The 56,010-nt window shown below is 68.4% G+C and carries 54 protein-coding genes and 1 pseudogene (1 of these 55 only partly in view); 24 read left to right on the top strand and 31 right to left on the bottom strand.

The genetic code is table 11. The features are described 5' to 3' along the window. On the top strand, nt 1–235 hold the 3' portion of the coding sequence (locus ACFPZ3_RS54645; protein ID WP_379522379.1) for a DUF4442 domain-containing protein. Its footprint begins 218 nt before the window's first position; 235 of the gene's 453 nt are visible here — the last part of the coding sequence; its start codon lies beyond the left edge, outside the window; the stop codon is at nt 233–235. A 331-nt stretch (nt 236–566) separates the two neighbouring features. On the opposite strand, the pseudogene rsgA reads toward ACFPZ3_RS54645, so the two are convergent. Beyond that, nucleotides 567–1,598, bottom strand: a pseudogene (rsgA, locus tag ACFPZ3_RS54640) (ribosome small subunit-dependent GTPase A); the annotation flags it as partial. Nucleotides 1,599–2,387: 789 nt separating this feature from the next. Continuing rightward, on the bottom strand, nt 2,388–3,779 hold the full coding sequence (gene aroA, locus ACFPZ3_RS54635; protein WP_379522378.1) for a 3-phosphoshikimate 1-carboxyvinyltransferase: 1,392 nt from the start codon (nt 3,777–3,779) through the stop codon (nt 2,388–2,390). A 204-nt stretch (nt 3,780–3,983) separates the two neighbouring features. Between aroA and ACFPZ3_RS54630 the strand changes: the two genes are divergently transcribed. Next, a complete protein-coding gene (locus ACFPZ3_RS54630; RefSeq protein WP_379522377.1) occupies nt 3,984–4,730 on the top strand; it encodes an SOS response-associated peptidase in 747 nt (248 codons plus the stop codon). Nucleotides 4,731–4,886: 156 nt separating this feature from the next. After that, complete coding sequence (locus ACFPZ3_RS54625) at nt 4,887–5,219, top strand: TraR/DksA family transcriptional regulator (protein ID WP_379522376.1); 333 nt, start codon at nt 4,887–4,889, stop codon at nt 5,217–5,219. Between the two features lie 54 nt (nt 5,220–5,273). Here ACFPZ3_RS54625 and ACFPZ3_RS54620 read toward each other — a convergent pair whose 3' ends face one another. Continuing rightward, the gene (locus tag ACFPZ3_RS54620) at nt 5,274–6,014 is read right to left on the bottom strand and encodes a class I SAM-dependent methyltransferase (RefSeq protein ID WP_379522375.1); all 741 of its coding nucleotides are present in this window, start codon (nt 6,012–6,014) and stop codon (nt 5,274–5,276) included. A 233-nt stretch (nt 6,015–6,247) separates the two neighbouring features. Here ACFPZ3_RS54620 and ACFPZ3_RS54615 point away from each other — a divergent pair, with 233 nt between their 5' ends. The 7 genes from ACFPZ3_RS54615 (at nt 6,248) to ACFPZ3_RS54585 (ending at nt 12,677) form a co-directional block, all read left to right on the top strand. Then, nucleotides 6,248–6,853, top strand: a complete 606-nt coding sequence (locus ACFPZ3_RS54615) for a sigma-70 family RNA polymerase sigma factor (RefSeq protein ID WP_379522374.1) — start codon at nt 6,248–6,250, stop codon at nt 6,851–6,853. Beyond that, nucleotides 6,850–7,116: a mycothiol system anti-sigma-R factor gene (rsrA, locus tag ACFPZ3_RS54610; RefSeq protein ID WP_379522373.1), complete on the top strand. Its 267-nt coding sequence runs from the start codon at nt 6,850–6,852 to the stop codon at nt 7,114–7,116. The genes ACFPZ3_RS54615 and rsrA overlap by 4 nt, the downstream gene beginning before the upstream one ends. Before the next feature lie 10 nt (nt 7,117–7,126). Next, complete coding sequence (locus tag ACFPZ3_RS54605; protein WP_379522372.1) at nt 7,127–8,068, top strand: NAD-dependent epimerase/dehydratase family protein; 942 nt, start codon at nt 7,127–7,129, stop codon at nt 8,066–8,068. A gap of 222 nt (nt 8,069–8,290) precedes the next feature. Then, nucleotides 8,291–9,646 carry an HD-GYP domain-containing protein gene (locus tag ACFPZ3_RS54600; RefSeq protein ID WP_379522371.1) on the top strand — a complete coding sequence of 452 codons (1,356 nt, stop codon included), beginning with the start codon at nt 8,291–8,293 and terminating at the stop codon, nt 9,644–9,646. After that, the gene (locus tag ACFPZ3_RS54595; RefSeq protein WP_379522370.1) at nt 9,643–10,935 is read left to right on the top strand and encodes an HD-GYP domain-containing protein; all 1,293 of its coding nucleotides are present in this window, start codon (nt 9,643–9,645) and stop codon (nt 10,933–10,935) included. The genes ACFPZ3_RS54600 and ACFPZ3_RS54595 overlap by 4 nt, the downstream gene beginning before the upstream one ends. A 132-nt stretch (nt 10,936–11,067) precedes the next feature. Next, nucleotides 11,068–12,432 (top strand): acetyl-CoA carboxylase biotin carboxylase subunit, encoded by a 1,365-nt coding sequence (locus ACFPZ3_RS54590; RefSeq protein WP_379522369.1) that lies wholly within the window; start codon nt 11,068–11,070, stop codon nt 12,430–12,432. 32 nt (nt 12,433–12,464) lie between these two features. Then, the gene (locus tag ACFPZ3_RS54585; RefSeq protein ID WP_379522368.1) at nt 12,465–12,677 is read left to right on the top strand and encodes a biotin/lipoyl-binding carrier protein; all 213 of its coding nucleotides are present in this window, start codon (nt 12,465–12,467) and stop codon (nt 12,675–12,677) included. Here ACFPZ3_RS54585 and ACFPZ3_RS54580 read toward each other — a convergent pair. Continuing rightward, nucleotides 12,667–13,047 (bottom strand): thioesterase family protein, encoded by a 381-nt coding sequence (locus ACFPZ3_RS54580; protein ID WP_379522367.1) that lies wholly within the window; start codon nt 13,045–13,047, stop codon nt 12,667–12,669. The genes ACFPZ3_RS54585 and ACFPZ3_RS54580 overlap by 11 nt on opposite strands. A 235-nt stretch (nt 13,048–13,282) precedes the next feature. Here ACFPZ3_RS54580 and ACFPZ3_RS54575 point away from each other — a divergent pair, with 235 nt between their 5' ends. Next, the gene (locus ACFPZ3_RS54575; RefSeq protein ID WP_379522366.1) at nt 13,283–14,869 is read left to right on the top strand and encodes a serine/threonine-protein kinase; all 1,587 of its coding nucleotides are present in this window, start codon (nt 13,283–13,285) and stop codon (nt 14,867–14,869) included. Nucleotides 14,870–14,875: 6 nt separating this feature from the next. Here ACFPZ3_RS54575 and ACFPZ3_RS54570 read toward each other — a convergent pair whose 3' ends face one another. From ACFPZ3_RS54570 to ACFPZ3_RS54540, 7 genes are all read right to left on the bottom strand, one after another. Next, nucleotides 14,876–16,522, bottom strand: a complete 1,647-nt coding sequence (locus ACFPZ3_RS54570; protein WP_379522365.1) for an acetolactate synthase — start codon at nt 16,520–16,522, stop codon at nt 14,876–14,878. A gap of 58 nt (nt 16,523–16,580) precedes the next feature. Then, on the bottom strand, nt 16,581–17,357 hold the full coding sequence (locus tag ACFPZ3_RS54565) for a DUF4097 family beta strand repeat-containing protein (protein ID WP_379522364.1): 777 nt from the start codon (nt 17,355–17,357) through the stop codon (nt 16,581–16,583). Then, nucleotides 17,354–18,010: a response regulator transcription factor gene (locus tag ACFPZ3_RS54560; RefSeq protein WP_379522363.1), complete on the bottom strand. Its 657-nt coding sequence runs from the start codon at nt 18,008–18,010 to the stop codon at nt 17,354–17,356. The genes ACFPZ3_RS54565 and ACFPZ3_RS54560 overlap by 4 nt, the downstream gene beginning before the upstream one ends. Beyond that, the gene (locus ACFPZ3_RS54555) at nt 18,001–19,161 is read right to left on the bottom strand and encodes a sensor histidine kinase (protein ID WP_379522362.1); all 1,161 of its coding nucleotides are present in this window, start codon (nt 19,159–19,161) and stop codon (nt 18,001–18,003) included. Before ACFPZ3_RS54555 ends, ACFPZ3_RS54560 begins: the two co-directional genes overlap by 10 nt. A gap of 98 nt (nt 19,162–19,259) precedes the next feature. Continuing rightward, a complete protein-coding gene (gene bioD / locus ACFPZ3_RS54550) occupies nt 19,260–19,970 on the bottom strand; it encodes a dethiobiotin synthase (RefSeq protein WP_379522361.1) in 711 nt (236 codons plus the stop codon). A gap of 70 nt (nt 19,971–20,040) precedes the next feature. Next, a complete protein-coding gene (locus ACFPZ3_RS54545) occupies nt 20,041–20,760 on the bottom strand; it encodes a GntR family transcriptional regulator (protein ID WP_379522360.1) in 720 nt (239 codons plus the stop codon). Further along, nucleotides 20,757–21,035: a hypothetical protein gene (locus tag ACFPZ3_RS54540; protein ID WP_379522359.1), complete on the bottom strand. Its 279-nt coding sequence runs from the start codon at nt 21,033–21,035 to the stop codon at nt 20,757–20,759. The genes ACFPZ3_RS54545 and ACFPZ3_RS54540 overlap by 4 nt, the downstream gene beginning before the upstream one ends. 220 nt (nt 21,036–21,255) lie before the next feature. On the opposite strand from ACFPZ3_RS54540, the gene ACFPZ3_RS54535 reads away from it, so the two are divergent. Further along, nucleotides 21,256–22,728, top strand: coding sequence for a histidine kinase N-terminal domain-containing protein (locus ACFPZ3_RS54535; RefSeq protein WP_379522358.1), 1,473 nt, complete (start codon nt 21,256–21,258; stop codon nt 22,726–22,728). Nucleotides 22,729–22,738: 10 nt separating this feature from the next. On the opposite strand, the gene ACFPZ3_RS54530 is transcribed toward ACFPZ3_RS54535, so the two are convergent. Together ACFPZ3_RS54530 and ACFPZ3_RS54525 are read right to left on the bottom strand one after the other, a co-directional pair. Continuing rightward, the gene (locus ACFPZ3_RS54530) at nt 22,739–22,993 is read right to left on the bottom strand and encodes a WhiB family transcriptional regulator (protein WP_379522357.1); all 255 of its coding nucleotides are present in this window, start codon (nt 22,991–22,993) and stop codon (nt 22,739–22,741) included. A 271-nt stretch (nt 22,994–23,264) separates the two neighbouring features. Continuing rightward, nucleotides 23,265–24,230, bottom strand: a complete 966-nt coding sequence (locus ACFPZ3_RS54525; RefSeq protein ID WP_379522356.1) for a diacylglycerol/lipid kinase family protein — start codon at nt 24,228–24,230, stop codon at nt 23,265–23,267. Between the two features lie 90 nt (nt 24,231–24,320). Between ACFPZ3_RS54525 and ACFPZ3_RS54520 the strand changes: the two genes are divergently transcribed. Further along, nucleotides 24,321–24,704, top strand: a complete 384-nt coding sequence (locus tag ACFPZ3_RS54520) for a hypothetical protein (protein WP_379522355.1) — start codon at nt 24,321–24,323, stop codon at nt 24,702–24,704. 43 nt (nt 24,705–24,747) lie between these two features. Here ACFPZ3_RS54520 and ACFPZ3_RS54515 read toward each other — a convergent pair whose 3' ends face one another. The 3 genes from ACFPZ3_RS54515 to sodN all read right to left on the bottom strand — a co-directional run bounded on the left by ACFPZ3_RS54515 (nt 24,748) and on the right by sodN (nt 26,512). Next, nucleotides 24,748–25,527 (bottom strand): RNA polymerase sigma factor SigF, encoded by a 780-nt coding sequence (locus ACFPZ3_RS54515; protein WP_186404427.1) that lies wholly within the window; start codon nt 25,525–25,527, stop codon nt 24,748–24,750. Nucleotides 25,528–25,544: 17 nt separating this feature from the next. After that, nucleotides 25,545–25,982 (bottom strand): anti-sigma factor, encoded by a 438-nt coding sequence (locus ACFPZ3_RS54510; protein WP_379522354.1) that lies wholly within the window; start codon nt 25,980–25,982, stop codon nt 25,545–25,547. A gap of 128 nt (nt 25,983–26,110) precedes the next feature. Then, complete coding sequence (sodN, locus tag ACFPZ3_RS54505; protein WP_379522353.1) at nt 26,111–26,512, bottom strand: superoxide dismutase, Ni; 402 nt, start codon at nt 26,510–26,512, stop codon at nt 26,111–26,113. 89 nt (nt 26,513–26,601) lie between these two features. Here sodN and ACFPZ3_RS54500 point away from each other — a divergent pair, with 89 nt between their 5' ends. Beyond that, a complete protein-coding gene (locus tag ACFPZ3_RS54500; protein WP_379522352.1) occupies nt 26,602–26,898 on the top strand; it encodes a S24 family peptidase in 297 nt (98 codons plus the stop codon). A gap of 52 nt (nt 26,899–26,950) precedes the next feature. Here ACFPZ3_RS54500 and ACFPZ3_RS54495 read toward each other — a convergent pair whose 3' ends face one another. From ACFPZ3_RS54495 to ACFPZ3_RS54480, 4 genes are read right to left on the bottom strand one after another with little or no spacing between them, the layout of a single operon-like run. Further along, nucleotides 26,951–27,373, bottom strand: a complete 423-nt coding sequence (locus tag ACFPZ3_RS54495; RefSeq protein WP_379522351.1) for a CGNR zinc finger domain-containing protein — start codon at nt 27,371–27,373, stop codon at nt 26,951–26,953. A gap of 44 nt (nt 27,374–27,417) precedes the next feature. Next, a complete protein-coding gene (locus ACFPZ3_RS54490) occupies nt 27,418–28,161 on the bottom strand; it encodes an amino acid ABC transporter ATP-binding protein (RefSeq protein ID WP_379522350.1) in 744 nt (247 codons plus the stop codon). Further along, the gene (locus ACFPZ3_RS54485; protein ID WP_379522349.1) at nt 28,158–28,985 is read right to left on the bottom strand and encodes an amino acid ABC transporter permease; all 828 of its coding nucleotides are present in this window, start codon (nt 28,983–28,985) and stop codon (nt 28,158–28,160) included. Before ACFPZ3_RS54485 ends, ACFPZ3_RS54490 begins: the two co-directional genes overlap by 4 nt. 3 nt (nt 28,986–28,988) lie before the next feature. Next, complete coding sequence (locus ACFPZ3_RS54480; protein WP_379522348.1) at nt 28,989–29,834, bottom strand: ABC transporter substrate-binding protein; 846 nt, start codon at nt 29,832–29,834, stop codon at nt 28,989–28,991. Between the two features lie 263 nt (nt 29,835–30,097). Between ACFPZ3_RS54480 and ACFPZ3_RS54475 the strand changes: the two genes are divergently transcribed. Then, nucleotides 30,098–31,306 carry an NAD(P)-dependent malic enzyme gene (locus ACFPZ3_RS54475; protein WP_379522347.1) on the top strand — a complete coding sequence of 403 codons (1,209 nt, stop codon included), beginning with the start codon at nt 30,098–30,100 and terminating at the stop codon, nt 31,304–31,306. 684 nt (nt 31,307–31,990) lie between these two features. Further along, a complete protein-coding gene (locus ACFPZ3_RS54470; RefSeq protein ID WP_379522346.1) occupies nt 31,991–32,941 on the top strand; it encodes a hypothetical protein in 951 nt (316 codons plus the stop codon). Nucleotides 32,942–32,982: 41 nt separating this feature from the next. On the opposite strand, the gene ACFPZ3_RS54465 is transcribed toward ACFPZ3_RS54470, so the two are convergent. The 6 genes from ACFPZ3_RS54465 to ACFPZ3_RS54440 all read right to left on the bottom strand — a co-directional run bounded on the left by ACFPZ3_RS54465 (nt 32,983) and on the right by ACFPZ3_RS54440 (nt 42,552). Then, nucleotides 32,983–34,476, bottom strand: coding sequence for a trypsin-like serine peptidase (locus ACFPZ3_RS54465; RefSeq protein ID WP_379522345.1), 1,494 nt, complete (start codon nt 34,474–34,476; stop codon nt 32,983–32,985). 173 nt (nt 34,477–34,649) lie between these two features. Further along, nucleotides 34,650–36,257 carry a trypsin-like serine peptidase gene (locus tag ACFPZ3_RS54460; protein ID WP_379522344.1) on the bottom strand — a complete coding sequence of 536 codons (1,608 nt, stop codon included), beginning with the start codon at nt 36,255–36,257 and terminating at the stop codon, nt 34,650–34,652. Nucleotides 36,258–36,693: 436 nt separating this feature from the next. Then, nucleotides 36,694–38,229, bottom strand: a complete 1,536-nt coding sequence (locus ACFPZ3_RS54455) for a trypsin-like serine peptidase (RefSeq protein WP_379522343.1) — start codon at nt 38,227–38,229, stop codon at nt 36,694–36,696. A 622-nt stretch (nt 38,230–38,851) separates the two neighbouring features. Then, entirely contained in the window at nt 38,852–40,021 is a 1,170-nt protein-coding gene (locus ACFPZ3_RS54450; protein WP_379522342.1) for a trypsin-like serine peptidase, read from the bottom strand. A gap of 197 nt (nt 40,022–40,218) precedes the next feature. Then, nucleotides 40,219–41,316 carry a trypsin-like serine peptidase gene (locus tag ACFPZ3_RS54445; RefSeq protein WP_379522341.1) on the bottom strand — a complete coding sequence of 366 codons (1,098 nt, stop codon included), beginning with the start codon at nt 41,314–41,316 and terminating at the stop codon, nt 40,219–40,221. 324 nt (nt 41,317–41,640) lie between these two features. Further along, a complete protein-coding gene (locus tag ACFPZ3_RS54440) occupies nt 41,641–42,552 on the bottom strand; it encodes a trypsin-like serine peptidase (protein WP_379522340.1) in 912 nt (303 codons plus the stop codon). Between the two features lie 311 nt (nt 42,553–42,863). On the opposite strand from ACFPZ3_RS54440, the gene ACFPZ3_RS54435 reads away from it, so the two are divergent. The 6 genes from ACFPZ3_RS54435 (at nt 42,864) to ACFPZ3_RS54410 (ending at nt 47,987) form a co-directional block, all read left to right on the top strand. Further along, a complete protein-coding gene (locus ACFPZ3_RS54435; RefSeq protein WP_379522339.1) occupies nt 42,864–44,297 on the top strand; it encodes an acetyl-CoA synthetase in 1,434 nt (477 codons plus the stop codon). 96 nt (nt 44,298–44,393) lie between these two features. Then, on the top strand, nt 44,394–44,648 hold the full coding sequence (locus ACFPZ3_RS54430; RefSeq protein ID WP_379522338.1) for a hypothetical protein: 255 nt from the start codon (nt 44,394–44,396) through the stop codon (nt 44,646–44,648). Further along, nucleotides 44,635–45,060, top strand: a complete 426-nt coding sequence (locus ACFPZ3_RS54425; protein ID WP_379522337.1) for a type II toxin-antitoxin system VapC family toxin — start codon at nt 44,635–44,637, stop codon at nt 45,058–45,060. Before ACFPZ3_RS54430 ends, ACFPZ3_RS54425 begins: the two co-directional genes overlap by 14 nt. A gap of 47 nt (nt 45,061–45,107) precedes the next feature. Further along, a complete protein-coding gene (locus tag ACFPZ3_RS54420) occupies nt 45,108–45,989 on the top strand; it encodes a hypothetical protein (RefSeq protein WP_379522336.1) in 882 nt (293 codons plus the stop codon). Nucleotides 45,990–46,094: 105 nt separating this feature from the next. Beyond that, nucleotides 46,095–47,051: a zinc-binding dehydrogenase gene (locus tag ACFPZ3_RS54415; protein ID WP_379522335.1), complete on the top strand. Its 957-nt coding sequence runs from the start codon at nt 46,095–46,097 to the stop codon at nt 47,049–47,051. Nucleotides 47,052–47,126: 75 nt separating this feature from the next. After that, nucleotides 47,127–47,987 carry an oxygenase MpaB family protein gene (locus ACFPZ3_RS54410; RefSeq protein WP_379522334.1) on the top strand — a complete coding sequence of 287 codons (861 nt, stop codon included), beginning with the start codon at nt 47,127–47,129 and terminating at the stop codon, nt 47,985–47,987. 119 nt (nt 47,988–48,106) lie between these two features. Here the strand turns inward: ACFPZ3_RS54410 and ACFPZ3_RS54405 are convergent, their stop codons facing one another. The 5 genes from ACFPZ3_RS54405 to ACFPZ3_RS54385 form a co-directional block, all read right to left on the bottom strand. Beyond that, nucleotides 48,107–48,856, bottom strand: coding sequence for a PadR family transcriptional regulator (locus tag ACFPZ3_RS54405; protein ID WP_379522333.1), 750 nt, complete (start codon nt 48,854–48,856; stop codon nt 48,107–48,109). Continuing rightward, the gene (locus tag ACFPZ3_RS54400; protein ID WP_379522332.1) at nt 48,853–49,656 is read right to left on the bottom strand and encodes a DUF4097 family beta strand repeat-containing protein; all 804 of its coding nucleotides are present in this window, start codon (nt 49,654–49,656) and stop codon (nt 48,853–48,855) included. The genes ACFPZ3_RS54405 and ACFPZ3_RS54400 overlap by 4 nt, the downstream gene beginning before the upstream one ends. A gap of 124 nt (nt 49,657–49,780) precedes the next feature. Then, a complete protein-coding gene (locus ACFPZ3_RS54395) occupies nt 49,781–49,960 on the bottom strand; it encodes a DUF6104 family protein (protein WP_344894470.1) in 180 nt (59 codons plus the stop codon). A gap of 77 nt (nt 49,961–50,037) precedes the next feature. Next, the gene (locus ACFPZ3_RS54390; protein WP_379522331.1) at nt 50,038–53,676 is read right to left on the bottom strand and encodes a multifunctional oxoglutarate decarboxylase/oxoglutarate dehydrogenase thiamine pyrophosphate-binding subunit/dihydrolipoyllysine-residue succinyltransferase subunit; all 3,639 of its coding nucleotides are present in this window, start codon (nt 53,674–53,676) and stop codon (nt 50,038–50,040) included. A gap of 204 nt (nt 53,677–53,880) precedes the next feature. Next, nucleotides 53,881–54,525 (bottom strand): B3/B4 domain-containing protein, encoded by a 645-nt coding sequence (locus ACFPZ3_RS54385; protein WP_379522330.1) that lies wholly within the window; start codon nt 54,523–54,525, stop codon nt 53,881–53,883. Between the two features lie 74 nt (nt 54,526–54,599). Between ACFPZ3_RS54385 and ACFPZ3_RS54380 the strand changes: the two genes are divergently transcribed. Both ACFPZ3_RS54380 and ACFPZ3_RS54375 read left to right on the top strand, forming a co-directional pair. After that, on the top strand, nt 54,600–55,166 hold the full coding sequence (locus tag ACFPZ3_RS54380; RefSeq protein WP_379522329.1) for a winged helix-turn-helix domain-containing protein: 567 nt from the start codon (nt 54,600–54,602) through the stop codon (nt 55,164–55,166). After that, nucleotides 55,163–56,010: MFS transporter (locus ACFPZ3_RS54375; protein ID WP_379522328.1), on the top strand; the 848-nt coding region annotated here is incomplete at its 3' end. The genes ACFPZ3_RS54380 and ACFPZ3_RS54375, both read left to right, overlap by 4 nt.

Genomic DNA, 56,010 nt, shown 5'->3' with positions numbered 1-56,010 from the left:
CGATCAGCTCAGCCGGGCCGTGCCGCTGCCCACCACGGCCACCATCTCCTACCGGAAGGTGGCCAAGGGGGAGGTGCGGGCCGAGGCCCGGTTGCTGGCCGATCGGGCGGAGGTCCTGGCCGAGCTGGATGCGGGGAAGCGGCCCGTGTTCGACGTGGAGGTGGAGATCACGAACGCCGATGGTGTCGTGGTGTCGGAGCTCACGGTGACGTGGACGCTCCGGCCCAACTCCTGACGGGCGGAATGCCGGGACGTCGCCGGCGTTCGTCGTGCGCGCGCCTCTGCGGCAGTCGGTTGGTCTGCTAGGGGGCGTCGTCCGGGATGGGGTCGCGGCGGGTTCCTTTGGGGCCCTCCGAAGCGGGTTCGACGGGGTCCTGCGAGGTTTCGGCGAGGTCCTGCGAGGCTTTGGCGGAGTCCTGCGAGGCGGGTTCGTCTGCGGGGGCCTCCGAGCCGAGGTCGTCCGCGAGGTCCTCTGAGGTGAGATCCTCTGCGAGGTTCTCCGAGGTGGTTTCGGCGCGGTTGCCTTCCTGGTCCTCCGAGGTGGTTTCGCGGCGGGTCGCGGTGGGGTCGTCCGGGGTGCCTTCCCGGCTGGACAGCAGGCGGCGCAGGGACTCCAGGCGGGTGGGGTCGGCGTTGCCCGCCGCGACCCAGGCGTCCAGGGCGCAGGCCTCGTCCAGGTGGGTGCAGCCCTTCGGGCAGGTGACCGTGCCTTCTATGAGGTCCGGGAACGCGGCCAGGACCGTTTCCACCGAGACGTGGGCCAGGCCGAAGCTGCGTACGCCGGGGGTGTCGATGATCCAGCCTCCCTCCGGCAACTCCAGGGCGACGGCCGAGGTGGAGGTGTGGCGGCCACGGCCGGTGACGGCGTTGACCTGGGAGACGGCGCGGTTGGCGTCGGGAACCAGAGCGTTGACCAGGGTGGACTTGCCCACACCCGAATGGCCCACCATGACGCTGAGGCGGCCGGCCAGGTGGTCGCGCAGCTCGTCCAGGGAGCCGCCCTTCTGGACCACGACGTGCGCTACGCCCAACGGCTCGTAGAGGGCGACCAGCTCGTCGGGTGGGGCGAGGTCGGCCTTCGTGAGGCAGAGCAGGGTGTCGATCTCGGCGTCGAAGGCGGCCACCAGGATGCGGTCGATCATTCGGGGGCGCGGCGGCGGGTCGGCCAGGGCTGTCACGATGACGAGCTGGTCGGCATTGGCCACGACCGGGCGCTCGATGCCGTCGGTGTCCTCGGTGTCGTCGGCCGATCGGCGCAACATCGACGTGCGCGGCTCCACGCGTACGACCCTGGCGAGGGTGTCGGGGCGGCCCGACACGTCGCCGACCAGGGCCACCCTGTCGCCCACGACGATGCCCTTGCGGCCCAGCTCGCGGGCCTTCATGGCCATCACGAGGCGAGGCTTGGGCGGCTTGCGCTTCTGGGCCGAACCCTTGGGACGTTCCGGCTGGACCAGCGTCGTGTAGCGGCCCCGGTCCACGGCCACCACGAACCCCTCTACGGCGTCCTCGTGCGCAGGACGAATCCGGGTCCGGGGCCTGGAGCCCTTGCCCGGCCTGACCCGTACATCGTCCTCGTCGTATTCCCGCTTGCTCAGCGGTCTGCTCCCATGCGCTCGCGTCCCCTCTGAGGTGCCTGTCTTGGTGGTCTTGAGGTGCATCTGTGCGGTGCTGCTCGCCCCAGCGATCTGGGGGTGCCTCTCCGTGATGCCTGTCCTGGTGATCCGGTGGTGCGCCTCAGCGGCGGTGCTTCGCTGGTGCGTTCGTCGTCATGCTGCTGGCGTGGGTCGAGGTGGTGCCGGTCTCTTGGCGCCGCCTCGACCGTTGGACGGCACCCCTGACGGGGCGGGCCGCCGGGGCTCGCCCCGCTGGCGCTGTCCTGATCAGTGTGCCCGGTGCTGGTGGTGCGCCGGTATGTGTGACCGGTGGTGACGTGATCGCCTCCGTGGTCAGCGCCGGCCCACTGACCCCTGTGGTCGGTGCTGGTGCACTGACCTCCGTGATCGGTGCTGGTGCCTTGGTGGGCGGTCCTCGCGCTGTGCTGACCTTGGTGGGTGGTGCTGGTGATGGCCTGGTACGCCTGCTCGGTGCCGACGCTCCGGCCCGTGGTGCCCTGGCCGATGCTCCGGCCCGTGGTGCCCTCGCCGGTGCTCTGGCCCGTGGTGCTCAGGCCGGTGGTGATGGTGTGTCCAGGTGTGTTGCTGTTGTGGGTGCCATCGGGGCCTGGGCGGGTGGCGGTGTGGTGCTGGTGGATCTTTGGGTCGCCATGCGGGCAGCGCGCCGTCACGTGCGGCCCGTTTCCGACGTGCCCTGTGCTTCTCCGGTGAAACCAGCGCTTGTGGGCAGGTGTCCGTTGGCCCTGGTCACGGCTGGATGAAGGATGTACGTCATCGGGCTTCCAGCATCGCCGTCCACATCTGGACGAACTCCGGCAGGGTCTTGGCGGTCGTCGCGATGTTCTCCACCTCCACACCGGGCACCGCGAGGCCGATCACGGCGCCGGCCGTGGCCATGCGATGGTCGTCGTAGCTGTGGAAGGTGCCGCCGTGCAGTGGTCGTGGGCGGATGATCAGGCCGTCCTCGGTTTCCTCCGCGTCGCCGCCGAGGCGGTTGATCTCGGTGGCGAGTGCGGCCAGGCGGTCGGTCTCGTGGCCGCGCAGGTGGCTGACGCCCCGGATGCGGCTGGGCGTGGTCGCCAGCGCTGCCAGGGCGGCGATCGTCGGGGTCAGCTCGCCCACCTCATGGAGGTCGGCGTCGATGCCGGTGACCTCGCCCGTCCCCGTAACCACCAGATCGGTCGTTCCGGCGGCGGTGATCCCGCCTGCGCCCCTGGCCGCCAGGTCGGTCGCTTGGGTAGCGGTGATCTCGCTCGTGCTCGTGGCGGGGAGCGGCCCGGTGCCTGTGTGAGAAGTGGCTGGGGAGCGGGTGACCGTGGCGCCCATGGTGGTGAGGAGGTCGCGTAGGGCGTCTCCGGCTTGCGTGGTGCGCACGGGCCAGGCGGGGATCGTCACCGTGCCGCCCGTCACCAGGGCCGCCGCCAGAAACGGGGCCGCGTTGGACAGGTCGGGCTCCACCGTCATGTCCCTGGCCGCGATCCGGCCCGGCTCCACCCGCCACACGTCGCGCTCGCCGTCGTCCACCGTGACGCCCACCGCTCTGAGCATCTCCACGGTCATCTCGATGTGCGGCTGCGAGGGCACCGGCGGGCCCACGTGGCGGATCGTGATGCCTTTGCCGAACCGCGCGGCCGTCAGCAGCAGGCCCGAGACGAACTGCGACGAACCCGACGCGTCGAGCGTGACCTCGCCGCCCGTCAGCGGCCCGCTGATCGTGAACGGCAGGGCGTCGTTGTCGATCCGCGCCCCGAGTGAGCGCAGGCCGTCGAGGATGGGGCCCATCGGGCGCTTGCGTGCGTGCGGGTCGCCGTCGAAGGAGACCGGGCCGTCGGCCAGCGCGGCCACCGGTGGCACGAAGCGCATGACCGTGCCCGCCAGGCCCACGTCGACGTGTGCGCCGCCGCGGATCGGGCCCGGTGTCACCCGCCAGTCGACACCTGCGGTGCTCTCCTGGACGGGCTCCAGCCTCGCGCCCAGGGCTCTCAGCGCCGACACCATCAGATCCGCGTCCCGGCTGCGCAGCGCCTGGCGCACGAACCCCGGGCCGTCGGCGAGCGCGGCGAGGATGAGGGCGCGGTTGGTCACCGACTTGGAGCCGGGCAGGAGGACCGTGGCGGTGACCGGAGCGGTTGCCGCGGGTGCTGGCCAGTGCGGAGCGGGCATGGTCAAAGGGTACTGGGCGTGGCGGGGCGGGGGCCGCAACCTGGGCGGCCTGTGGATACAGGAGTCGCAGGGTGGCCGGCCTGTGGATAGTCGCGGGACGGCCGACCTGTGGATACGGGAGTCGCGGGGCGGTCGGCCTGTGGGCCGTACATGAGGCATGAGGGCAAACATGCGATCGAAAGCCCGGCATGGCAGTGTGGGGTCATGTGCGGTAGATACGCATCGGCGCGCAAGAAGCACGAGCTGCTCGAGGAGTTCCAGGTCGAGCAGGACGGCGAGCCCGACAAGGAGCTCGGCGCCGACTACAACGTCGCCCCGACCAAGAACGTATACGCCGTGCTCAGCCGCGTGCCCAAGGAGGCCGAGCGGGCGGTGCGGCAGCTCAGGATCGTCAGGTGGGGCCTGGTCCCGGTGTGGGCCAAGGATCCGTCGATCGGGTCGCGGCTGATCAATGCCAGGGCCGAGACGCTGGCCGAGAAGCCGTCGTTCCGGCAGGCGTTCGCCAAGCGGAGGTGCCTGCTCCCGGCCGACGGCTACTTCGAGTGGATGCCCGCGGAGGGCGAAAAGAAGAAGAAGCAGCCGTACTTCATCCATCCGGCCGACGGCGGGGTGCTGGCCATGGCGGGCCTGTACGAGTTCTGGAAGGACCCCTCACGTGAGGACGACGACCCGCTGAAGTGGCTGGTGAGCTGCACCGTCATCACCACGAACGCCGAGGACAAGCTCGGCCGCATCCACGACAGGATGCCCATGATGATCGACAAGGAGCACTGGGCCGAGTGGCTCGACCCCAAGCTGACCGACACCTCCCAGGCAGGAGGGCTGCTGGTGCCCGCCGAGCCGGGCCGGCTCAGCGCGTACGCGGTCTCCACGGATGTCAACAACGTGCGAAACAATGGCCAGGACCTCATTAAACCTCTACCTGAAGAGGAGGAAACCGCGCTTTTCTAAAGGTGTAAGGAGCACGGTAAGTGGGCATCCGGTGAGGAAAGCGATGCATCCGTTTACTCGGTGTCACCGCCAAAAGAAGCCCCTAATTGCGCCGGGCGGGGACATCCGGGGAGTCCTGGCCGCGGGTTGCCCTCACTTACCCGGAGGTGCGGATTCGTGGACGTCACGACCGTTCGTGAGCGGCTGGAAGAAATGCTCGCGGAGCTGGACCGCTCGATCGGGGTCCTGCAAGGCGATCCCGTCGCCGTACGTGAGCACTCGGCGGCGGACGCCGGGTCGGACCTGACCGACAACGACCGCGCTCAAGCCATGCTGACCGTGGCCACCACGCAGCGCCGCTCGGTCATCGAGGCGATCAAGCGCGTCGAAGAAGGCGCGTACGGCAGGTGCGTCGACTGCGACAAGCCGGTGCCGGAGGGCAGACTCGAAGCCCGCCCGGAGGCCGCGCGCTGCGTGCAGTGCCAGGGCAAGAAGGAACGCCGCCGCTGAGAGCCCGCACGCCGCCGGACACGAAGAACGGCGGCGCGGCACTCCCAGGACGGGTCACCCCTTGCGGACGCTGGCCACCAGGTGGATGCCTACGGTGTCGTCGTCGTCCGGATGGGCCTCTAGCTCCGTGCGCACCAGGTAGTTGAGCGCGCGCGCGTCGGAGCCGAGCACGTGGTCCACCGTGGACGGCGACAGCACCGTGCGCGGCCGCATCCACTCGACCTCGAGCCCGGCGCCCATCAGCAGCTCGCGCAACTGCCCGCTGCTGAAGCAGCGCGTGATGCTGCCGTCGGGCCACGGCACGAGCATGACCTCGCCGGTCTGCCGCAGGTGCTGCCACTGCTCCTGCTCGGCCAGGATCGCCATGCCCAGCACCAGCGAGTCGACGCACACCAGCGCCCGCCCGCCGGGCCGCAGCACCCTGGCCACGTCGCTCATCGCCGACTCGGCCATCAGTTCGATCGACATCACGCGCTCCTCGGCGAGCACGGCGTCCACGCTCGCGTCGGGCAGGAAGGAGAGATCGTCGGCGCGTACGTGGCGGACGCGGTCCGCGTCGCGCAGTCGGGACTGCCCGTCGACGGTCCTGCGGAAGTCGAGCACCTCGATCACCCGGTGCCCCGCCCTCGCGGCCTGGCCGGACCATCGCCCGCGGCCGCCGGAGAGATCGAGGATGACGGAGGGCTGGCCGGGGAGCCATCGGTTGAGTTGTTCGGCGGCGACGGCGCGGTAGAAGGTCCAGTACGGCCCGAGCGTCCCTGAGCCGTTCAGTTCCTCGGCCGGAATGGGCAGCACACGCGACTCCTGGGTTCCGGAAAAAGGGCTACCAGCCGGTACGTATGACGTTCCCCGCACCGGGTCCTTCGTACCTTCTATCTTGCGGGAACAGACAAGGGCGCGGGCGTGTTGCGACGAGCATGCTCACATTGGTAGAACCCCAGCCCGCTGACCTACTGGTCACGGGCCAGCGGGTATCCTCCCCTGAGTACGGTGTACCGCCACAGCCGGCCACCGGTGATCTTAGGGGGGTGGGTCCGGTGCCCGCGACAGGCGCGGAGACGCTGGAGCAGCGAAGCGAGCGATTCGAGCGGGATGTCATGCCCTATCTCGAGCAGCTCTACTCCGCCGCGCTCCGGATGACCCGAAATCCCGCGGACGCGGAGGACCTGCTGCAGGAGACCTTCGCCAAGGCGTTCGCGTCGTTCCATCAGTTCCAGCAGGGGACCAACCTCAAGGCGTGGCTCTACCGGATCCTGACCAACACCTTCATCAACAGCTACCGCAAGAAGCAGCGTGAGCCGAAGCAGTCGGGCACCGAGGAGATCGAGGACTGGCAGCTCGCGCGGGCCGAGTCCCACACCTCCAGCGGGCTGAAGTCCGCCGAGGTGGAGGCGCTCGACCATCTGCCCGACGGCGACATCAAGCAGGCGCTCGCGGCCCTGCCTGAGGAGTTCAGGATCGCGGTCTATCTGGCCGACGTCGAAGGCTTTCCCTACAAGGAGATCGCCGACATCATGGGCACTCCGATCGGCACCGTGATGTCGAGGCTGCACAGAGGACGCAGGCAGTTGCGGGGCCTCCTTGAGGACTATGCCCGCGAGCGTGGTCTGGTCCCGGCGGAGGGATCGAAATGAGCTGTGGTAACGCACACGACACCGACTGTCGCGAGGTCCTCGACAAGGTGTACGCCTATCTCGACGGCGAGCTCACCGAGGGCGACGTCGTCGAGATCCGTGTGCACCTCGACGAGTGCAACCCGTGCCTGAAGGAATACGACCTGGACAAGGCGATCAAGGCGCTGGTGGCCAAGCACTGCGGCTGCGACCCGATTCCGGCGGACCTGCGCTCCAAGGTGCTGGCCCGCATCGCGCGGGTGAGGTCGGAGCTGTCCGACTAGGATTCACCCCATGCGCGCATTGGTCACCGGGGGTGCCGGGTTCATCGGTTCGAATCTCGTCGATCGCCTGCTGGCCGATGGCCACGAGGTGCACGTGGTCGACGACCTGTCCACCGGGAGCCGGGGCAATCTGGCGGGAGCGGCGGCCAGTGACGGGTTCACGCTGCACGAGATGGACATCCGGGACCGGGCGCTGAGCACTTTGATGACCGAGTTGCAGCCGGAGGTCGTCTGCCACCTGGCCGCGCAGATCAGCGTGCGCAAGAGCGTGGCCGACCCGGCGCACGACGCGCGGCTCAACGTCGAGGGCATCGCCTCCGTGCTCGCCGCGGCCCATGAGGGGCGCACGCGCAAGGTCGTGTTCGCCTCGTCGGTGGCCGTCTACGGGCGGCCCGCGACGATCCCGGTGCCCGGTGACGCCCCGACCGACCCGCGCTCGCCGTACGCCGCCTCGAAGCTCAGCGGCGAGATCTACCTCGCCACCTTCCGCGCGCTCTACGGCCTCGAATACACCACGCTGGTGCTGTCCAACGTCTACGGCCCGCGCCAGTCGCCAGAGGGCGAGGCGGGCGTGGTGGCGATCTTCACCGACGCCCTGCTCAACGGCACGCCCACGGTCCTCTACGGCGACGGCACGCAGACCCGCGACTACGTCTACGTCGATGACGTGGTCGACGGCTTCGTCAGGGCGTGCGGCGCGGAGGGCAACGGCAGCCGCTTCAACCTCGGCACCGGCATCCAGACCGCCGACCGGCGGCTGCACTCACTGATCGCCGACGCGGCGGGCGCGCAGGACAAGCCCGGCTTCGCGCAGCCGCGCGTGGGAGATCTGCCGGCGATGGCGGTCGATCCGGTGCCGGCGCACGACGGGCTCGGCTGGCAGCCGCGCACGGATCTGCCGACCGGCGTGAAGAAGACCGTCGAATGGGCCGCCGCCCGTCGCACGAAGTAGTTGGTTGATTACACTTTGCTTGCGATTCCCGACTCCTCTCATGTGATCACCTCGTCTTCTGTAGCGTGAACCCCACAAAGTCGACGTGGAGGCATGTGGATGTCGAAGGTTATGGTCGCCCGGCTGCTCACCGCCATCGTGCTGATCACTCCGGTGATCATGTCGGTCGGCGTGGCGGTTCCTCCTGGGGTGTCCTGGACCTGAGCACCGTGGGGGGCCGCAATGCGTGATCTGCCGTGGCCCGCAAGGGTCTATCTGGTCGCCGTGATCGGCGCGGCGGCCGCTCTCATCGTTCGCAGCGTGGTGGTCTCCGGCGCGCCCGTGGCCACGGAGCACCTGGACATCCTCCTGGTGCTCGCCCTGCTGTTCCTGGTGTGCGAGTCGATGCCGACGCTGCTCAACGTGGAGCAGTTCGCGGTGTCGGTCAGCTTCTCGGCCTCGCTGGCGGCCGTGGTGCTGATCGGCCCCGACGGGGCGGCGCTGGTGGGGCTCACCGCCATCGTCAGCGTGCGGCCGGGGTTGCCGCTGGTCAAACGGCTGTTCAACGGGGCACAGTTCGCGATCTGCGGCTATGTGGCCGGGCGCGTCTACGAGGCGCTGCAGGGCCAGGTGGGCGTGCCTGAGGTCAACGCGTTCGACGACCTCATCGGCCCCTACGCGGCGGCCACGGCCATCTTCGTGCCGCTCAACATCGGTCTCACGCTCACCATGATCGGGCTGGCCACCCAGGTGCGGGCCACCGAGGTGCCGGTGCGGGGCATGACCCAGTTCCTGCTGTCCTATCTGGGCTACGGGACGTTCGGGCTGCTCGTGGCGGGCCTGTGGGCCACCGTGGCGTCCATTTCGGCGGTGCTGGTGCTGCTGCCCCTGTTCGTGGCGCGGTGGGCGTTCGGGCAGTATCACGCGCAGCAGCGCTCCTACGACGCCACCATCGCCGCGCTCTGCCAGGCGGTGGAGACCAAGGACTACTACACCAGGGGCCACTGCACGCGCGTCTCGCACGCCTCCTCCATGATCGCCCAGGAGATCGGCATGGGGCTGGAACGCGTGCGGGCCATCCGCTACGCGGGCATGCTGCACGACGTCGGCAAGCTCGGCGTGCCCACCAAGGTGCTGCAGAAGGACGGGCCGCTCACCGAGGAGGAGTACGCCGCGATCCAGCTCCATCCGATGCGCGGCCTGGAGATCGTGCGCGGCATCGGCTTCCTCGACGAGGCCTACGCCGGGATCATGCACCACCACGAGCGCCACGACGGCACCGGCTACCCGATGGGGCTGGCCGGTGACGAGATCCCCGAGTTCGCCAAGGTGATCGCGGTGGCCGACGCGTTCGACTCGATGACCTCCGACCGCTCCTACCGCGGCGCCAGGCCGGTGCCCGTGGCCATCGAGGAGTTGCGCAAGAGCGCGGGCACCCACTTCGACCCCGTGATGGTGGCGGCCTTCATCCGCGCCCTCGACCACGAGCCGTGGCAGCCGCCGCGCCGCGTGGATCCGCCACCGCCCGAGGCCACCGAGACGCAGATCAAGGACCACGACGACCCGACCATGCCCATCCAGGTCGTGACCGGGCAATGATCACCACAGAGCGCGCCAGGCGTACAGAACGGTCGGTGAACACGGTTTTGCGCAGGCTCGACTCGGGTCAGTTGTTGCTCATCTGCGCGGCGGGGCTGGTCGCGCTCGTGGGCGTGGCGCACACCGCCGCCGTCGGACTCGACCGGCCGGAGATCGCGGTCGGGTTCGGGGCGCTGATCGCGGTCGGCGAGCTGGCCAGGCTCACCATGCCGGGCAACAGGGAGGTGGCGCCGATCGGGGCCGCCGCCGCGCTGGGCTACACGCTGCTGCTCGACCTCAGCCAGAACCCGCTGCGCCACTCCGCGCTGCAGGTCGTGGCCGTGATCTCCATGGGGATGCTCGCGGGAGCGCTCCCGCACCTGGCCGTGGGCCGGCCGCCGCGCCTGGACGCGATGGCCAGGCGGCTGCTCACCGGCGCGCTGCTGGCCTTCGCGTTCCGGCCGCTGGCCGACTCCCTCTACGAGATGACCAAGCCGCCGACCAGGACCTGGTGGCCGGCGCTCGTGGTGATGGTCACGCTCATCGCGATCACCCTGCTGATCGACGTGCTGATCGCCGCGCTGCTGCGAGCCGAGCAGGTGCGTACGGCCTTCAGAGTGGCCGTGCGCGACGAGATCAACATGGCCTTCCCGCTGGGCGCCGCGGTGGCCGCGTCGGGCGTGCTGCTGGCGCTGGCCACGCACAGCATGGACCTGGTGGCGCTGCTGGTGTTCGCCGCGCCGCTGCTGGTCACGCAGGTGGCCTTCCGCAAGTACGCGGGCATCCGGGCGACCTACCTGCAGACCGTACGCGCCCTGTCGCGCGTCACGGAGGTCGGCGGCTACGTCGAGCCCGGCCACTCGCGCAGGGTGAGCCGGTTGGCCGTGGCCATCGGCAGGGAGCTGGGCATGGCCGAGCCCGAGCTGCTGGAGCTGGAGTACGCCGCGCTCATGCACGACATCGGCCAGCTCTCGCTGCGTGACCCGATCCCGGGCGGCGCGACCGTGCTGACCGAGCCCGAGCAGGCCCGCCGCATCGCCGAGCTGGGCGCCGAGGTGATCAGGCAGACGGGTGTGCTGGACCGGGTGGCCGAGGTGGTCAGCCGCCAGTGCGACCCGATCAGCGACGACCCGCCGCTGTCGAGCCGCATCATCAAGGTGGCCAACGCCTACGATGATCTCGTCGGGCCCTCGACCGACCGCGATCGTGGCGGCGCGGCGCTCGAGCGCATCCGCCTGTCGGCCGGGAGCGCGTACGATGCTCACGCGGTCGAGGCGCTCGCCAGGGTCATCGACCGCGGGCGCGTGTGAGCTCTACAGTTCGCCGTACGCCTGCCGCGTTTCCGGGCGCTCACATTTGTGAGATTCCTACAGATCGGCCTCTCCGGATCGGTGGTTTCGGGGGAAAGGGGTTAGACGGTCCGCGGCCATAAAGTGGTCGGCGTGCTTACTGAGACGCTCGGACCCGTTCTGATCGCCAACCGAGGGGAGATCGCGCGGCGGATCATCCGCACGGTCAAGCGGATGGGCCTGCGCGCCATCGCGGTTCATTCCGAGGCCGACGCGGGCCTGCCGTTCGTGCGCGAGGCCGATGAGGCCGTGCTGCTCGGCCCGGCCAACCCCGCGCAGAGCTATCTTGACGTCGCCAAGGTGCTGGAGGCGGCGCGCGCGACCGGTGCGAAGGCGATCCACCCCGGCTACGGCTTCCTGGCGGAGAACGTCGCGTTCGCCAGGGCCGTCATCGACGCCGGGATGGTGTGGATCGGTCCTTCCCCCGAGGCAATCGACAAGATGGGCGACAAGATCAACGCCAGGAACCTCATGGAGGCCGCCGGCGTGCCGGTCGCCGCGGGCACCCGCGAGCCGGTCACGGACCTGTCGCTGGCGCTCAAGGCCGCCGAAGCCATCGGCTACCCGGTCATGGTCAAGACCGCGGGTGGCGGCGGTGGCATCGGGATGAGCGTGGCCCACGACGACGAGGGGCTGGCCAAGGCCTACGAGCAGGCGGCCAGGGCGGCGGCCAGGTTCTCCGGCGACGCGCTCGACGGGCCCGCCGTGCTGCTTGAGCGCTACATCGAGCGCGCCCGCCACGTCGAGGTGCAGATCCTCGGCCTGCCCGGCGGCAAGGTCGTGGCGCTGGGCGAGCGCGACTGCTCCGTGCAGCGCCGCCACCAGAAGGTCGTCGAGGAGTCCCCGTCGCCCGGCATCAGCCCCGAGCTGCGCGAGCGCATGCTCGCCGCCGCCGTGCGGGCCGGCGAGACGGTCGGCTACCTGGGCGCGGGCACGGTCGAGTGCCTGGTGGACGCCGACAAGCAGGACTTCGTGTTCCTGGAGATGAACACCCGGCTGCAGGTGGAGCACCCGGTCACCGAAATGGTCACCGGCCTCGACCTGGTCGAGCTGCAGCTCCGCGTCGCCGCGGGGGAGAGCCCCGAGGTGCGGGCCGAGCCCACTGGACACGCGATCGAGTTCCGGGTCTACGCTGAGGACCCCAAGCGCTTCTTCCCCGGCCCCGGCACGATCACGGCCTGGGACGAGCCGACCGGCGACGGCGTGCGCGTGGACTCCGGCTACGCTGCGGGCGACACGGTCACCCCGTTCTACGACCCGCTGATGGCCAAGCTCTGCGTCCACGGTTCCGATCGTGAGGAGGCGCTGGAGAAGGGCAGAAAGGCGGTGGCCGAGTTCACCGTCGAGGGGCCGAAGAACAACCTGCCATTCTGTGCGGAGCTGCTCGAGAACGCGGAGTTCGCCACCGGCGACTACGACACGGGGCTGGTCGCGCGCATGCGCGCCAAGTCCGCATGAGATTGTTGGATCATTGAAAGAGGGGAGTCCCGGTGGCTGAGGTACGCGCTGAGATGGTGGCGAACGTCTGGAAGGTCGTCGTCAAGGAGGGCGACACCGTTTCCGACGGCGACACACTGGTCATCCTCGAATCCATGAAGATGGAAATCCCGGTGCTCGCCGAGGACGAGGGCGTCGTGGCGCAGCTCAAGGTGGCCGAGGGCGATGTGATCCAGGAAGGCGATCTGATCGCCGTCATCGAGTGACGCGGGCGAGGAACTTGGCACGATCGACCACGATGCGCTCGATCGTGCCCTTGCCCACCACGCTGTGCTGGTCGTGGGCCTCGAAGGCGAAGACCAGCCGCCGGCCGTCGACCTCGGTGAGTTCGACGCCGACCTGGACGTGCGCGCCCAGCGGGCTGGCGGCCAGGTGCTCGATCTCGGCCCTGGTGCCGACGGAGGTCTGCCCAGGTTCGAGGTGCCGCTCGACCGCGCGTACGGTCGCCGCCTCGGCCAGCGCCAGCAGGCGCGGAGTGGCCAGCACGGGCACGTCTCCACTGCCGATCTTCTTGGCTGTGTCCTCCATCTCGACCATGATGATCAGCTGAGAGCGTAGGCCCGGGGCAAGCGTCATGAGATCAGTCTATTAACGCGATCACTTAGTTCCCGGAAACGCGGACAAGTACCGCGGTGAGGCTCCAGGATAGGGTTTGTACGGCTTGAGGCTTTTGAGTGGCATGTGGGACACGTGAGTCGTACACTCTCTAAGTTCCGTGACCACTGTGTTACCTCACCGCGACGAAAGTTCGCTTTGTTGGAGGACCGCGGGGTGGGAGAGGTTTCGGACGTAGGGGGGTAGCGGGGGAATCATGGTGGCCCAAGGGACGACGCTGGCGGGGCGATATCGCCTGGACACCCGCATCGGCGCCGGTGGCATGGGTGAGGTGTGGCGGGGCGAGGATGTCGTGCTCGCACGCACCGTCGCCGTCAAGGTGCTGCTCCCAGGCCGGATGGAGGACCCCGGGTTCGTCGCTCGCTTCCAGGGGGAAGCGCGGGCGATGGCCACGATCAACCATTCCGGCGTGGTCGATGTCTACGACTACGGGATCAGCGGCGACACCGTCTATCTGGTGATGAAGTTCGTCGACGGCGAACCGCTCGACCGGCTGCTCGGCCGGCTGGGGCGGATCCCGCCGCAGGCGGCGATGGAGCTGATCGCGCAGGCGGCGTCGGCGTTGCAGGCCGTGCACAATCAGGGGATCGTGCACCGCGACGTCAAGCCGGGCAACCTGCTCGTGCAGCGCGACGGCACGCTCGTGCTCACCGACTTCGGCATCGCGCGCTCCGACGTGGCCAACCGGCTCACCGACGCCGGCATGGTGCTCGGCACGGCGGCCTACTGCGCTCCGGAGCAGGCCGAGGGCGCGCCTGTGACGCCCGCGGTGGACATTTACGCGCTCGGCGTAGTCGCGTACGAGTGCCTGCTGGGTCAGAGGCCTTTCGACGGTGACAGCGCCGTCACGATCGCGCTGAAGCACATTCGCGAGGCCCCGCCACCCCTGCCGCAGGACATCCCCCCGCCGGTGCGCCAGCTGGTGGAGATCGCCCTGTCCAAGGACCCGGCCAGGCGTTACCCGAGCGCCAAGGCGATGAGCGAGGCGGCCCGCGCGATCGCCAGCGGCCAGACGCCCGTCGTCCCTGAGCTGGCCACCGGGGTCACCATGGCGCCGCCGCCTGAGGCGTACCAGCAGCAGGCGAGCCAGCAGCCTGAGCCGAGCTCCTATCAGACGGGCGCCAGGCTGGCGCAGGACGAGACGACGGTCAGCGAGCGGCGCGGGAGCAGGCGTGCGGCCAAGGCGCCGCGCAGGACGGGGCTGATCGCGGGCATCGCCGCGGCCGTCGTGCTCGGCGCGGGCGCCACCGCGGTCGCCCTGACGGGCATGACCACCGGCGGTACCGATGTGATCGTCACCCCCACCCAGCGGAGTGACACGGAGGACATGGTCGACAAGACCACCAGGCCTCCGACCAGGCCTACGGAGCCCAGGCCCACCCGGACGACGCCCAAGCCGACGTACCACCCGCCGCCCAAGCCCACGGCGACGAAGGAGACCGAAGAGCCGGACAAGTCGCCCTCTCCCACGCCCTCGGACACGACCTCTTCGTCGAAGTCGCCCACACCGACGCCGACCATCACGAAGGTGCGGGTGCCCGACGTGATCGGGCGGGGGTACCTTGACGCCCAGGAGCGGGTCCAGGTCGCCGGGTTCGAGGTGAACCCCGACGACCAGACGACCACGACCAACGGCATGCGCTGCGGCAAGGTCAACGCGATGGCCCCGAAGGCCGGGACCGCGCTCGCGGAGGGCGAGACGGTCACGCTGGTCATCATCGACGGCACCTGCCCCGAGGACTCACCGACGCCCACCCCGACCCCCACGCCGAAGAAGTCGTAAGGTCGCTCACACCCCCGTCGTGTTGCGGGGGTAGGCGACCTCGGGGTCGGTGGCGATGTTGACCATGTAGGGGATCCCGGAGTCGAACGCCCTGCGCAGCGCGGGCCCGATCTCCGACGGCTTGGTGACCAGCTCGCCGCCCCCGCCCAGGGCGGTGACCACCTGGTCGTAGCGGCACTGGGGCTGCAGCTCGGCGGCGACGTCGTAGCCGTACAGGAGTTGCATGGGGTGCTTCTCCAGGCCCCAGATGCCGTTGTTGCCGCAGATCATGACGACGGGGAGCTTGTGGCGTACGAGGGTGTCGACGTCCATCAGCGAGAAGCCCGCGGCGCCGTCGCCGAGCAGCAGCACCACCTGCGAGGAGGGCCTGGCCAGGCGGGCGGCGATGGAGTAGCCCAGGCCGGTGCCGAGGCAGCCGTACGGGCCCGGGTCGAGCCAGTTGCCCGGCTGCTTCGGCTCGACGTATTTGCCCGCGTAGGAGACGAAGTCGCCGCCGTCGCCGATCACCACGGCGTCCTCGGCCAGCACCTTGCCCAGCTCGCCGTAGATCCGCATGGGATGGATCGGGTCGGAGTCGGCGGCCAGCAGCTCCGCGTCGCCCGCGATGGCCGCCGTGGCCGCCTCGGACAGCTTCGTCACCCACGACGCGTACGCGTCGGGCTTGACCCCCGCGTCCCCGCACGCCGCGCCGAGACTCCAGAAGACCACCGACAGGTCGCCGGCGGCGGAGGCGGCCGGCTGCATGTGCGTGGCGAGCTGCGAGGGCGCGTCGGCGATGTGCACCACCCTGGCCAGCGGCGCGCCGTCCTTGCCGCCGAACCAGCCGTAGCCGAGGCGGAAGTCGAGCGGCGTGCCGATGACGATCACCAGGTCGGCCTGGGCGAAGGCGAGGCCGCGGGCCCTGGTGACGAGCAGTTCGTGACCGGCGGGCAGGATGCCGCGGCCCTGGCCGTTGGGGATGACCGGCAGCCGCCACGTCTCGGCGAAGTCGCGGGCGGCCTCCTCGGCGCGGTCCATCCACACGTCGGAGCCGTAGACCACCACCGGCCGCTCCGCCTCGGACAGCAGGCGCGCGATGGCGGACAGGTCGTCGGGGTCGGGCTCCAGCGGCGAGGGGGTCTGCGTGTGCACCTCGTGCACCGGTGAAGGGGAGAACAGGTGGTCCATGTAGAAGTCGAGGAAGACGGGCCCGCGGCGGGGCGCGAGCGCCGTGCGGAAGGCCGCCTCGACGTCCTGGCCGACGGAGTCGGCTCCGCTCGCGGTGAACGCCAGCTTGGTGATCGGGTCGAGCAGCGGCGGGTGGTCCATCTCCTGCAGGGCCCCGCTGCCCCAGCGCGACTGGGGCGCCCGGCCGCCCAGGACGACCACCGGCGAGCCGTTGAAATGCGCGGTCGCGACGCCGCTGACGCCGTTGGTGATGCCGGGCCCGGCGGTCAGCACGGCCAGGCCGGGATTCCTGGTGAGCCTCGCGGTCGCCTCCGCGGCGAAGACCGCGCTCTGCTCGTGGCGTACGTCGAGGATGCGCATCCCCTCGTGCACCGCGCCGTCGTAGAGGGGGAAGACATGCCCTCCCGACAGAGTGAACATGGTCTCGACGCCATAGGCCTTGGACACGGCGACGGCGGCGTCACCGGCGTGCTTCGCAGACTCCATGCCGGGAACTTACCAACCAGTCACAAGAGTAAACAGACCTTGGGCAACGGAGTGATCTTCAGTGGTTGAGCACCGATACGTTGCCTTCCGATGTCTTCGCGATGATCTTCCTCGATGAGCCGGCGTCCCTCTTGACGGCGATGGTGGTGTTCACGCCGGCGACCGTCACGTCGTACGTGCTCCGCGGCACGGCCACCTGGACGGCGCCCGTCGTCCGCACCATCGCCTTGACGTCCGACGGCACGGCGGTGAACATCAGCCCCACGTCTCCCGAGCCGACCTCCACGTCGGCCTTCCCGCCGGAGAGCCGCTCCGCGTCCACGTCGCCCGTGCCGGTCCTGGCCCAGAGGTCGCCGGACAACGACTGCACGCGGACGTCGCCGGACACCGAGGTCAGCCGGGCGTCGCCGAAGAGGTCGCCGATCGTGAGGTCGCCGGTGGACGTGCCGGCCTCGATGTCGGTCTCCGGCGGCACGAAGATCATGTATTCAGCCTCGCAGACGGGGCCATCCGGCTGGTCGGAGCCGGGGCAGACCGCGTCGAGCCGCAGCGTTCTGGATCGGCCGTCCCAGTCCTCGGTGACCGTCGGCCGCTCCTTCGACCACCGCAGTTGCCGCTGGATGAGCAGCTCCCCGGCCTGGCCGGGCAGGACGAGCAGGTCCACCCGCCCCTTGCCCGCCTTGATCCGCACCTCCTGGTACGGGAACGGGATGGACCTCGTGGTGACGTCCATCGGCGTCCTGGCCCTGGCGAACTCGTGCCAGAGCAACACCGTGGACAGGGAGAGCGCGACCACGGTCGCCACGGCGCCGGCCATCAGCCAGACGGCTCTCACGGCAGGCTCCTGATCTTGAGGAACTGCAGGACGGCCAGCACCCGCCGATGGTCGCCCTCGGCGGGCGGCAGGTCGAGCTTGGCGAAGATGTTGCCGATGTGCTTGCCCACGGCCCCTTCGCTGAGCACCAGGGCCTGCCCGATGCCGGCGTTGGAGCGGCCCTCCGCCATCAGCTTGAGCACCTCGTGCTCCCTGGGCGTCAGCCGTTCGAGCGGATCGCTGTTGCCGCGCAGCAGCAGCTGGGCGACGACCTCGGGGTCGAGCGCGGTGCCTCCCGAGGCCACCCTGCGCAGCGCGTCGAAGAACTCGGCCACGTCCGCCACCCGGTCCTTGAGCAGGTAGCCGACGCCACCGGTGGCGGCCGAGGCGAGCAGTTGGGCGGCGTAGCGCTCCTCGACGTACTGCGAGAGCACCAGGACCGCCAGCCCGGGCTGCTGGCGGCGCAGCACGAGCGCGGCCCGCAGCCCTTCGTCGGTGTGCGTGGGCGGCATCCTGACGTCCGTGACGACCAGCTCGGGCCGGTGCTCCTCGGCCGCCCGCAGCAGCCCCTCCGCGTCGTCCACGGCCGCCACCACCTCCATGTCGGCGGCGTCCAGGAGCCGGATCAGCCCCTCCCTGAGCAGCACGGAGTCCTCGGCGAGCACTACTCGCACGGCAGGTTCACCTCGATCGTCGTCGGTCCTCCCAGCGGGCTGGACAGCCGCAGCGCCCCGTCCACGGAGTCGATCCTCTGGGCCAGGCCGCGCAGCCCGGTGCCGCCGTCCAGTGTGGCGCCGCCGCAGCCGTCGTCATGGACGAGCAGGTGCAGGCGGTCGCGCTCGCGCCGCACGATCACCTCGGCCTTGGTGGCCGCCGCGTGTTTGGCGATGTTGGTCAGTGCTTCGGACACGATGAAGAACGCCACCGCCTCGATGGTCGGAGTGGCACGCCGCTCGATGTCGACGCGTAGCTTCACGGGGAAGGGGGCGCGGGCGGCGACGCCGGACAGCGCCGCGTCCAGGCCCTGGTCGTTGAGCACGGCCGGATGCAGGCCGCGGACGAAGTCGCGCAGCTCCTTGAGCGCCTGCTTGGCCTCCTCGTGCGCGTGCTCCAGGGCCTCGCGGGCCGGGTCAGGCAGGTCGGTCAGGGTGGCCCTGGCCAGGCCCAGGTTCATGGCCAGCGAGACCAGCCGCTGTTGCGCGCCGTCGTGCAGGTCGCGCTCGATCCTGCGGCGCTCGGCGTCGGCCGCGTCGATCACCCCGGCCCGGCTCTCGGTCAGCGTCTCGATCCGCTGCCCCAGCTCGGAACGGCTGGGCCCGAGCAGCGTGCGCGCCACCGACAGGTCCATCGCCGCCATGCCGCGGGCCAGGACCGGCGCGAGCAGCAGCAGGAAGAGCCCGATCGCCATGTACAGAATCAGCACTCTGCCGTTCCTGAGGTCGAACACGAACTCCAGCGGCGGCTTCTGCATCTTCGGCGCCGTGAAAGCCAGCAGTCCCACGACCGCCCCGCCCCACACCACCGCCACCAGGAACGTGCCCGCCAGGCTCACGAACGGCGACAGCAGGTGGTAGGCGATCTGCCGCCACGTGGCCCGGCTGCGCAGGACACTGGGGGAGCGGACGGGCGGGATGTGCGCGCCCAGGAAGGCGTCGAACCTGGAGCGCTGCACCCTGGTGAACGACGGCACGGCCCGCACCAGCAGGGGTGGCGCCACGGCCAGGACGAGCGTCAGCCCGCCGAGCAACACGCCGATCGGCAGGCCGATCACCACGTGGGCCGTGTCGAGCCAGGCCCGTCTCGACCACGGGCGGGGGACTTTCATGGCACAAAGGTATTGAGCCGCGACCGGCACACGAAATGGGTCTGGTGTGCGGGTGCGTGGTAGAGCTAGCCCCACCCCCTCACGAAGCCGGCGGCGGGTCAGATGCTCTGCCTGAACTCCGCCGGGTCGAATGCGCCGCCCAGCGTGGCGCTCAGGCCCTTGCGGGCCGCTTCGGCGAACTCCCGCCGCCCGAGATGTGCCGCCCCTTCGGGGAGCGCGCCGGCCAGTGGCCTGGCGGCCAGCATCTCCAGGTCGGCCACGCTGCTCCGCTCGGGCGTCTCCGGGGTGGCGGGCCAGCTTCCGATGACGATGCCGGCGAGGTCGAGGCCGCGGTGTGCCAGGGCCTCCAGGGTGAGGGCGGTGTGGTTGACGGTGTCGCCACCGGTGCGCACCACGACGAGGACTTGTGCCCGCAGTGCACGGGCGAGGTCGGCGACGGTGGCGCCGTCCTCGTCGTAACGGTCGAGCAGGCCGCCGGTGCCCTCCACGACCACCAGGCGGTTGCTCTCGGCCAGCTCCCGCACCAGCTCGGCGGCCCCGGTCAGCGACACCGGCGGCGTGCCGGCCGTTCTGGCGGCCGCCGCGGGTGGCAGGCGGTCGGGGTAACGGGCGAGCTCGAAGGTGGTGCTGATCCCGGACAGCCCGATCACCTGATCGACGTCACCGGCCGCGCCCGCCGTCACGCCGGTCTGGGCGGGCTTGACCATGGCCGCCGCCGATCCGCGCGCCAGCGTCAACGCCGCCAGCGCGGCCGTCACCACGGTCTTGCCCACGCCGGAGCCGGTGCCTGTGACGACGAGGATGCTCATGCTGACAGCGTAGAAGCGCCCCTCCGGGTCCGTAGCCCGCCCGCGCCGTCCTCCGTGAGAACCGAGGTACTCAGGGGCGGCGGAGGCGGGTGACGAACTTGTAGCGGTCGCCGCGGTAGAGGGACTGCGCCCATTCGACGGGGTTGCCGTCGGCGTCGAAGGCGTGCCGGGTGAGCAGGAGCATCGGCAGGCCGACGTCGACCCCGAGGGCCTTGGCGTCGTAGGGCGTGGCCAGGATGGTCTCGATGATCTCTTCGGCGTCCGTCAGCCGTACGTTGTAGGCGTTGTGCAGCGTCTCGTACAGGGAGGCGTGCACTTCGAGCTCGCGCCGCAACCGCGGGAAGCGCCGCGCGGACAGGTGGGTGGTGTCGATGGAGACCGGCTCGCCGTTGGCGAGCCTGAGCCGGTGGATGCGCAGCACGCGCCCGCCGGGGTTGATGGCCAGCCGTCGGGCCAGGGCCTCGTCGGCGGTGATGTACCCGATCTCCAGTATCTTCGTGTCCGGCTCCAGCCCGGCCGTGCGCAGATCCCCGATGTACGAGGTCAGCTGCAGCACCTGTGCCACCTTGGGCTGCGCCACGAAGGTGCCCTTGCCCTGGATGCGCAGCAGCCGCCCTTCGACCACCAGCTCGGTCAGGGCCTGCCGGACGGTGGTGCGCGAGGTCTCGAACCGTACGGCCAGCGTGCGTTCCGGAGGCAGCGACTGGCCGGGGGAGAGGGTCTTGGTGAGCTCGAGCAGGGCCCGTTTGACGTCGTAGTACTTCGGAACGCGGGGACCGTCGTCTGTCACGCTCTCACCTTCACTTCTGCCACGGCGGTGAGGGCGTGTCTGATCACCGCGAGATCATCGGAACTCACTTTGGCCCGAGCGGTCAACCGCGGGCTGCAGCGGCCGACCGGCGCCGGGCGCGTGCGGGTGCGGGCACGCGCGGATCCAGGCAGCTCAGGTTGATTGTGAAGGATATCCACAGCAGCATGCGCGATCGCAACCGAGGCCGGTCCGCGCGCCGTGTCGCGGAAGAACCGCCTGCCCGTGTGGATCACCTCCGGCTTGCCGAGTGCCATCCGTCCCAGGATTTGAGCGAGTACGGGAGTGTGATGGTTCTCACAATATGAGATTTCGGATAGGTCCAGTTGATGGGACGATGCCGTATCTGTCCTCACTGTGCTACTGAAGAGGCGTGCGGCGCCGTCTGTCGGGGATCGGCGAAGTCCGTCCGTGAACGTACCCATCTCATCGGGGGTCGGTTTGGCTGTTGCGGGGGAAAGCACGCATGATGCAGTCGTGCCGACTCTCAGCGACCTCGTAGCCCGCCACACCGCGCTTGACGACGCGGATCTCGACTGGCTGCACTCGCTGGTCTCCGACTGGCAGCTGCTGGCCGACCTGTCGTTCGCCGACCTCATCCTGTGGGCCCCGCTGCTCGGCGAGAACGGCTGGATCGCGATCGCCCAGATGCGCCCCACCACCGGCCCGACCGTCTACCACGACGACATCGTCGGCAGCGTGGCCGCCAGAGGCGAGCGCCAGCTCATCGACACGGCCTGGAACGAGCGGCGCATCTGCCGCGAAGGCGACCCCGACTGGTCCACCGGCGTCCCCGTGCGGGAGGAGACGATCCCCGTGCGCCGGGCGGTCGAGGGCGGGGAGGGCCGCTTTCTCGCGGTCATCCAGCGCTCCACGAACCTGTCCTCGGCCCGCACGCCGTCCCGCCTGGAGCTGACCTACCTCCAGAGCGCCTCCGACCTGGCGCAGATGGTGGCCGAGGGGCGCTTCCCGTTCTCGGGCGAGGAGCCGATCCTGGTCCGCTCGCCGCGCGTCGGCGACGGCCTGCTCAGGCTCGACCGGGCCGGGCGCGTCACGTACGCCTCCCCGAACGCCCTGTCCGCCTACCGCCGGCTCGGCCTGCACGCGGACCTGGTCGGCGCCGAGCTGGGCCGGGTCACCGCGACGCTGTGCTATTCGGACGAGCCGATCAACGAGGACCTCATGATCGTGGCCAGCGGGCGCGCGGCCAAGGAGACCGAGGTCGAGTCCGGCGGCACGATCGTGCAGCTCAGGGCCATTCCGCTGATCGTCGGCGGCGGCCGGATCGGCGCGCTGGTCCTCATCAGGGACGTGACCGAGCTGCGGCGGCGCGAGCGCGAGCTGATGACCAAGGACGCCACGATCCGCGAGATCCACCATCGGGTGAAGAACAACCTGCAGACCGTCGCCGCCCTGCTCAGGCTCCAGGCCAGGCGGCTGCAGGTGCCCGAGGCCCGCGAGGCGCTCGAGGAGGCCGTTCGCCGGGTGGGGTCGATCGCGATCGTGCACGAGACGTTGTCTCACGCGCCGGAGGAGTTCGTGAACTTCGACGAGGTCGCCGACCGCGTCATCGCGATGGCGGGCGAGGTCTCGTCGCCCGAGGTGGGCATCATGCCCCGAAGAGTGGGTGAGTTCGGGGTGTTGCCCTCGCTCATCGCCACACCGGTGGCCATGGCGCTGACCGAGCTCCTGCAGAACGCGCTGCAACATGGCCGGCCCAAGCGGCTGGAGGTGGTGGTCGAGCCCACGCAGGAGCGGCTCAACGTGACCGTCTGGGACGACGGCCTGGGACTTCCGAGCGGCTTCGATCTCGACAGCTCCACCAGTCTGGGGCTGCAGATCGTACGTACGCTCGTGGAAGGGGAGCTGTCCGGGCGGCTCACCATCGAGCCACGCCTGGAGGGCGGCACGGAGGTCGTGCTGTCGATCCCTCTCCCGGCCAGTAGTTAGTCGTTGCCCGTCAGGCGGTGGCGCGGGCCCGGGCACGAGCACTGCGGCGCTTGAGAGCGCGACGCTCGTCCTCGCTCAGACCGCCCCAGACTCCGGCGTCCTGACCGGACTCCAGCGCCCACTTCAGACACCGCTCCACGGCCGGGCAAGACCGGCAGACCTGCTTGGCCTCCTCGATCTGCATGAGTGCCGGGCCGGTGTTGCCGATCGGGAAGAAGAGCTCGGGGTCCACGTCACGGCAGGCAGCTCGGTCGCGCCAGTCCATGCGTCCACTCCTTAGTAGATGGAGCCTCTGGTCGGCTCCGTGCGGCTACTTTGTGAAGAGTTTCACTAACTCGCGCGAACAATTACCCGGATCCGTGTGTGGACCGGGGTTGTCCGCTGGCTGTCGGACGGAGGACCTCGGGGTTGTTAAAGGTCCTACGTTCCGACATCCCTGAGCCTTTCAGGCACGCAGAGTGCACGCAAGAGGGTTGGTGGGAAGTTTTGGTGGTGATGGATGTCGGATGCGTCACACAATGACCGAATGTAACCGGCTAGACCAGAACTTGTAACGCGTTCGGTGTAGACCGGAATGTTACGGTTTCGCGTTCGCCCAGGTAGTCGCCGTCCAGCTGGAAGGCCACAGGGCGGTCCGCGGTGAGGGTGAATTCGGGCTCGTCATGCAGTTGTACGAGGTGCCGTCCGGACGGAAGCCGGTCACTCTCCGTGAGGATGTGCCGGATCACCGCGGAGAGCGTCATGGGGCCCATCCGACGTAGCCCGAGGAGGTCGATCCCGGTCTCGAAACTGGCCCACGGGGTGGGCCGCACGGGTTTGCTTCCCACGTACGTCCATGGTGAGGTGTTGGAGATGATCCCCATGAACACGCCCCTGGCCGTGGGGATCCCCGGGCCGGTCACGGTCATCGCCGGATGCCGCTTGTCCGTGGCCAGATAGTGCCGCAGAGCCGTGTTCACATACCGTGCCGGGGTAGCCTTGCGGCCCGTTCCCCTCAGGCCCTCTACGGCCCGTACAACCTCAGCGTCGTAGCCCATTCCCGAGCAGAAGGTGAAATATCTGCTCTGCCCCTCCCAAAGGGCTTGGCCCAAACCCACGGTCCTGCGCCGGCCCTCCCTGAGCGCCTCCAGCACCACGCCCGTGGACTCCACGGGGTCGTTCGGCAGGCCCAGGGCGCGGGCGAAGACGTTCGCGCTGCCGCCGGGGATGACGATGAGGCCGGGCCGGCCGGCGCTGGGATCGTCGCCGAGCGGGAGCTCCTCGCCGTTCACCGGGTTCAGCAGGCCGTTGACGGTCTCGTTGATCGTCCCGTCGCCGCCCAGCACCGCCACCACGTCATAGCCCTTGGCCCGCGCGGTGGCCGCCAGCGCCGCGGCGTGACCGCGGTAGCGGGTCTCCTCGACGGCCAGCTCCACGGCCGCGCCGAGCGCCCGGATCAACACGTTCCGTGTGCGGGCGTTCGTGGTCGTGGCCTTGGGATTGACCAGCAGCATGGCGCGCATATCGCCAGCGTAGCCGGTGGATCCTGTCCGCCTTATCGGCCGAACGTCCTATTTTCCGCACCGTCCGCCCCGAGAGGTAGGGTACGGACCGTGAACGCTCGCCCGGTTACCCTCCTCATCGCCGCAGCGGTGGTCGCCCTGGAGGGCCTGATCGCACTCGGACTCGGTGTCTTCGTCGGGGTGGAGTCCCTGACCGGGCAGCCCGACGACCTGACCTCCGCCGTCGCGGAGGCGGTGTTCGGGCTGCTGATCGGCGCCGGCCTGCTCTGGGTGGCCTGGGGCGGGTTGTTCAGGATGGAGCGGTGGGGGAGGGCGCCGGCAGTGCTGACCCAGATCTTCATGCTGCCTGTCGGCGGCACGCTCATCACGTCGGGCCAGCCGCTGCTCGGGATCCCGCTGCTCGTGGCAGCCCTGGCAGCGCTGGCGACACTGCTGGCGCCTCCCACCACCCACGCGCTCTACGGCGACGGCTAGCCGTCGGCTGTGCCTCCCACCACCCTGCGCTCTACGGCGACGGCTAGTCGTCGGCTGTCAGACCCTCGCGCAGCTGGGCCAGCGTGCGGGCCAGCAGACGCGAGACGTGCATCTGCGAGATGCCCAGCTCGGTGGCGATCTGCGACTGTGTCATGTTGCCGAAGAAACGCAGCAGCAGAATGCGCTTCTCGCGCGGCGGCAGCCGCTCCAGCAGCGGTTTGAGCGACTCGCGGTATTCGACGCCCTCAAGTGACTCATCCACGATGCCGAGCGAGTCGGACACGGCGGGAGCGTCGTCGTCTCCGGAGTCGGGCGCGTCGAGGGACACGGTCGAGTAGGCGTTGGCCGACTCGAGTCCTTCGAGCACCTCCTCCTCGGTCATCTTCAGGTAGGTGGCGAGCTCGGCCACGGTCGGGGCACGCCCCTCCCGCTGCGACAGGTCGCTGATGGCCTTGGTCAGCGAGAGCTTCAGCTCCTGCAACCGGCGCGGCACGCGCACGGCCCAGCCCTTGTCGCGGAAGTGCCGCTTGATCTCGCCGACGATGGTGGGCGTGGCGTAGGTGGAGAACTCCACACCGCGGTTGAGGTCGAACCGGTCGATGGACTTGATCAGACCGATGGTGGCGACCTGAGTGAGGTCGTCGAGCCACTCACCCCTGTTGCGGAAGCGGCGCGCCAGATATTCGACCAGCGGAAGGTGAAGCTCGACCAGCTCATCCCTGATGCGCTGGCGGCGTGGCTCCTCGGGGCCAAGCTCGGCCAGCTCGGCGAAGAGCATGCGGGCGCGCACCCTGTCAGGCACGGCGTGTTCGCTGGTGGCCATGGCTCCAGTCCTTTCCGTCACGCCGGCCCCGCTGTGCCCTTGGCCGCGCCTCGGCGCTTACGCAGGACGATCGCCATACGGTCGGGGGAGTCGGTCACGGCGTCGACGTCGTCAGCCAGGGCGGTCAGGACCATCCAGGCGAAATCGTCACGCTTGGGCGCGGAGCTGCCGACGGTGGCCACTTCGACCCTGACCTGCATCTCCTGCCCCGTGAGCTCGAACTCCGCGGTCAGGTCGGTGCCGGGCACGGCCTCGCTCAGGAGCATGGCGCAAGCCTCGTCGACCGCGATCCGCAGGTCCTCGATCTCGTCCAGGGTGAAGTCAAGCCGCGCCGCCAGGCCGGCGGTAGCCGTACGCAGCACAGACAGGTAGGCACTCGCGGCGGGGAGCCTGATGCTCACCACGTCACGGATGCCGGCCACGCCCTCCGCGCGCGTCTCGGTTTCCTCGGTCACGTTCCTCCTCGCGAATCCAACGCTGACTGCAACTTACCGCCCCTGAGAGGTGGTTGGACTATTCAGACTCGCCATCAACGGAAAAGGCTCTGTGCGGCCTGACGCCGCACAGAGCCCTATGTGCCGTTTTAGGCGGCCTTGGTCTCCCAGAAGATCTTGGAGATTTCGTCGATCTTGCCCAGCAGGTCCTCCGCCTTGGCGACGTCGACGGTGCCCTTGGCGCCGGCTGCGCCCGCGAGCTTCGTGGCGTCCCAGAAGAGCTGGTGGAGCTGTGGGTACTGCTCAAGGTGCGGCGGCTTGAAGTAGTCGGTCCAGAGCACCCACAGGTGGTGCTTGACCAGCTCGGCGCGCTCCTCCTTGATGGTGACCGCGCGGGAGCGGAAGACCGGGTCCTCGTTTCCCGCGTACTTCTCCATGATCGCCTTGACCGACTCGGCCTCGATGCGGGCCTGAGCGGGGTCGTAGACCCCACAGGGCAGGTCGCAGTGTGCGGAAGCGACATGCTTGGGTCGTAGCAGTCGTGCGAGCATCAGAAAGTCCTTCCTGGATGCTGAATCAGCTTGGTCCTCAACCGACCTTACTCGTGTCCCGATGCCTGTGGAGTGGGGGGTAGCAGCCCATGAGAGTGCGTGTCGAAGGTGATTCGATGCGTCCCGCGCTGGTTCCCGGCGACTGGCTCCTGGTCCGGCGGGGGGCCATCGTGCACCCGGGCGATCTCGTGGTGGCCAGGCTTCCCGGCGATCCCGATCAGCTCATAGTGAAACGGGCGCAGTGGCACGGGGTCGACGGCTGGTGGCTGGAGAGCGACAACCAGCGGGCCAGCGGGCGGCGCGACAGCTGGGACTTCGGGCCGGTCCACGACATCATCGGCCGAGTGGTGCTGCGTTACTGGCCGCTCATGCGCAAGGGGCGTTAGGCGTCGCTCCTGCGCAAGGGGCCGTTAGCCATCGCTCCTCTGCAAAGGGGCGTCAGCCGTCGCTCCTGCGGCGGGCGCGGAAGGCGGCCACGTTCGCGCGGCTGGCGCAGCGGGCCGAGCAGTAGCGGCGGGAGCGGTTGGAGGAGGTGTCGAGGAAGGCCAGGCCGCAGTGGGGCTCACGGCACCGGCCGAGGCGAGAGGCGCCCAGTTCGGCGACGACCGCGGCCAGGCCCATCACGGCGGTCGCGGCGGGGTCCTCGGCCAGGTGGAGGTGCCAGGCGCCGTCGTGGTCGGAGAGCTGAGGGCGTACGGGATAGCGCGCGAGCAGGGCGTTGAGCAGCGCGGCCACGGCGCGCTCGTCGCCGGCCGCGTCGAACACCGCGGCCAGCTCGTCGCGCAGCCGGTTGAGCTCGGGCGGCGGGTCGGGATCGTTGGCCAGCCGGACCGCCCACTCGGCGTAAGAGGTGAGGTCCATGCAGGTGTATTACACCAGAAGGCGGGGGCCCGCCTTCTGGTGGGTTACTCCCCGGGGTGCAGGACCCGGTGCAGGAACAGACGGGTGCGCTCCTGCCGCGGGTCGCCGATCACCTGGGCGGGCACGCCGTCCTCGACCACCACGCCCCCGTCCATGAACACCACCCGGTCGGCCACCTCACGGGCGAAGCCCATCTCGTGGGTGACCACGAGCATGGTCATGCCCTCCTCCGCCAGCTTGCGCATGACGGTGAGCACGTCGCCGACGAGCTCGGGGTCGAGCGCGGAGGTGGGCTCGTCGAAGAGCATGAGGTCGGGGTTCATGGCCAGCGCCCTGGCGATCGCCACCCGCTGCTGCTGGCCGCCGGAGAGCTGACCGGGCAGGGCATCGCACTTGTCGCCGACGCCGACCTTCTCCAGGTTCTCCCTGGCGACGATCTCGGCTTCCTTCCTGCCGCGTTTGAGCACCCGCCGCTGGGCGATCATGACGTTCTCCAGCGCCGTCATGTGCGGGAACAGGTTGAACTGCTGGAAGACCATGCCGATGCGGCGGCGTACGGCGTCGATGTCCACGTCGGGGTCGGTGACCTCGGCGCCCTCCACGAACACCTTGCCCTTGGTGGGTCTCTCCAGCAGGTTCACGCAGCGCAGGAGCGTGGACTTGCCGGAGCCGGATGGGCCGATGACGCAGACCACCTGGCCGGGATCGACGGTCATGTCGATGCCCGTGAGCACCTGGTTCCTGCCGAAGTATTTGTGCAGGTCTCGCAGCTCGATGGCGTGGGTCATCGGTTCCTCCCCTTACGTCCCTCCAGCCGGGACGCGAGGTAGCCCAGCGGGATGGTGACGATCAGGTACGTCACTCCGGCGACCATGATCGGCGTGGCGTTGGCGAACTGTGAGGCCAGGTCGTTGCCGAACTTGGCCAGCTCGACGTACTCCCCGGAGACGCCGAGGAACAGCACCAGCGAGGAGTCCTTGAGCAGGGCCACGAACTGGTTCGTCGTCGGCGGGATGACCATCCGGATGGCCTGCGGGATCACCACGGTGACCTGGGCCCGCGTGGCCGACATGCCCAGCGACCTGGCGGCCTCCGTCTGGCCCTTGGGCACGGCCTGCAGGCCCGCGCGGAAGACCTCCGCCTGGTAGGCCGCCCCGACCAGGCCGAGCCCGAGTATGCCCTGTCCGTACGTGCCGCCGGGCACCTGGAAGCCCGGCAGCGCCAGCGGCAGGAACGTGATCATCAGGAAGATCAGCAGCGCGGGCAGGCCGCGGAAGATCTCGATGTAGACGAGCGAGATCCACCGGTACGGCAGGACCTGCGAGATCCGCATGAGCGCCAGCACCAGGCCCAGGACGAAGGCGAAGACGAATCCGCCGACCGCGTAGATGATCGTGTTGCGCAGCGCGACGGTGAACAGATCGGGCAGTGCCTCCTTCGCCACGTCGATCTTGGCGAAGTTCTGCGCCAGGCTGCCCCAGTCGGCGTACAGGATGACGCCGGCGAGCGCGACGACCAGGACGACGTACTGGACGCCCCGGCTGATCCGCTGCTTCTTCCGAGGGCTGAGCCTGGCGCGTCCGGGCTCAGCCGTCTTCGGCTGGTCGGCCATGGATCAGCCCAGCTCGCCGGGCTTCTTGCCGAACCACTTCACGAAGATCTTCTCGTAGGTGCCGTCCTGCTTGGCCTTGGCGATCTCGTCGTTGATCGTCTTCAGCAGGACCGGGTCGGAGCCCTTCTTCAGGCCGATTCCGTACTGCTCACCGGTGTCGAGGCTGCCGATCAGCTCGAACTTCCCGGCGACGTCGGGCTTCTTCAGCCAGGTGAGCACGACCGGCAGGTCCTGGACGATCACGTCGGCCTGGCCCGCCTGCAGGGCGAGCAACTCCTTGGGGGAGTCGGCGTACTCGGTCGGGTCGAAGCCGTTCTTCTTGACGTATTCGAGGCCCGTCGTGCTGGCCTGGGCGCCCAGCTTGAGCCCCTTCGCCTTGACGTCCTCCAGAGACGTGGCGCCGGTGCCCTTCTTGGCCAGCAGCGCCTGGGTGGCGTCGAAGTAGGGGGCGGAGAAGTCGATGTTCTTCTGCCGTTCGGGGGTGATCGTCATGCCGGCGGCGGCCACGTCGCACTTGCCCGCCGCCATGGCGGCGCCGCTCTTGATCACGGCGAAGTCGATGTCCACGATGTTCTGGGTCACGCCCAGCTTCTTCGCGGCCAGGTCGACGATGTCGACGTCGAACCCGACGACCTTGCCTGAGTCGTCCTTGAACTGGAACGGCTCGTACGGAATATTCGTACAGACCGTGAGCTTGCCTGGCTGCACCAGCTTGACACCGCCGGCCGCGGTGGCACTGGTGCTGCCGCCCGAGCCGGATTCGCTGCCGCACGCGGTCAGCGCGATAACAGCTGTCAAGGCGAGCGCACCGGCGGCGTAGCGTCGGCGGCCCTGGGGACTGAGGGCCATGTACGGCCTCCTCGAAGTGAAAAGCCATGAAACTTGCGTTTTGTGCAGTTTAGATGGGGTTTTGTGCAGGTCAGTCATTCGCCGTTTAACGATGCGTCAACAGAACGGCGACGGCCCTGACACCGAACACCATCTCACCATGTGGCACTATGGGGTCACGGGTGACCCCCGAACCCCTCACGAGATGAATCGCCGAGGGGCCTCTGGCAGCTACAGAAGCCAGCCCGCTCGCGCTCGTCCGCCGAAGGTTACTTCCGCTTCCAATGACTACAGGGGTCGCTGTGGCTGCCACGCCCACGTCTGCTTCCGTCGAAACACTCGATCTCGACCCGGCTTTCGCGCTGCACCGCGGAGGCAAGATCGAGATCCGCGCCACCGTTCCCGTCCGCGACGCGGACGACCTGGCCCTCGCCTACACGCCCGGCGTCGCCCGGGTCTGCACCGGCATCGCCGAGAACCCCGCGCTGGTCAACGACTACACCTGGGTCTCCAGGGTGGTCGCCGTCGTCTCCGACGGCACGGCCGTGCTCGGCCTGGGTGACATCGGTCCCTCGGCCGCCATGCCCGTCATGGAGGGCAAGGCGCTGCTGTTCAAGGAGTTCGCCAACGTCGACGCCGTCCCCATCTGCCTCGACTGCACCGACGTGGACGCGATCGTCGAGACCGTGGTGCGTCTCGCGCCGTCGTTCGGCGGCATCAACCTGGAGGACATCAGCGCCCCCCGCTGCTTCGAGATCGAGGACCGGCTGCGCGACCTGCTCGACATCCCCGTCTTCCACGACGACCAGCACGGCACCGCCATCGTGGCCCTGGCGGCCCTGCAGAACGCCGCCCGCCTGACCGGCCGCACCCTGGGCGACCTGCGGGCCGTCGTGGCCGGCGCGGGCGCCTCCGGCGTCGCAGTCACCCGCATCCTGCTGGAGGCGGGCATCGGCGACATCGCGGTCTCCGACTCCAAGGGCATGATCTACGCGGGCCGTGAGGGCCTCAACCCGGTCAAGGAGGCGCTGGCCCGCGACACCAACAAGGCCGGGCACACCGGCTCCACGGAGGAGGCCCTGGCGGGCGCCGACGTGTTCCTCGGCCTGTCCGGGTCCACGGTGACCGAGAAGGCGATCGCCTCCATGGCGCCCGACGCCATCGTCTTCGCGCTGTCCAACCCGACGCCGGAGGTGCACCCCGAGGTGGCCGCCAAGCACGTCAGGGTCGTGGCCACCGGGCGCTCCGACTTCCCCAACCAGATCAACAACGTGCTGGCCTTCCCCGGGGTCTTCCGCGGCGCCCTCGACGTGCGCGCCAGCACGATCACCGAGAACATGAAGGTGGCCGCGGCCAACGCGCTGGCGGGCGTCGTGGGTGACGACGTGTCGCCCACGTACATCATCCCGAGCCCGTTCGACGACCGCGTCGCGCCCGCCGTGACGGCAGCCGTGGCGGCCCAGGCCCGCGCGGACGGCGTCGCGCGCCTCTGAACACCCGCGGGCGGGGGCCTTTCGGCCCTCGCCCGCCTTTTTTTGCGTTCGCCCAAGGTCGGAGTGGCCTTCGGGTTACTTTGCCATGCCTTGGGTAGGTGAGCCCCCCGTCTAGGAGCGATGGCCGCCGGGCCTGCCGGGGGCAGAACCGGCAGAGGGTGTGAGATGGAGTCGAGGTGACCTTTGGGAACTGCCATAAATCCTTTACGCAAGGTGCTATAACAGTAGCTCTCTGTAAGGATGTGGGCGCCGACTCCTGTGACGAGGAGAGCGATGGAACGCGAGCCGAATCGACTGCTGCAGCAGCTCATCGCGGAGGCGGGTTTTTCCCACAAGGGATTGGCCAGGCGCCTCAACGATCTGGGAGCCGCACGTGGCACACCGGGCCTCAAGTACGACCACAGTTCCGTCCTGCGATGGATCGGCGGTCAGAGGCCACGCGACCCTGTCCCGTGCCTGCTCACCGAGATCTTCGCGCTACGGCTAGGCAGACCGGTCACCTCAGAGGACCTGGGCATGCCTGCCATCATCACGCCCCTCGATCTCGGACAGGAGTTCACGCACACGTGGCAGGAGGGGGTCGCGACCGTGACGGCGCTGTGGAGGGCCGATGTAGAGAGACGGAGGTTTCTGATCGACTCGACGTTCGCGATAGGAGCAGGCTCCGTTGGAGCCGTACGTTGGTTGACGTCCCCCTCTGAGGGACGTCCGAGCGGCATCGGACTGCGGCGGGTGGGCCGCGCCGACATCGCCGCCATCCATGAGGTCACCCGATCGTTCGGTGAGCTCGACAATCGATTCGGCAGCGGGCGCGTCCGCTCGTCCGTGGTCAAATATCTCGACACCGCCGTCTCCCCCTTGCTCAAGGACGGCTCATACGGAGAGTCCACCGGCAGACAGCTCGCCGCCGCGGCCGCCGAGCTGACCCGCCTGGCGGGCTGGATGGCCTACGACATGGAGCAGCACGGTCTCGCCCAGCGTTACCTGATCCAGGCCCTCCGCCTGGCCAGGGGCGCCGACGACCAGACCCTGGGCAGCGAGATCCTGGCCGGGATGGCACACCAGGCCATCTACATGGGCCAGCTCGCCCACGCCCTCGACCTGGCCAGAGCCGCCCAGATGGCGGCCCGCCGGGCAGGCGTGCACACGCTCCTGGCCTCCGCGCACGTCCTGGAGGCCCACGCGCACGCCGGCCTGGGCGACGCCCGCTCCTGCGGCGTCTCCCTGCACGAGGCCGAGTGCGCCTTCGATTCCCGCAAGCCCGCCGAGGAGCCCAAGTGGCTCAGCTACTTCGACGAGGCTTACCTGTCCGCCAAATTCGCCCACTGTTTCCGAGACCTCAACGGGGAGGGCGAGCGGGTCGTCCGCCAGGCGCGGCGCTCTCTCGACATGGACTCCCGTTACGTGCGAGGCCGGATGTTCAACCTCTCGCTGCTGGCCGCCGGGCTGCTGCAGTGCGGGGAGCTGGAAGAGGCGTGCACGGCCGCGGCCGGCGCGCTGATGCTGGCCAGCGAGCTGCAGTCGGTTCGCTCGCGGTCCTATGCCGCCGATCTGCGGCGGCGGCTGGAGCCGTACAAGAACGAGCGGCCCGTGATGGCGCTGCGTGAGCGCACACGGGAGCTCACCGCGGTGTGACGCGAACGGCCCGGGCCTGACCAGGCCCGGGCCGTTCCGTCTTACTGCAGCAGTTCGCCCTTCGGGCTGACGATCGACTTGGTGGCCTGGTAGTTGGCCTTGTTGTAGACGTCAGCCGTCTCACCGTCGAAGACGGCCGAGCTGATGTAGTCGATGCGGCCGTTCTCGTCGTTGTCGTGGAACATGCTGGTCACGCCGTTGACGTAGCCGGTGCGCTTGCCGTTGTTGTACTTCAGGAGCCAAGGGCCGCCGTCGGCGCCACCGGTCATGGAGCACTTGAGCACCTGGTGGGTCTCGACCTTGAACGTGTTGACCTGGTAGGTCTTGGTGCCGGTCTTGCCCGCGCACCACTTGGGCGTCACGCCGGTGAACTGGCGGTCGCCGTTGGGGTGCAGGTCGCGGGGGTAGCCGAAGGCGGTCACCGGCTGGTTCAGCGGCTGGTTCCAGGAGAAGCCCTGACCGCCGACGACGTCGCCGAGCCGGCCCATGTCCTTGGCCACGCCGACGACCCAGTGGGCCTCGAAGTACCGGCGCCCGGAGTCCGGCTTGACCCACCGCTGGGTGTAGTAGTGGACGACCGTGTAGTTGCCCAGCTTGTCGGGGCCCGTGCCCTTGGCCCCCGGGCCCTTGTAGGCCTCCCACTGGGTCTTGGTGAGCTGCTCGACGACGGGCTCACCGAACTTGAAGCCCTGCCCCCTGCCGGTCCTGGCGGCGTCGTAGGTGCCCTTGGCGACCTCGACCTTCTCCAGCACCGCGTCGGGGTGGTCGGGGCCGACCAGCGAGGGCTCGCCCTGGCCCTGCGACCAGCATTCGCCCAGGTTGAGCTGGCACTTGACGAACTCTTCGTGGGTGATCTCGCGCGGCCTCAGCCACTTGTCACCGACCCACTCCTTGTACTCCCTGCGCGTGACGTCCTTCTCGCCGGCCAGGGAGAAGCCGTTGTGCACGGCCACGAAGGCGTAGTCGCCGTCGTAGTCGTCGTAGGTGTCGAGGTCATAGGCCGTGTACGCGTAGGCGCCGACGTACACGCCCCACGGGGCCTTGCCCTGGTAGTAACCCGGGACGAACACCCACTTGTCGTAGACGTCGTCCTTGCCGTTCTCGAAGACGCAGTGGCCCGCGGTGGCGACCAGGTTGCGGTTCCTGGACTGGATGGAGGTGGCGGAGCACCAGCGGTAGTGGCCGCCTCCGTCGAGGAAGAAGACCTTGCCGATGGTCTTGGGCAGGTTGACGTTCTTGCTGGTCGTGGCCTTGGCGGTGGTGGTGGGGCCCGTCATGCCGGGCTTGCCGTCGGGGGCGCCCTTGCTCTGGGAGCTGACCAGCTTGGGGACGTCCTGGGAGTCCACGGAGGTGTACTGCGTCGCCTTGCGGAGGGCGGCGCCGTTGGCGTCGAGCCAGAAGGCTGCGGCGCCGTACGCGTCGGCTGGTTTGGGAGTCAGGTTGTCGGTGGCCCAGTGCGGCTGGGCGCTGGCGGGCGTGGCCACGATGGCGGCGCTCAGGCCGGCGGATACGAGGGGGATGAGCAGGCGCTTCAAGGAAGACTCCACAGTCGTCAAAAGGGGGTGTAAAGACCCTATCGACCCTTTAGTAACTCTGGTAACTGAAATTATCAATTTCACCAGAAAGACCAAAAGGCCCGGCAGGATGCCGGGCCTTCGGTTCGCTACCGAACGGTGACTAGGTCACAGTTCCGGATCGCCTTGCTGTACTACTTGACGAGCTTGCCGGACCACGAGACCGAAGCGGCCTTGTAGATCGCAGCGGCCTCACCGTCGAAGTACGGCGTGGTGATCGTGTCGTAGCGGCCGTTCTTGTCGGTGTCAGCGATGAGGCTGGTGACACCGTTGACGTAGCCGAGACGCTTGGCGTTGCTGTACTTGTACAGCCACGGGGCACCGTCGTAGCCAGAGGTCACGGCGCACTTGAACGACTGCTGCTCCTCGACCTTACGGGCGGGGACCTGCAGAGCCTTGTGCGCGGTCTTGCCGTAGCACCACTTCGGCGTAACGCCGGTGTAGGGCTTGTTGCCGTCCGGGTGCGAACCCTGCGGGTAACCGAAGGTGCGCACGTACTTGCCGGAAGGCTGGTTCCACGCGACACCCTGGCCACCGACGTTGTCGCCGAGACGGCCAGCGCTCTTCAGGCCGCTGACGACGATGTAGTAGTCGTAGCGGACGAACTTCTTCGCGCTGCCCGGCTTCTGCCACTGCTGCACGTAGAAGTGCGTGATGGTGGAGTTGCCGTGCCGGTCGAGCTTGACGGTGCCGGGGAACTCGGCGTTGGGAACTGCCGGCTTCTCCGGCACAGCCGGCACAGCCGGCGTGGTGGGAGTGGCGGGAACCTCGGGCTTCGCCGCTTCCCAGCCCTGACCCACGATGTAGGCGAGAGCCTCGTTGTAGGTCACCTGCTCGACCTCGGGCGCGCCGTACTTGCGGCCCTGGCCCTTGCCGGTCTTGGCCGCCAGGTACTCAGTCCTGGTGACCTCGTCCTTGACCAGCTCGGCACCGGGGTAGTTGGGGCCAGCGCCCTCGGGGTCCTTGGGGTCGATCCTGTCGTAGTACTCGGAGGTCTCAGGGTTGAGCTTGCCTGCCTTGTACTCCTTCCAGGAGACCTCGGTCGCCTTCTTCTCCAGCTTCTCGCCGTCGTACGACTTCCACTCCGCGCGAGTAACCTTCTTCGGCTCCTTGAGCGTGCCGCCCAGGGCGTCGTAGACGGTCACGAACGCGTAGTCGCGGTCGTAGTCCTCGTAGACCTCGAAGTCGTAGTGGGTGAACGCCTGCTTGCCCACGTACAGGCCCCACGGCGTCTTGCCCTGGTAGTAACCGGGGACGAAGACCCAGCGGGACACGACTTCCTGGTTGGACACCACGTCGTAGACGCAGTGACCAGCGGTGGCGACCAGGTTGCGGTACTGCGACTGGATCGAGGTGCCGGAGCACCAGTACAGCTTGCTGTCACGGCCCTCGAAGAACACCTTGCCGATGGTCTTCGGCAGGTTCACGTTCTGGACCTTGGCGGTGGACTTCTTCTCCTCGCCGATGGGGGCCGTCAGGCCTGCCTTGGTGTCGGAGCTATATCCACCACCCATCGAAGTCTTCGAGACCTCGAGGGCGTCCGGGTTGAAGGCCACCGCGCCCTTGAGCGCCGCGTTGTTGGACTTGGTCCAGAACTCGACGGTCTCTTCGGCCTGAGCCTGGGTCTTCGCCAGGTCAGCGTTCGCGATGGTGTCGTCAGCCTGAGCCGTAGTGGCCAGGCCGGCGGCCAGGAGACCGGTGGCCAGAATGGCGCCACCGGCGGGGAGGAGGATGCGCTTCACGGTAACTCCTTGCGCTGTCGTGGAACGCCTTCTGCGTCCCATGCGTCAGTAAAGGGATAGCCAGGAACATACAGTGTCGATCTTGAACTCGGGTAGCCGCTTTGAAAGGAAAAGAGGCGACAAGCCGGGTGTGATCGTTCTGTGATGTTTAGGTGGCTGATGCCCAGGAGTCGAGGGAAGCTCGCCTCTCGACCGTTTGCCCAGATCACCCATAAGGAAGTTGTGAGTGGGGCTCGCGGGGTCGAGACGTCCTCTTGATTCAGTTATGGGGGGCAATGTGACGCAGATCACATCACGTTGATGGCACCGTATGGACCTCCCATGCGTCCAAACGCCTTCACTTTCCGGGGGAAAGCAGAAGGGGCCCGGCAGGATGCCGGGCCCCTTCGCGTGTAACGGTTATACGAACGGTCTAGGTCCGGTCGCTATCCGCTACTTAGACAAGCTTGCCGGACCAAGCGGCAGCGGCAGCCTTGTAGACGGTGTTCGTCTCGCCGTCGAAGTACGGCGAGGAGATGTAGTCCACGCGGCCGTTGCTGTCCTGGTCGTTGAAGGTGCTGGTGACACCGTTCACGTAACCGAGACGCTTGGCGTTGCTGTACTTGTACAGCCACGGGCCACCGTCGGCGCCCTCAGTCATGGCGCACTTGAGGGCCAGGTGCTCCTCGATCTTCTTGGCGGCGGAGCCGACCAGCTTCTTCGAGGTGGTGCCGTAGCACCACTTCGGCGTAACGCCGGTGTAGGCCTTGTTGCCGTCAGGGTGAGCCGAGGCCGGGTAACCGAACACCCGGGTGGCCTTGCCGGTGGGCTGGTTGTACGCGAAGCCCTGACCGCCCACAGCGTCGCCCAGACGACCAGCGTCCAGGGACTTGTGGTCGATGACGTAGAACACCGTCTTGTAGTACTTCGTGTCGGTGCCCGGCTTGTACCACTGCTGGGTGAAGAAGTGCGTGATCGTCGAGTTGCCGCGAGGGTCAGTCTTGACGAGCGCGGGGTACTTCTCCGCGTCCTTCTCCTGCAGGGCCTTGTACGCCGCGGCCTCGCTGGCGGTCACGTTCTCGGTGACAGGCTCACCGAACTTGGCACCGTTGCGCTTGCCGAGCGGGGCAGCCTTGTACTTGGTCTCAGAGACCTCGACCTTGCCGACCTCAGCACCCGGGTAGTCGGGGCCGGTCGCCTCAGGCGCCGAACCCGGCTTACGGAAGAAGGACTCGGACGACGTGGGGTCGAGCTTGCCGGCGCGGAACTCCTCGCGGCTGATCTCGACGTCCTTGGCGTCCTTGAGGCCGGTGTACTTGTCCCACTCGGCCTTGGAGACGTTCTTGCTGGACTCGCTGCCGTCCACCTTGACGCCGTTGTAAACGGTCACGAACGCGTAGTCGCGGTCGTAGTCCTCGTAAACGTCGAAGTCGTAGTGGGTGAAGGCCTGCTTGCCCACGTAGATGCCCCAAGGAGACTTGCCCTGGTAGTAACCGGGGACGAAGACCCACTTGTCCATGGTGTCAGCGTTCGCACCAGTGTCGTACACGCAGTGACCGGCCGTGGCGACCAGGTTGCGGTACTGCGACTGGATCGAGGTGGCGGAGCACCACTTCTTCTCGCCCTTGCCGTTGACGAAGAACACCTTGCCGATGGTCTTCGGCATGTTGACGTTCTGCGTCTTGGTCGAGGTCTTCTTCTCTTCGCCGGTCGGAGCGGTCAGGCCCGGCTTGGTGTCCGTCGTGGCGCCACCCTTGCTCACCATCTTGGCGACGTCAGTCTTGCTGTCCCAGATGTTGGACTCGGTGGCGGCCTTGAGGGCCGTGCCGTTGTTGTCCGCCCAGAACGCGGCGATGGCGTTCGCGTTGGCCGCGGAGGTCGCCAGGTCGTCCTTGGCAACGTCCGACGCGGCGGAAGCCGTGCTGGCGAGGCCAGCGGCCAGGAGGCCGGTGGCCAGAATGGCGCCACCGGCGGGGATGAGGATGCGCTTCAAGGGAACTGCTCCTTGCTCTGTCGTGGGTCGCAACTTGCGTCCCATGCGTCAGTAAAGGGATAGCAAGGAACATAGCGTGGAGATCTCCGCAGGTGGAACCCGGTTTGGGAGATCTGGTAGCCGCTGTTACCGCCGTGACCTTTCCGTTACCAGTCAGAGACCTTTGCGCGTTGTGATGACAAGGTTACGTTTTCGCAGGGTATGCAGCCATTGTTACTGCTGGGACGGATGTGCCGTTAGCGCACGATCGCTCTGTGTAATCGGTTGATTGTGACTCGGATCACAGGAACCAGATTGGAGCCCAACCCGTCTAAGATGATCCGATCCTCACAGGTGATCTTCAGGCTCGCGGTTTGGAACGTTCAGAATCCCGAGCTCATCGGGGATGTGGGGCCGGTCGAGCGGGCCGTTCGTGTGCACGGCCGACGGCCCTGAGGGGCTTCTGAAAGCCTTCTCGGCCCATGGGGCGCCCGGAGGTCGGCCGCGTCCCTCTGCGGTGGCAGGGGCGCTCTGGTGCGTGGAGCCGGCGCCTGGCGCATACAAAAAGCCCGGCGCATACAAAAAGGCGAGGACCTCGGAAGTACCGAGGTCCTCGCCTTTGTCCCTGGGCGGGGCTTACTGCTTACTTGTACAGCTCGCCGTGCGGGCCGACGATCCGGCCGGACGTGGCGGACGGGCCCGAGGCCGCCTTGTACACCGCACTCGTCTCGCCGTCGAAGTACGGCGAGGTGATGTAGTCGATGCGGTCGTTGCCGTCCTGGTCGGCGAACGTGCTGGTGACGCCGTTGACGTAACCGAGGCGCTTGGCGTTGCTGTAGTTCAGGAGCCACACGCCGCCGTCGTAGCCGGGGGTCACGGCGCACTTGAGGCCGACGTGCTCCTCGATCTTGAGCCAGGGAGCCCCGACCTGCTTGGCGGTGGTGGTGCCGTAGCAGTGCTTCGGCGTCACGCCGCTGTACGGCTTGTTGCCGTCGGGGTGCGGGGCCGACGGGTAACCGAAGGTGCGTACGGCCTTGCCGGTGGGCTGGTTCCAGGCGAAGCCCTGACCGCCGACGGCGTCGCCGAGGCGGCCCCCGTCCTTCGACAGCAGGATGTAGTAGTGCCCGCCCCAAGCCTTCTTCGGCCCGGTGAAGTGCTCGAAGTCCCTGCGGTCCACCTGCTTGACACCGTCGAACTGGACGCCGTTGTAAACGGTGACGAACGCGTAGTCGCGGTCGTAGTCCTCGTAGGTGTCGAAGTCGAAGTGGGTGAAGGCCTGCTTGCCCACGTAGATGCCCCAGGGCGTCTTGCCCTGGTAGTAGCCGGGGACGAAGACCCAGTTGTCCAGCATGTCCTGGTCGCTGTCGGTGTCGTACACGCAGTGGCCGGCGGTGGCGACCAGGTTGCGGTTGGCCGACTGGATGGAGGAGGCCGAGCACCAGCGGAACTTGCCGTGGGCGTCGACGAAGAAGACCTTGCCGATGGTCTTGGGCAGGTTGACGTTCTGGGCCTTGGCGGTGGACTTGGTCTCACCGGTCGGCGCCGTGATGCCGGGCTTGCCGTCAGGGTCGGCGCCGCCCTTGGAGACGACCTTCCGAACCTCTTTCGAGTCCCACGTGTACTGCGTGGCGGACCGGAGCGCCGCGCCGTTCGAGGCCAGCCAGAAGGAGGCGACGGAGACGGCGTCGGAGTTGTTGCGGGCCATCGGGTCGTGGGCGATGTCGCCGTCAGCCTGCGCCGTACCGGAAAGACCGGCGGCGAGCAGACCGGTCGCGAGGACGGTCGCGCCGGCGGGAAGAAGGATTCGCTTCAAGGTGACTCCAGGTTGCGCTGACATGAGGCGCCTGTTGCACCCCCAAAACTCAGCAAACGGACAGCCCGGAACCTATCGGTTTGACTCTGGTTGTGTGAATTACCGGTAGATCATGTCAACGGTCCAAGGGTGCGTCGTTACCCTGCCGAGACATAGAACTGGCTGATCACCCGCAGTGATTGCGTCGTTTCTGTGACTTAGGTCACATTTGAGAGGATGGACAGCCCTGCGGCGTGTCGGTACACCTCTCCGGTGGTGGTGTCGAAGAACGGGGACGACACCGCGTCGTAGCGGCCCTCGGCGTCCCTGTTCCAGGTCAGGCTGTTGACGCCGTTCAGGCTGCCGAGCCTGCGCGTGTCGTCGTAGCCGATCAGCCACGGGCCGCCGCTGGCGCCGGCGCTGAAGTCGCACGGCGCGAGCTCCACGCCTTTCTGCACGTCGCGGCCGGGGGCCACCGTGTAGCGGGTGGCGCGCTGCGGGCACCTGCGCAGGGCCGTGCCGTTGAACGGCTGCGAGCGGTCGGGCTGCATGCCGGCCGGGTAGCCGAAGGGAACCGCGGTGTACGTGCCGGGCTTCTTGTTCAGCTCCAGCCCCTGGCCGCCCACGTTGTCCTGGAGGCGGCCGACGTCCTGCATGACGTAGGTGCCGTCCTTGGCGACCCAGGTGAAGCCGCGGTGCACGGTGACGAACGCGTAGTCGTAGTCGTAGTCGGACTTGCCCGACCAGTCCTCGTGCACGCTGACCGAGGCGCCCACGTAGATGCCGTCGGGCGTCTCGCCGTTGGGGCCGGGATTGGGGACGAAGATCCAGTAGTCGGTCGGCTTGGCCTGGCGCGAGTCGTACGCGCAGTGCCCGGCCGTGGCGACGACGCTGCGGTTCTTGGCCGCGACCGAGCTGGCCGAGCACCAGTGCTCCTGGCCGCCGGAGACGAAGAAGACCTTGCCCATGGTCCTGGCGGCGCTGCCCTTGCTCGGCAGCGTGGGCGCGACGCCCTGAGCGGCGGTCGTGCGCTTGATCGCGGCGATGGGCGCGGCGGGGCCGGAGGAGGAGGCGGCCGAGGAGGTCGAGGGGGATGCGGTGCTGCCGGGTGTGGCCGGGCTGTAGGTGTCGGCCTTCTTGAGGCGGTCGGGCTTCCAGTAGTCGGCGACCCGCTTCACGTCCGTGAGCGTCTTGGCCAGCGGGACCGCGTAGACCTGGCTCGCCGGTGCGGCGTCGGCGATCCCCGTGAACGCAGGCAACACCAGCAGCGCGCTGCTGATGGCAGCGGCCACGAAGTGCCTGGCTCGGGGGATCATGAAATGCCTTTCTTAGGGCTGTAAGGGTGGATTTTTCCAGATGTACAGACTGTATTGCAGCTCGGATAGAGATTCGTTACCTGATCAAGCGTGCATCGTGAACTATAAGGATGACGTCAGCCGAACACTCCCGATACGCGTAAACGATCATTAGTTCGATGGTGTTCTCGCAGGTCAGTGCTGGTTTGTGCGAACGTCCGCGTTGGGGTAATTCGGCCGCTTTCTGCGCGCTTTCGGCGCTGCCGGAGTGGCGCACGCCACCCATTCAGATGGCAGGGGAAGACCCCGGATCCAGGGGAGCCGGGGTCTGGGGTGCCAACTTGATCAAGGCATGTTGCCGGTCCAGCGGTTGGCGGCGGCCTTGTAGACGTTGTAGGTGTCGGTGTTGAAGTACGGCGAGGAGATGTGGTCGTAGCGGTCGTTACCGTCGGTGTCCCATGCGACGCTGTTGACGCCGACCAGATAGCCGGTGCGCGACGCGCTCCTGTAGTCGTAGAGGAACGGGCCGCCGCTCGCGCCGGCGGTGAAGGAGCACCTAACCCCGGTGTGCTCCTGGAGGTTGTACTTCCTGGCCTCGGGCATCGGCTTGGTCCTGCCGTAGCAGTACTTCATCGTGCGGCCGGTGTACGGCTTGTCGCCGTCGGGGTGCTCGCCCGCCGGGTAGCCGAAGGAGAACACCTCCAGCTTCGTGCTCCTGTTCCAGGCGAAGCCCTGGCCGCCGACGTTGTCACCGAGCCGGCCGACGTTCTTGACGGTCCACTTCCAGCGGTGGCCGGCCCTCTCCCAGCTGACCTTGATGCCGTTGAAGACGTTGACGAACGCGTAGTCGTAGTCGTAGTCCTCCTTCACCACGAAGTCGTCGTGCGCGTTGAAGGTCTTGGCGGCGTAGATGCCGTAGGGCGCCTTGCCGTTCCAGACGCTGTCGCCGTCCCAGTACGACGGGATGAAGATCCAGTTGTCGTAGAAGCTGTTCTTCTTGACGTCGTACACGCAGTGGGCGGAGGTCGCCACGAGGTTGCGGTACTTGCCCTGCACCGAACTGGCCGAGCAGTAACGCCAGTTCTTCGGGTTGCGCGGGTCGACCTTCGGCAGCGTGAAGAAGACGCGGCCGACGGTGTTCGGCAGGTTGACCTGCCTGCTCTTCTTGGCCTTCGTCTTCTCCCCGCCGATCGGCGGAATCGACCCGGCGGGCCCGTCGGGGGCGTCGTTGCTGCCCTTGACGCCTCTGGAGGTCACGTCGAGGGGATCGCGATGCGCCTTGCTCGGGAATGCATGGAGCTCCTCTCAGCTTTCTGCGGCCCAGAGCGGGGTGCTGTGCCCCGATAGGCCAGGAAAACGTTCGGCACGTTAATGAATCGCGACATCCGGCGACATGAAAAAGCATGGGCCGGTTCCGTTCCGTTATGTAAATAGCGAGTTCGCATGTATTACTGATTGGCATTTCCGCAGGTCAACGCCAGGATTGATTTTCTGTGGCAACAGCGGTAACGCGAATTATCAGACGCCACTCCTTATCAACCGAACGTTGTTCTGGTTAGATGGCCGGTATGGACCCACGCACGCCCTGTCTCATTGGCATCGCCCAACTCACCATTCGCGAGCAGCCGGGGCCGGAGCCGCTGGACCTGTGGGAGTCGGTGGCGCGCGCGGCGTCCTCCGACGCGCGGCTCCCGGTCGAGCGGCTCGACTCGATCCAGATCGTGCACACCGACTCCTGGCAGTACGACTCGCCGGTCGGCCGCCTGGCCGAGCGTCTCGGCGCGGCGCCGCGCCACCAGGCCTACTCCAAAGTGGGCGGTACGGCTCCGCAACTGCTCATCGGGGCGGCGGCGGCCGGGATCGCGGCGGGCGAACTGGACTCCGCGCTGGTCACGGGGGCCGAGGCGCTGGCGACGCGCCGGGCGTACAGGAAGGCGGGGGAGCATGTGCAGTGGAGTCATGCCGCCGACCCCAAGCCCCCGTACGGATGGGAGCGGCCGCCGCATCCCACCGAGCTGGCGCACGGGTTGTTCCTGCCGGTGCACACCTATCCGATCATGGAGACGGCGTGGCGGGCGGCGGGCGGGGTCGCGATCGAGGAGGAGATGCGCTCGCGGGGGCTGATGATGGCGCCGATGACGGAGGTGGCGGCGGCGAACCCGTACGCGTGGCGCAGGACCGCCCGCACCCCCGCTGAGCTGGTCGGCGATCGGTTCGTCGGCTGGCCCTACAGTCGCAGCACCGTGGCCGTGCTGGAGGTGGACCAGGCGGCGGCCGTCGTCCTGGCCAGCTCGGCGCTGGCCGACCGGCTGGGGGTGCCGCGGGAGCGGCGGGTCTATCTGCGCGGGTGGGCGTACGCGGAGGACACGTGGGAGGTGGCCGCCAGGCCCGCGCTCGGCTCCTCGCCGGCCATCGCCGCCGCCGCCCGCGTCGCCTTCGAGCGGGCCGGGCTGGGGCTTCATGACATGCACGCGCTCGACCTGTACAGCTGTTTCGCGATCGCGTTGCGGCAGGCGTGCGACGCGATCGGGCTCGATCCGCTGGATCCGCGGGGGCTCACGGTCACCGGGGGGCTGCCGTACGCGGGCGGGCCCGCCAGCGACTACGTGCTGCATTCCACCGCCACCATGGCGGGGCTGCTGCGGGCGCAGTCGGGGCACGGGCTGGTGACCGGGGTGGGGATGCATCTGACCAAGCACACATACGCGGTGTGGTCGAGCGAGCCTGGCGGGCTGCTGGGGGACGCGGCGCCGGTGTACGTGGCCGAAGGGGTGCCGGTCGTGGGGGCGTACTCGGGGGAAGGGGTGGTGGCCGGGTACACGGTGGCGCATGGGCGGGAGGGCGCGGCCGAGAAGGGGTTCGTCGTGGTGGAGGTGCCCGGGGGGCGGGCCTACGCGGTGGTCTCCGAGGCGGAGTCGCTGGTGGAGGCGGAGGGGCGGGAGCTGGTGGGGCAGGTGGTGCGGGTCACCACCGATGGGAAGGTCAATGTGGCCTCATGGTGAGGTCACAGAGGCGCAAATTCTGTGACCGAGCGACTACTGTCTGGAGTTGACATTTTTATGTCGGCGGCGGACGCTGGAGTCATGCGGAGGACAACTGTGCGCATCGACGAGACGCTCCTCAACGAGGCGAAGGCGTACGCGGCCAAGAACGGACGCAGTCTCAACTCAGTCATGGAGGATGCCTTGAGGCAACTCATCAACCGCTCCGCAGAAGTGGCGGACCGGCCAGAAATCGAGCTTCCGATCTCCGGGGCCGCATTCGGCCCCAGGCTGACCTGGGCCGAGATAAAGGAGATTCTCGCACAGGAGGACATCGAGCACGTTCTGGAGGCCGGTCATGCGCATGCTTGACACGAATGTCTTCGTCAACGCGCAGCGGCGAGACATGGAGCACCACGAGCGGTGTCACGCCATCCTCACGGACCTGCTCAACGGCGACGAGGCCTACGCCGTGAGTGACTTCGCGCTCAACGGTTTCATCCGCGTGGTGACTGATCCCCGCATCCCCGGCACCACCTCGTTCGAGGTCGCACGTCAGTTCGCCGACACCGTCCGGCACCAGCCGCACGCGGTCGTCGTGCACGCGGGTCCGCGACACTGGGAGATCTTCGTCAAGCTCTGCCGCGAAGCCGACGCGCAGGGCAGGCTCATCCCCGACGCCTACCTCGCCGCACTCGCCATCGAGCACGGTTGTGAATTTGTGACCTGCGACAAGGATTTCGCCCGGTTCGAGGGCTTGCGCTGGCGGTCGCCGCTCAACTGAACTGAAGCCCAAGGGCGCAAGCCGCCACTACTCGGGCTAGGAACGTCGTGGCTGACCAGTTCGACGTCATCGAGGTAGGCGAGCGTGGCCGTCGCCGGTGGGTGGGGCTGGTGGTGGTCCTGGCGCTCCTGCTGATTCCCGTGGTCGGCCTGCTCGCCAGCCGGGATCCGCCGCCCGAGCCTCTTCCCGCGACTGCGACCCCCGAGCCCATCAGGTCTCTGACCCGGCTCGACAACTCGCCCAACATCCTCAACGAGCCTGGCGTGCGCAAAGGCGACGATGAGGTCGCGCAGGTGGTGTTCCCCAACGGCGCACGGGCCGAGGTGCGGTATCCGGCCGAGCTCGATCTTGACGCGATGGGGTCGCGGCCGTTCGTGGGTGGCTGGGTCGACGGGAGATTCCGGCAGTTCACGGCTCCCTATGGGGGCGAGGTGGAGATCACGCGGGGTGGGCAGCCGATCAGGAACTACACCCCCAACGTGACCCTCTGGCCGCGTCAGGCCGGTACCGGGTTCTACGGGCAGGTGCTGCTGTTCGCGTTCGGGCCTTGGCGATTGGTGATGTACGACCGGGGCGAGGGGCTGACGTTCGACCAGCGGATGGACCTGGCGCGGAACCTGAAGGGGAGGGTGACGAAGGGCGGCTACCTGGTGTTGTCGGACGGCGGGGGAGTGCGGCTCGCCTCGCCGGGTGACACCGCGATGGGGGATCCGGTGGGACCGCAGTTGTGGTTCGGCGGTGGGGCGGGGCGGATGGTGGCGCTCGTGCCGACGCCCGACTGCGTCAAGAAGGCCAGGATGCCGGGGGTGATCGGGGGGCGGGGGCGGCCTTCCGACATGGTGTGCCGGGGGGATGTGCTGGTGGCTGTCACCGGGGCGGGGTCGTTCCGGGACAAGGTGATCTCGGGAGTTCGGGTCACGATGAAGTGATGGTGATGCGGCGGCGGGACCTTCGGGTTCGGGGTGGTGGAGCGGGTTCGGGTGGTGGGGGGTGAGGTTCGGGAGGGGGTGATCGGGGTGAAGTAAGGTGCGGCCATGTTCGCCGTAACCGCCACACAGACCGATCCCGACAACCCGCTCGCCGGACTGACGCTCGGCGAGCGACCCGAGCCGAAGGCTCCTGACGGGTGGACGACCGTCTCCGTACGGGCGGCCGCGCTCAATCATCACGACCTGTGGACGCTGAAGGGCGTCGGCATCAGGCAGGACCGGCTGCCGATCGTGCTCGGCTGCGATGCCGCCGGGGTGGACGAGGACGGTAACGAGGTCATCGTGCACTCCGTGATCGGCACCGGGGCCGACGAGACGCTCGATCCCAAGCGCACGCTGCTGTCCGAGATGCACGACGGTACGTTCGCCGAACGGGTGGCCGTGCCGCGCCGCAATCTGGTGCCGAAGCCGGCCGGGCTCGAGTTCCAGCACGCGGCGTGCCTGCCGACGGCCTGGCTGACCGCGTACCGGATGTTGTTCGACAAGGCCGGGCTGGAGCCCGGCTCCACCGTGCTGGTGCAGGGCGCCGGCGGGGGTGTGGCCACCGCGGTGATCGCGCTGGGGCGGGCCGCCGGCTATCGGGTCTGGGCGACCAGCCGTTCCGAGGCCAAGCGGGAGCGGGCCCGGCAGCTCGGCGCGGACCAGGTGTTCGAGCCGGGGGCGCGGCTGCCCGAGCGGGTGGACGCCGTCATGGAGACCGTCGGGCAGGCCACCTGGGACCACTCGCTCAAGTCGCTCAAGCCCGGCGGGCGCGTCGTCGTGTCCGGCGCCACCAGCGGCGCGGTGCCGCCCGCCGATCTGAACCGGGTCTTCTTCCTGCAGTTGTCCGTGATCGGATCGACGATGGGGACGCGGGAGCAGCTGGGGCGGCTGGCGGTGTTCCTGGAGCAGACGGGGCTGCGGCCGGAGATCGATCGGGTGCTGCCGCTCGCCGAGGCGCGGGACGGGTTCGCCGCCATGGCCGAAGGGGAGATCTTCGGAAAGATCGTCTTTACCGTCTGAATAAGTGAAGGGTTACTTCTGGCTCTCCCGGGTGATACAAGGGGTTGGAGTTGTATCACCCGGGAGGCCGTCATCATGGACGTTGAGCCCTTCGGCCCAGGTTCGATGCACTGGGACACCGCCGGCGAATACCGCAACCTGCTCGTCGCCGGCAGCGCGCTGGTCATCCAGACCATGCATCCGGCGGTCGGCGCGGCTGTCGCGGAGCACTCCACGTACAAGGACGATCCGTGGGGGCGGTTGGAGCGGACGCTGGCCTCCGTGCAGAAGTGGGTGTACGGCGGCGCCGATGGTCCCGCGGAGGGGCGGCGGCTCAGGGAGTTGCACAAGCCGATCAGCGGGGTCGATGAGCAGGGCCGGCACTATCACGCGTTGAACGGTGAGGCGTGGGCGTGGGTGCATCTGTCGCTGTTCGAGCGTTTTATCACGCTAAATCGCTATTTCGGGACGCCGTTCACGAAGGATCAGGAGCGGCGGTTCTATGCGGAGTCGCGACAGCTCGGTGCGATTCTGCAGGTGCCTGAGCGGGAGTTGCCGCAGGACCTGGAGGGGTTCTGGCGGTACTTCGACGACATGGTGGCCCATCGGCTGGAGGCGCATCCGACCGCCCTCGACGTGCTGGCCGTCATGCGCGGCACCCCGGCGCCCCCTGGATTGCCGGCTCCGCTGCGCCGGTTGTGGGCGCCGGTCGGGGTGGGGGCGGGGGAGTTCAACCACTTCGTCACCATTGGGACCTTGCCGCCTGCCGTACGGAGGAAGCTGGGGTTGCGGTGGACGGCTCGGGAGGAGCGGCGGCTGCGGCATATCGGGCATGCGGTCGCGATGTTGACGCCTCGGCTGCCTGAACGCCTGCGGTACATGCCCATCGCCTACCACGCACGTAAGGCCGCGCGGAACTCGCGCCGCCTGGATCGCCACCAACTCCGCTCCGCCTGACCGACCCAGCCCAGCCGGGACTCGCTCTGCCTGGCCCGCTTGGATCGGCGTCGGCTCGGCTCCGCCTGGCCCGGCCTGAATCGGTGTCGGCCCCACTCCGCCATCCGCAACCCCGAGGGTCAGCGGCCGAGGATGTCGTGGATGCGGCTGCTCGCCTCGTGCAGCGTCGTACGGAGCTCGGCCAGCTTTTCCGGGGTCAGGTGAGCCTCCGACGCCTCCTCGCGGACCTGGGCGAGGAAGTCGGCCAGGAGTTCGCCCAGTTCGGCATCGAGTTCGGCCCGGTTGGCCGAGGTGTCGGACGGTGTGCCCCCGAGCGTGGCCCAGGCTTCCGACCAGATCCTGCGCCACTCCCTGCTGATCCGCTCGCCCTCGTCCTGCCAGTGGTAGGCGTGCTCCATCCACTGACGTTTCTGCTGGTCCCTGAGCCGCTTGAGCTCTTCCTTCTTCTCCCGCAGCAGCCGGGTGTCGTCGACCGCCCCGGTGCGTACGTCCTTGGCCATCCGGGTCAGCTCGTCGCGCAGCGACTTGACCGTGTCGCGTACGTCCTCTTTGACCTCGCGGGCGATGTCGCGTACGGAGGCGGAGATCTCCTGCTCCAGGTCGTCGAGCTCGTCGAGTCGCTCGTTCAGCTCCTCGCGGCCCTTGTCGGTGATCGAGAACACCTTCTTGCCCTCGACCACCTCGTGCGTCACCAGGCCCTCCTCCTCCAGGCGGGCCAGACGCGGATAGATCGTGCCGGGAGACGGCGAGTAGACGCCGAGGAAGCGGTCCTGGAGCAGGCGGATGACCTCATAGCCATGGCGCGGGCTCTCTTCCAGCAGCTTGAGCAGGTACAGCCGGAGCCGGCCGTGACCGAAGACAGGGCTCATTCCTTCTCCCCCTTGAGCAGCGTGACCTCACCGGAGACCGTGATGGCCGACAGTGAGGCCATGCCGCCACCCAGACGTCCCGACAACGACTTCGCGCCGGGAGCGTTCGCGGTGGACAGTTCCTTGAACGTGCTGACCAGCCTGCCGGAGGTGGATCTGACGCTGACGTCCGTCTCCGCGTTCTCCGGCAGCCTGACCAGGATGTCACCGGAAACACTGTTCAACGTCACGTGACTCGTCGGGCGCAGGGTGAGATCCGCCGTGACCCGGCCGGAGACGGTGTTGGCTTTCAGCCGGTGCGGTGTGCCGTCGGCGACGGTCAGGTCGCCCGAGACGCTGATGAACGACAGGTCGCCGTCCATCGCCCGGCTCTCCACGGCTCCCGAGACGGTGTTGGCGACCACGTCGCCGCTCACCGCGTCGAGGACGATCTCGCCGGAGACGCTCTTGACGTGGGTCCGCCTCTCGAACCCGGCCACCACGGCCGGCGCGGACACCACGCCCGCCTTGACCTTGCAGGTCTTGGGCACGGCGATGGACAACACCGTCCTGCGCCGGTCGCGCCGCAGCCAGCCGAGCATGCCGTCCCAGGTGAGGTCGCGGTAGGCGATGGAGAGAGTCCTGGCATCCTCGTCGTAGGTGACCACGAGCGGTGAGGCGGACTCGATCTCGGCGACCTCCAGAGTGGGTGGGCCGTCGCTGGCCAGCACGTCCAGCCGGCCGGCGACTATGCGTACGTCAAGTGAGTCCACTTGGTCGAACGTCAGTTGCCCGGGCTCGTCGATCGTCCACTGCGGCATGCTCCCGCTCCCCTCTCAGGCGTCAAGCTTCTCTTAAAGACACGATATGTCGCGATTGATGGAAACTCAAGATGTATCGCGTTTCTCCCGAAACGGGTCGGCCCGGGGAAGCGGGAGAGCGGAGTCAGTCGTCCTCGTCGTCGTCCAGGCGGGCCAGCCAGGTCGCCAGCCGTTCGACCGGCGTCTCGAACTCCGGGTTGAGGTCCACGAACTCGCGCAACCGCTCCCCGAGCCACAGCAGGCTGACCTCCTCCTCGCCCCGCCGCTCGACCAGTTCCTCGATCCCTCGATCGGTGAAGTACATCGTTCCTCCTGAAAACACCGGCCAGTACAGCAGCGAGCCCCCGGGCCGAGGCCGGGGGGCTCGCTGGTGGAACAGGCTCAGCCGAAGATCTGGTGCTGGATCTCCTCGAGCTCCGTGTCATGCGAGTTGTGCGACCCGGTCGCCGGCGAGCTGTTGGGCCTGCGCGACATACGCCGCACCGCCCGCCCGTTCAGCGTCTCCGGGTCCTCGGCCAGCTTGAGCGTCAGGTACGGCCACGGCCCCATGTTGGCCGGCTCGTCCTGGGCCCAGATCAGCTCGGCCTGGGAGCCGTAACGGGCCAGCTCGGTCGCCAGCTCGTCGGACGGGAACGGGTAGAGCCGCTCAAGGCGCACGATCGCGACGTCGTCGCGGCCGCTCTTGTCCCGGTGCGCGGCCAGGTCGTAGTAGAGCCGGCCCGAGGTGAGCACGACCTTGGTGACCTTGCCTGCGTCCGCGGACGTGTCGCCCAGGACCGGCTGGAACGCGCCTGAGGTGAAGTCGACCGCCTTCGACGTGGCCGCCTTGTGACGCAGCAGCGACTTGGGCGTGAAGACCACCATCGGCTTGTGCCGCTCCGACTCCACCTGCCAGCGCAGCAGGTGGAAGTAGTTGGCCGGAGTGGTGGGCTGCGCGACCGTCATGTTGTCGAGCGCGCAGACCTGCAGGAACCGCTCGATGCGGGCCGAGGAGTGGTCGGGACCCTGACCTTCGTAGCCGTGCGGCAGCAGCATCACGACCGAGGACTTCTGGCCCCACTTCTGCTCACCGGAGGAGATGAACTCGTCGATGATCGTCTGGGCGCCGTTGACGAAGTCGCCGAACTGCGCCTCCCAGGCGACCAGGGCGTCGGGCCGGACCACGCTGTAGCCGTACTCGAAGCCGAGCGCCGCGAACTCGCTGAGCAGCGAGTCGTAGACGTAGAACTTCGTGGTGCCCTCGTTGAAGGTCTTGAGCGGCGTGTGGTCGGCGCCGGTCATCCGGTCCACCAGGACGGCGTGGCGCTGGGTGAACGTGCCGCGCCGGGAGTCCTGGCCGACCAGGCGCACCGGGTGGCCGTCGATGAGCAGCGAGCCGTAGGCCAGCGTCTCACCCATCGCCCAGTCGATCGCGTCCTGCTCGACCATCTGGCCGCGACGCTGCAGCACCGGCGCCAGGCGCGGGTGCGGCGTGAAGCCGTCGGGCAGGTTGAGCTGGGTGTCGACGATGCGCTTGAGCGTCTCGTCGCTGATCGCGGTCGGCGTGTCCTCGTGGGACCACTTGACGACCTCGGTCGGCGGCACCCGCATGGCGCCCGCCTCCAGCGGCTTCTTGGCCGCCTCGCGGGTCTCGGTGAACGCCTGCTCCAGCTTGGCCTGGTAGTCGCGCAGCGCCTGCTCGGCCTCTTCGACCGTGATGTCGCCGCGGCCGATCAGGGCCTCGGTGTAGAGCTTGCGGGTGGAGCGCTTGGCGTCGATCAGGTCGTACATCAGCGGCTGGGTGAAGGCGGGGTTGTCGCCCTCGTTGTGGCCGCGGCGGCGGTAGCAGATGAGGTCGATGACGACGTCCTTGCGGAACGTCTGGCGGTATTCGTAGGCCAGCTCGCCCACGCGCACCACGGCCTCGGGGTCGTCGCCGTTGACGTGGAAGATCGGCGCCTGGATCATCCGCGCCACGTCGGTCGCGTAGACCGAGGAGCGGGACGAGGCGGGCGAGGTCGTGAAGCCGACCTGGTTGTTGACCACCACGTGCACGGTGCCGCCGGTGCGGTAGCCGCGCAGCTGCGACAGGTTGAGCGTCTCGGCCACGACGCCCTGGCCGGCGAAGGCCGCGTCGCCGTGGACGAGCACGGGCAGGACGGTGAAGCCCTCCTCGCCGCGCTCCAGGAGGTCCTGCTTGGCGCGGACGACGCCCTCCAGGACCGGGTCGACCGCCTCCAGGTGCGAGGGGTTGGCGACCACCGAGGCGGTGATCGTCTTGCCGCTCGGCGCGGTGAACGTGCCGGCCGCCCCGAGGTGGTACTTCACGTCGCCCGAACCGTGCGCCGTGCGCGGGTCGATGTTGCCCTCGAACTCGCCGAAGATCTGGGCGTAGGACTTGCCCACGATGTTGGCCAGCACGTTGAGGCGGCCACGGTGGGCCATCCCGATGACGACCTCGTCGAGGTCCTCGTCGGCGGCGTCGCTGAGCACCGAGTCGAGCAGCGGGATCAGCGCCTCGCTGCCCTCCAGCGAGAAGCGCTTCTGGCCGACGAACTTCGTCTGCAGGAACGTCTCGAACGCCTCGGCGGTGTTGAGCCGCGACAGGATGTTGAGCTGCTCGTCGCGCTCGGGCGACTTGTGCGGCTTCTCCACCCGCGCCTGGATCCAGGCCCGCTCCTCGGGGTTCTGGATGTGCATGTACTCGATGCCGACGGTGCGGCAGTAGGAGTCGCGCAGCACGCCCAGGATCTCGCGCAGCTTCATCAGCGGACGGCCGCCGAAACCGCCCGTGGCGAACTCGCGCTCGAGGTCCCACAGCGTCAGGCCGTGGGACTGGATGTCGAGGTCGGGGTGCTTGCGCTGCTTGTACTCGAGCGGGTCGGTCTCGGCCATCAGATGGCCGCGTACGCGGTAGGCGTGGACCAGCTCGATCACGCGAGCGGACTTGGCCACGTCGTCGTCGTGGGAGGCCGAGATGTCCTGGACCCACCGGACCGGCTCGTACGGGATCCGCAGCGCCTCGAAGATCTCGTCGTAGAAGCCGTGCTCGCCCAGCAGCAACCGGTGGATCTGGCGCAGGAAGTCGCCCGACTGGGCGCCCTGGATGATCCGGTGGTCGTAGGTGCTGGTCAGCGTCATGACCTTGGAGACGGCCAGGCGCGAGAGGGTGTCGGGGGAGGCTCCCTGGTATTCGGCCGGGTATTCCATCGCGCCGACGCCGATGATCGTGCCCTGGCCGGGCATCAGGCGGGGCACGGAGTGGACGGTGCCGATCGTGCCGGGGTTGGTCAGCGAGATCGTGGTGCCGGAGAAGTCGTCCACGCCGAGCTTGCCGGCCCTGGCCTTGCGGACGACCTCCTCGTAGGCGATCCAGAACTGCCGGAAGTCCATCTCCTCGGCGCCCTTGATCGAGGGGACGAGGAGCTGGCGGTCGCCGTTGCTCTTCTGCACGTCGATCGCCAGGCCGAAGCCCACGTGCTCGGGCTTGACCAGCGTCGGCTTGCCATCGACCTCCGTGTAGGAGTGGTTCATCTCCGGCATGGCCTTGAGGGCCTTGACGATCGCGAACCCGATGAGGTGGGTGAAAGAGATCTTGCCGCCGCGGCCCCGCTTGAGGTGATTGTTGATCACGATGCGGTTGTCGATGAGCAGCTTGGCCGGGATGGCCCGGACGCTGGTCGCGGTCGGAACCGACAGCGACAGGTCCATGTTGGCCGCCGTGCGTGCCGCCGCGCCGCGCAGCTTGACCTCTTCGGCGCCCTTGGGCACCGGAGTGGCCGGCTGCTTCGGCTTCTCGGCCGCAGGCGGTGCCTTCGGGGGAGCCTGGGGAGGTGCGGGGGCGGTCACAGTGCCGTTCGCCGCCTCCCTGGCCGGGGGTCTGCCCGGTCCGTAATCAGGGTTGTAGTCAGCGAAGAAGTTCCACCAGGCCTTGTCAACAGACTCAGGATCCTGGAGGTACTTCTGATACAGCTCGTCGACAAGCCATTCGTTCTGACCAAAGCTTGCCAGTGGGTTTGTCCGCGACGACTCAGACGACACGGCGGAAATCGCCCTCTTCCGCAGATCGGCGTTGATGTTAGAGAACCTGTCCAAGGCTACTCGCCCGGACTGGCAGTACGCGCCGAAGGACCCGTGCTGCCTCGAACGATCCTCTCAGGACCGTGCAAAGAGGTCACGTCCCCCTCGTCAATCCGGGTGGTGCAGCGATTATTACTATTTGATATCAACACCTAGACGGGAGGTTTATTTCCCGCCGGACACTAGCCTGCTGGCGATCCGCAGTCCGGGGGACATCTCGGACAGAAGGTCGGCGAGCTCCTCGCCTGCCTGCTTGAGCTCCTCCAGCGACATGGGCTCAAGCCGTTCGAGCAGGAAGATCGCGTTGGTGGTCTCCTCGGTGAGGCGGGTGCGCACCACCTGGCGCCAGTTCCATCTCCTGCAGGTGACTCCTGTGTCGTCGCGCCAGATGACCTCGCCGGGCTCCGGCTGCCCGAGCGCCTCCTCCGAGGACTCCTCGCCGGTGGCCCTGATCAGCCGCGCCGTGCCTCTGTAGTGGTCGAGGTCCTCGCCGCCGATGGGCAGCGCGTGCCTGACACTGATCGAGTTGTACGCGTCCACGGCCTGGTTGATCTCCGGCAGCGGCATCCTGCGCGTGAGCGCGTCGACCGAGGGCCGGGTGCGCTGCGGCTTGGCCCCGAACGCCCGGTAGGCGTCCTTCCATGCGTCGATCTTGTCCGCCTGGATCTCCACCGCCGACGCCTCCGCCAGCCAGGCTCGTGACCGGTCGTCGGTGGGCCCGTTGCGCAGGCCGTGAGCGGTCATGATCAGCACCGCGAAGTCGGGTCGCAGGGCGAGGACGGAGTCGTCCACCCAGATGTCGTCGAGCATCCTCACAGTCTAGAAGTCCCCACAATCGCAAAAATCCCTTTGCAAAATTGTCTTTGCGGTCTATCGTCAGGTGCATGGAGGAGGCATACAAGATCAGTGACCCGCAGGTGCTCAAGGTCGTCGCGCACCCGCTGCGGGTCAGGCTGCTCGGCCTGCTGCGCAGCGACGGGCCGGCCACCGCGAGCGAGCTGGGCCGCAGGGTCGGCGAGAGCTCCGGCTCGACCAGCTACCACCTGCGCGAGCTGTTCAAGTACGGCTTCATCGAGGAGGACGACGAGCGGCGCGACGGGCGCGAGCGCCGCTGGCGGGCCCGCCACCGCTACACCTCGTGGAACTCCCGTGAGCTGACCGGCACCCCGGAGGGACGCGAGGCGGTCAAGATCATGAGACTGCGCCAGGCCGAGAGCATGACGCGGATCATCCACGAGTTCGACGAGTCCGCCTGGTCCCCGGAGTGGGTGGAGGTGGCGGGCGTCAACGACCACTTCTTCCAGTTGCCGCCGGCCGCTCTGACGGAGTTCATGGCGCGTACCGAGGAGATGTTGCGCGAGCTCGAAGCACGCTACGCGGGCACTCCCGACACGCCGCACGTCCACGTCTGGGTGGGGGCCTTCCCCCGTGTGCCGAAGGAGGAGCGGTGAGCGCGCGTTCTGCGTTACGGCGCTACATGCTCGTCAACTTCCTGACCTGGCTGCCCCCGGGGCTGATGATGGCGAGCATGGTCCTGCTGATGACCGACAGAGGTCTCAGCCTGGCCCAGATCGGGCTGTCCGTCACCGTGTTCTCGATCGTGACCGTGAGCCTCGAACTGCCCACCGGCGGGCTGGCCGACGTCGTGGGGCGGCGCATGGTGCTTGCGGCCTCGGCGGTGTTCACCGTGGCGGGGCTGGCGCTGATGAGCGTGTCCACGACGTTCTGGATGTTCGTGCTGAGCGGCGTGCTGAAGGGCGTGGCCAGGGCGCTGTCCAGCGGTCCCGCCACCTCCTGGTACGTCGACACGCTGCACGGCATCGAGGGCCACGAGGCCGATCTCAAGCCCGGCCTGGCCAGGGGCGGCGCGATGGAGTCCGTGGCCCTGTGTGCCGGCGTGCTGGTGGGCGGCGGCCTGCCGCTGCTGGTGCCGCCCTCCCTCATGCTCCCGCTGGCGGCGCCGCCCCTGCTGGGCGCCGTGGCGGCGGTGGTGCTGCTGGTCGTGGTGGTGTTCGCGCTGCCCGAGCCGGCCCACGAGCGCCGCTCGCTGGCGAGCGTCCTGCGCGAGGTGCCCGCCACGGTGACCGGCGGCGTACGGCTGGCCGTGGGCGGTGCGATGTTGCGCAGGCTCATGGTGGCCGCGGCGGCGTCGGGCGTGGTGCTGATGACCATCGAGTTGCTCACCCCGGGGCGGCTGGCCGAGCTGGCGGGCACGGCCGAGCGCGGCAGCCTGGTCTACGCGGTGGTCGCGGCGCTGGGGTTCGCGGGCAGCGCGACGGGCAGCGCGCTCGCACC

It is taken from the genome of Nonomuraea insulae (genome assembly GCF_042656245.1).
Note: the sequence above shows the minus strand (reverse complement) of the source record. Positions and strands in the feature narration are given on the sequence as shown.

Bases quoted from the DNA above. Each gene is read 5' to 3' on its own strand.
- ACFPZ3_RS54540 (WP_379522359.1), bottom strand. From the start codon at position 21,035: ATGGCACTCGGCAAGCCGGAGGTGATCCACACGGGCAGGCGGTTCTTC.
- ACFPZ3_RS54400 (WP_379522332.1), bottom strand. From the start codon at position 49,656: ATGCCGCAGTGGACGATCGACGAGCCCGGGCAACTGACGTTCGACCAA.
- rsrA (WP_379522373.1), top strand. From the start codon at position 6,850: ATGAGCTGTGGTAACGCACACGACACCGACTGTCGCGAGGTCCTCGAC.
- aroA (WP_379522378.1), bottom strand. From the start codon at position 3,779: ATGCCCGCTCCGCACTGGCCAGCACCCGCGGCAACCGCTCCGGTCACC.
- ACFPZ3_RS54605 (WP_379522372.1), top strand. From the start codon at position 7,127: ATGCGCGCATTGGTCACCGGGGGTGCCGGGTTCATCGGTTCGAATCTC.
- ACFPZ3_RS54515 (WP_186404427.1), bottom strand. From the start codon at position 25,527: ATGGCCACCAGCGAACACGCCGTGCCTGACAGGGTGCGCGCCCGCATG.
- ACFPZ3_RS54500 (WP_379522352.1), top strand. From the start codon at position 26,602: ATGAGAGTGCGTGTCGAAGGTGATTCGATGCGTCCCGCGCTGGTTCCC.
- ACFPZ3_RS54395 (WP_344894470.1), bottom strand. From the start codon at position 49,960: ATGTACTTCACCGATCGAGGGATCGAGGAACTGGTCGAGCGGCGGGGC.
- ACFPZ3_RS54595 (WP_379522370.1), top strand. From the start codon at position 9,643: ATGATCACCACAGAGCGCGCCAGGCGTACAGAACGGTCGGTGAACACG.
- ACFPZ3_RS54435 (WP_379522339.1), top strand. From the start codon at position 42,864: ATGGACCCACGCACGCCCTGTCTCATTGGCATCGCCCAACTCACCATT.
- ACFPZ3_RS54475 (WP_379522347.1), top strand. From the start codon at position 30,098: ATGACTACAGGGGTCGCTGTGGCTGCCACGCCCACGTCTGCTTCCGTC.
- ACFPZ3_RS54495 (WP_379522351.1), bottom strand. From the start codon at position 27,373: ATGGACCTCACCTCTTACGCCGAGTGGGCGGTCCGGCTGGCCAACGAT.
- ACFPZ3_RS54570 (WP_379522365.1), bottom strand. From the start codon at position 16,522: ATGGAGTCTGCGAAGCACGCCGGTGACGCCGCCGTCGCCGTGTCCAAG.
- ACFPZ3_RS54555 (WP_379522362.1), bottom strand. From the start codon at position 19,161: ATGAAAGTCCCCCGCCCGTGGTCGAGACGGGCCTGGCTCGACACGGCC.
- ACFPZ3_RS54415 (WP_379522335.1), top strand. From the start codon at position 46,095: ATGTTCGCCGTAACCGCCACACAGACCGATCCCGACAACCCGCTCGCC.
- bioD (WP_379522361.1), bottom strand. From the start codon at position 19,970: ATGAGCATCCTCGTCGTCACAGGCACCGGCTCCGGCGTGGGCAAGACC.
- ACFPZ3_RS54410 (WP_379522334.1), top strand. From the start codon at position 47,127: ATGGACGTTGAGCCCTTCGGCCCAGGTTCGATGCACTGGGACACCGCC.
- ACFPZ3_RS54385 (WP_379522330.1), bottom strand. From the start codon at position 54,525: ATGCTCGACGACATCTGGGTGGACGACTCCGTCCTCGCCCTGCGACCC.
- ACFPZ3_RS54525 (WP_379522356.1), bottom strand. From the start codon at position 24,230: ATGCGCGCCATGCTGCTGGTCAATCCCAAGGCCACGACCACGAACGCC.
- ACFPZ3_RS54630 (WP_379522377.1), top strand. From the start codon at position 3,984: ATGTGCGGTAGATACGCATCGGCGCGCAAGAAGCACGAGCTGCTCGAG.
- ACFPZ3_RS54405 (WP_379522333.1), bottom strand. From the start codon at position 48,856: ATGAGCCCTGTCTTCGGTCACGGCCGGCTCCGGCTGTACCTGCTCAAG.
- ACFPZ3_RS54445 (WP_379522341.1), bottom strand. From the start codon at position 41,316: ATGATCCCCCGAGCCAGGCACTTCGTGGCCGCTGCCATCAGCAGCGCG.
- ACFPZ3_RS54600 (WP_379522371.1), top strand. From the start codon at position 8,291: ATGCGTGATCTGCCGTGGCCCGCAAGGGTCTATCTGGTCGCCGTGATC.
- ACFPZ3_RS54380 (WP_379522329.1), top strand. From the start codon at position 54,600: ATGGAGGAGGCATACAAGATCAGTGACCCGCAGGTGCTCAAGGTCGTC.
- sodN (WP_379522353.1), bottom strand. From the start codon at position 26,512: ATGCTCGCACGACTGCTACGACCCAAGCATGTCGCTTCCGCACACTGC.
- ACFPZ3_RS54485 (WP_379522349.1), bottom strand. From the start codon at position 28,985: ATGGCCGACCAGCCGAAGACGGCTGAGCCCGGACGCGCCAGGCTCAGC.
- ACFPZ3_RS54580 (WP_379522367.1), bottom strand. From the start codon at position 13,047: ATGACGCTTGCCCCGGGCCTACGCTCTCAGCTGATCATCATGGTCGAG.
- ACFPZ3_RS54425 (WP_379522337.1), top strand. From the start codon at position 44,635: ATGCGCATGCTTGACACGAATGTCTTCGTCAACGCGCAGCGGCGAGAC.
- ACFPZ3_RS54530 (WP_379522357.1), bottom strand. From the start codon at position 22,993: ATGGACTGGCGCGACCGAGCTGCCTGCCGTGACGTGGACCCCGAGCTC.
- ACFPZ3_RS54480 (WP_379522348.1), bottom strand. From the start codon at position 29,834: ATGGCCCTCAGTCCCCAGGGCCGCCGACGCTACGCCGCCGGTGCGCTC.
- ACFPZ3_RS54490 (WP_379522350.1), bottom strand. From the start codon at position 28,161: ATGACCCACGCCATCGAGCTGCGAGACCTGCACAAATACTTCGGCAGG.
- ACFPZ3_RS54575 (WP_379522366.1), top strand. From the start codon at position 13,283: ATGGTGGCCCAAGGGACGACGCTGGCGGGGCGATATCGCCTGGACACC.